This is a genomic window from Xanthobacter autotrophicus (assembly GCF_005871085.1).
GTDB lineage: Bacteria > Pseudomonadota > Alphaproteobacteria > Rhizobiales > Xanthobacteraceae > Xanthobacter > Xanthobacter autotrophicus.
Genome location: NZ_VAUP01000005.1, coordinates 57,672 through 115,342, shown reverse-complemented (window position 1 = coordinate 115,342; position 57,671 = coordinate 57,672). Strand labels below are relative to the sequence as shown.

Here is a 57,671-nt window from a genome sequence, read left to right as displayed (position 1 = left end):
ACCCCCTTCGAGGCCGGCGACGCTCCGGAGGGCTTCGCCGAGCCCGAGCGGCGCGGCGGCGTGGAGGCGTGAGGCCGGCGGCAGCCGGCCAAGCCGGCAACCAGGACCGCGCGGCGCGTGAGCGTTCTTTCTCTGTCCAAATCCGAACTCGAACCCGCCGATGTCGGCGAACCTCTTGAACCCGAAACGGTGATCGAGCACACGTCCGTTTGAATTGCCCCGAGGGGGCGCCGCCGCGATCCTCCGCCGCCATTGGAGGACACACAGCATGTACATTCGACGCAGGCGGGGCTGGGAAATTCCCGAATCAGCGGCGACGCCGGAGGGCCTCTATTTCTCCCGCCGGGAGCTGATGGGTGCCGGCGCCATGCTGGCGGCGGCGAGCCTTGCGGGACCCGCGGCGGCCCAGCGCGTCGGCGATCTGCCGGACCCGTCCGCCGGCCTCTACCCGGCCGCGCGGAACCCGCGCTACACCCTGGAGCGGCCGGTGACGCCGGAAGCTAAGTCCAGCACCGTCAACAATTATTACGAATTCAGCTACGGCAAGAACGTCGCCCCTTCCATGAGCCGCTTCGAGCGCCGGCCCTGGCTGGTGAAGATCGACGGACTGGTGGACAACCCCCAGGAACTGGGCATCGACGACCTGCTCAAGAAGGTCCAGCTGGAGGAGCGGCTCTACCGCCACCGCTGCGTCGAGGCCTGGTCCATGGCGGTGCCGTGGACCGGCTTTGCCATGAAGGACCTAGTGGCGCTGGCGGGTCCCAAGGCGGGCGCGAAATATGTGCGGATGGAGACGTTCCTGAACCCGAAAGTCGCGTCAAATCAAAGGGATTTCCGCTATCCGTGGCCCTATGTGGAGGGCCTGACCCTGGCCGAGGCGACCAACGAGCTGGCCTTTCTCGTCACCGGCGTCTACGGCAAGCCGGCGCCGGGCCAGTATGGCGCGCCGCTCAGGCTGGTAACGCCTTGGAAATACGGATTTAAATCCATCAAGGGCATCGTGCGCTTCTCCTTCACGGACAAGCAGCCCCTGAGCTTCTGGGAGGAGGTCCAGGGCGCCGAATATGGCTTCTGGGCCAATGTGAATCCCAAGGTGCCGCACCCGCGCTGGAGCCAGGCGAGCGAGGAGGATATCGCCACCGGCAACCGCCGTCCCACCGAGTTGTTCAACGGCTACGGCGAATACGTCGCCGGTCTTTATGCCGGCCGCGAGGCGGAAAAGATCTGGTTCTGACGTGGGTTAGTCCCCATCCCGCGCTATTGCGGGGTGGGGCCAGAGGGGGCGAGGGTCAGCGTCGCGCCGGTGATGGAGACGCTGAGACCGCTGTCGGAGGAGACGCTGATGGGCTGCAGCGTCACCTGCCTCGTGGCGTCCTGCGAGGCCAGCATGTTGGCGGAGAAGCCCGGACCCACGGAAAAACCGGTCGACAGGCCCACATAAGTGCCGGCCAGCGCCCCCGGATCCACCTGCGGCGAGGTGGCGAGCACCGCCCACAACATGCTGGCCTGGTCGGAGATGCCGACATCGAGGCCGATCCGGTCGAGGGTGCCGGCATAATAATGGTTCATCCCCACGGAGGGACGAAACTCGCAGCGCACTTTCCGGGTGGAGCCGAAGCCATAAGCGGTGGCGAATTCGCCCCGGCATTCCAGCAGGCCGGCGGAGACCTGGGGCATGGCGCCGGCAAGGGCCCCGGCCCCGACTGTGACAGCGAAAACGGTAACTGCGCCCGGGATCAACAGCCGGGCGAATAGGTGAGACATTCCGGACCCCCGCAACAAGGCCGACCCGTCAGATCACTTGCGCGATCCAACCAAAGGTTAAGTCTGGCGCCCAAGATCCGACTTTTTCATGAAGCGGCCGGGAATGCTGCCGAAAAAGGCAACGCTCCCGGCCGAGATCCGGCAGCTCTCAGTTGGGGAGGAGCACCAGCGTGAGGTCGGCGACGCCGGCGGCGATGTCCGCCCCGACCATGCCTTCCACCGAGATGGTCTGAAGAGCGATCTGGTTGCTGGAGCCGCCGAGCAGGATGTTGGTGCCGCCGCCGATGGTCCAGGCCGCATCCACCGAGACGCCCACGTAGCTGCCGGCGATGTCGCTGGGCGCCACCACCGCTGACGGGGCGAACACGGCCCAGGCGAGGGTGTCCGCGGCCAGCGCGCCAATGTCGATGCCGAAGCGCGCGATGGTGCCCTTGTAGCGGGACTTCACCAGGTAGGGTTGCACGCTGGTGTCACGGAACTCGCAGCCCATCTCGCGCATGGAGCCAAGGACGAAACCGATGGACGGCGCCACTTTGCACACCAGCATGCCCGACTGGACCTTGGGCGTATTCGCGGCGGGCGGCGGGGTCTGGGCGGTCGCAGGCACGGCAGCGAGAGCCAGGGCGAAAGCGGTGGAGATGGCGGCGAAGGAAGCGCGCATGAGAACCCCCAGGTTGCAGCGTGCGCAGAGGTACGTTGCGCGCGATCACCGCGCAACCGCCATGCCTGGGGGAATGGCGCGGTTGGGATGGTGGTGCGGCAGGGGCGACCGCAACGCGTTCGGGTGCCTTGAAAATGCTTGCGCCCCCGACCTGGGGGCGGGGGCGCAGTATCGGACTCATCCAGCGTAACGAGCGCAGCAGAAACAGCTTTTCAGCATGCTTCGCCGCACTGTCGGCCGAATCAGCGCAGGGTCAGGTCGGACACGCCGAGGGCGAGGTTGACGCCGGTCTGGCCTTCGACGGAGAGCGGCTGCAGGGCGATGGTGTTGGACGAGCCACCCACCAGCACGTTGGCGCCGAGGCCCACGCCGAACGAGGCGTTGGTGGAGGCGCCCACATAGGTGCCGCGCAGCGCGCCGCGGCCGACCACGGCGGTGGGGGCGAACACGGCCCACACCATGCGGCCGGAGGTGCTGAAGCCCAGGTCGAGGCCGAAGCGGCGGGTCACACCCTGATAGGTGCCAGCCTTGGCGCTGCGCGAGGACGGCAGGAAGCTGCAGCTCATCTCACGCACGGAGCCGAGGACGAAGCTCACGTTCGGCGCGAGGTTGCAGCTCAGCGTGCCGACCTGGACACGGGACTGGGCCGAAGCGGGCACGGCGCCGACGGCGAGAAGGGCAGCAGCCGCGAGGCCGGCCTTGAAAACAGTCTTCATGATGTCGTTCCTCCTGTGGGAAGCGGGCGGGTTGATCCCTGCACCCGACGACGGCGAAGCCTTAGCCCAGACTTCACTGCTGCGCCAACGCTTCAAAGGGCCACAAGTTCCTTTTTTCCGGGCGCTGTGCCCGGATCAGCTCAGGGAGCCACAGAAGCGCTGGATGCGCCGGCAGGCTTCCTCAAGGTCCGATGTGGCGGTGGCATAGGAAATCCGGAATGCCGGGCCGAGACCGAACGCTGAGCCATGCACCACGGCGACGCCTTCCGCCTCCAGCAACTGGGTGGCGAAGTCCTCGTCCGTGGCGATGGTGACGCCGCCTTGCGTGGTCTTGCCGATGGTGCCGGCGCAGGACGGGAAGACGTAGAACGCGCCTTCGGGCTTGGGGCAGTGGAGGCCCTTCGCCTGGTTCAGCATGGATACCACCAGATCGCGGCGTTCCTTGAACACCTTGTTGTTGGCGGCGATGAAGTCCTGCGGCCCGTCCAGCGCCTCAAGCGCCGCCCACTGGGCGATGGAGGAGGGGTTGGAGGTGGACTGGGATTGCAGTGTGCCCATGGCCTTGATGAGGGCCTCGGGACCGGCCGCATAGCCGATCCGCCAACCGGTCATGCAATAGGCCTTCGACACGCCGTTCATGGTCAGCGTGCGGTTGTAGAGCTTGGGCTCGACCTGGGCCGGCGTCACGAACTTGAAGTCGTCATAGACGAGGTGCTCGTACATGTCGTCGGTGAGAATCCACACCTGGGGATACTTCACCAGCACGTCGGTGAGCGCCTTCAGCTCGTCGAAGGAATAGGCCGCGCCCGAGGGGTTGGACGGCGAATTGAAGATGAGCCACTTGGTCTTGGGGGTGATGGCGGCTTCCAGCACGTCGGGACGGAGCTTGAAGTTGTCCTCGATGGTGGTCATCACCGGCACCGGCTTGCCACCGCAGAATTCGACGATGTCCGGATAGCTCACCCAATAGGGGGCGGGGATCAGCACCTCGTCGCCGGCGTCCACCGTCGCGACCAAAGCGTTGAACAGCACCTGCTTGCCGCCGGTGCCCACCGTGACCTGCGAAGGCTTGTAGTCGAGGTCGTTCTCGCGCTTGAACTTGCGGCAGATAGCGGCCTTCAGCTCGGGGATGCCGTCCACGGCCGTGTACTTGGTCTCGCCGCGGCGGATGGCGGCGATGGCCGCTTCCTTGATGTTGTCGGGGGTGTCGAAGTCCGGCTCGCCGGCGGAGAGCGCGATGATGTCCCGCCCGGCCGCCTTGAGCTCCCGCGCCTTGTTGGAGATGGCGATGGTCTGGGAGGGCTTGATGCGCTTCAGTGCGGACGAGATGAGGCTCATGGCCTTTGGGCTCCGGACGCGCCCGGCCGCACGAGGCAAAGGCGGCGCGGGCTGGGCATTTGGCAAGATCGTGGCCGGCTCCTGCCGACGCGGCGCGGACACTAGTTCAGCCGCCGCCCGCAAACAAGCAAGGATCTTGAATATGGCGGCACGCGCCCGTGATGAATCGCCCCGGACCCGGCGTGGCCCTTGCGGCAGCGCAACCCACGGGCCACATGAAAGCGCGACAGTCAAGCTCGGTGGCCGCGCGTCACGCGGCGATCCCGTTGGAATACCTTGGATTTCGGGAGGGGACGGGTGCTGACGCTCTATTCCACCCAGGCCTCTGGCAATTCCTACAAGGTGCGCCTCATGCTGGCCAAGCTCGGCCGGTCGTTCCGCCTAGAGGAGGTGGACATCTTCGCCGGCGAGAACCGCACCCCGGAATTCCTGGCCCGCAACCCCGATGGCCGGGTTCCGTTGCTGGACCTCGACGGGCGTTTCCTCGCCGAATCAAACGCCATTCTCTTCTATCTGGCGGATGGTTCGCGCTTCCTGCCCGCCGACGCCTTCGATCGGGCGGAGACGCTGCGCTGGATGTTCTTCGAGCAGCACAGCCACGAGCCGGGCATCGCCGCCGCGCGGTTCTGGCTCAAGCAGGTGCGGGGCGGGCGGGAACTGCGCACCCACGACGTGGACCGCTGGATGGAGGAGGGCTACGCCGCCCTCAAGGTGATGGAGCGCCATCTCGACGGCCGGCACTTCTTCGTGGGCGAAGCGCTCACCATCGCGGACATGGCGCTTTATGCCCACACCCATGTGGCCGAGGAGGGCGACTTTTCGCTCCGCGGATTCCCCGCCGTGCGGGCCTGGCTGGAGCGGGTCGCGGCGGAGCCCGGCCATGTGGACATGGAATGGCGGCCGTCTGTCGCGGAAGCATAGCGGGGATGGATCGCGGTTCCGTGAGCGTACGACATCATCTTGCCATGATGTGTGGAAGCCAAGCCGCTGTCACGCCACGATTCCCTTCCACTCTCGCGTGTGTCGACGGAACTGATTCGCAATCGTCGACGTTGGTTGGTTGCGTTCTACTGAGCGAGATCATCATGTCCGGAAGGTGTGACATGGACGTTGGGCACTTCAACCCGGGGCGGCTTGATCGTCCGGGCGCGGTTTCGTCCGCTGATCCGGAGCTGCTCGCCCGTGCCGTGCGCGACCACAAGGTGGGCGATGCCCTCGCCCAGGCCGGGCTCACCTTCGCGCTGATGCTCGCCATCGGCGCCGTCGCCTTCGTGCTGAGCGCGGAGCATGCGGCGGCCGCAAGCCAGCTCATCGTCAACGGCGTCATCGACTATTCCGGCATCCTGCTCGGCCTGGCCATGGCTGGGAGCCTCCTGCTCGTCGGTCGCCGTGCCGCGCAACGACTCGTCCGCGCCAGGTCACGGGCTGCCCGTGATGCCGAGTTCTCCAGCCGGCCGCGTTGAGCCGGCGATGCAGCTGCGCCCCGATCCCCGTTTCCGCACCCTGCCGCGTGAGGTGGGGGCGGTGCTTGCCCGGCGCGATCATCGGCAGCGCTCCTCTTTCCCCCGTCCCGGCCGCCGTGCCGCCATTGCCGCGCTGGCGCTGCTCGGCCTGCTCGTTGCCGGTGCCTTCGCCTTCGCTGCCGATGATGGCGGTGCCGTGAGGCGCTTCGCTGGCGAAGAGGTACGGGTGGTGCCCTTCGCTTCGGGGCTGGAGCATCCCTGGAGCATGGCCTTCCTGCCGGACGGCCGCCTCCTCGTCACCGAGCGGGACGGGCGGCTGCGCCTGGTCGACGCCTCCGGCAAGCTCGGCGCCCCAATCGTCGGGGTGCCACAGGTGGCGGCGCGGGGGCAGGGCGGGCTGCTGGACGTGGCTCTCGACCCCGCCTTTGCCACCAACCGCCTTGTCTATCTGAGCTATGCCGAGCCGCGCCCGGACGGCGCCGGCACCTCCGTGGCGCGCGGGCGCCTCTCCGATGATCTCAGCCGGCTCAGCGACGTTCAGGTGATCTTCCGCCAGGTGCCGGGCCATTCCGGCGGCAATCATTTTGGCTCGCGCCTCGTGTTCGCGCCGGACGGCATGCTGTTTGTGACCCTGGGTGACCGCTTCGACCTGATGATGAAGGCGCAGGACCTCTCCACCACCCTCGGTAAGGTGGTGCGCATCGCCCCGGACGGCTCGATCCCAGCCGACAATCCGTTCCCCGGCCGGCCCGACGCAAGGCCTGAAATCTTCAGCTATGGCCATCGCAACGTGCAGGGTGGCGTCATCGAACCGTCCACGGGGCGGCTGTGGACCGTGGAGCACGGCCCGCGCGGCGGCGACGAAGTGAACAGGCCGGAGGCGGGCAAGAATTACGGCTGGCCGGTCATCGGCTACGGCCGGCACTATTCCGGCGCCAAGATCGGCGTCGGCACGCGCAAGGAGGGGATGGAACAGCCCCTGTTCTATTGGGATCCTTCTATCGCGCCCTCCGGCGCCGCCTTCTATTCCGCCGATCTGCTGCCCGCCTTCAAGGGCCAGCTCTTCGTCGGCGCGCTGGCGGGACAGGCGCTGGTGGAGGTGAAGGTCCGCAATGGCGCCATTGCCGGCGAAGAACGCCTGCCGCTGGGCAAGCGCATCCGCGACGTGCGGCAGGGGCCGGACGGGGCATTGTGGCTCGCCACCGACGACACCGGCGAGATCCTGCGCGTGGTGCCCGCCGCCGCAAAATGAGGGCCCAATGAGGGCCTCCGACGGGATTCCATTGGGTCTCCATCGCCCCTAACATCGGGTCGCCGATGGCGTCTGGCTTCTCATGCCGGGCGTCCTGTTCCGCGGAGACCCCATGGCCCAGACGCTGCTTGCCCGCAACGCCCTCGTCCTCGTCACCATGGATGGAGAGCGCCGGGAGATCCCGGGCGGTGGGCTCTATGCGGAAAACGGGCGCATCGTCGCGGTGGGGCGCGCCGCCGACCTGCCGGCGCAGGCGGACGAGATCATCGATCTTGCCGGCCATGTGGTGATCCCCGGCCTCGTCAACACCCACCACCACATGGTGCAGAGCCTGACCCGCGCGGTGCCGGCGGCGCAGGACGGCGAATTGTTCGATTGGCTGCGCGCGCTCTATCCGCTGTGGGCGGGGCTGACCGGCGAGATGGTGGAGACGGCAACCCTCACCGCCATGGCGGAGCTCATTCTCTCCGGCTGCACCACCTCGTCGGACCACCTCTACATCTACCCCAACGGCGTGCGGCTCGACGATTCCATCCGCGCCGCACGACGGATCGGCATGCGTTTCCACGCCGCCCGCGGCTCCATGAGCGTGGGCGAGAGCAAGGGCGGCCTGCCTCCAGACCGGGTGGTGGAGGACGAGGGCTTCGTCATGAAGGACGCCGAGCGTCTCATCGGCGCCTATCATGACCCGGCCCGCTTCTCCATGCTGCGGGTGGTGCTGGCGCCGTGCTCGCCCTTCACCGTGAGCCACGACCTGATGCGGGATACGCTCCGTCTCGCCCGCGCCAACGGCCTGACCCTGCACACCCACCTCGCCGAGAACGATTCGGACATCGCCTTTTCCCACAAGACCTTCGGCATGGGCCCCACCGACTATGTCCGCGAGCTGGGCTGGGTCGGGCCGGACGTGTGGCACGCCCACTGCGTGAAGCTGGACGAGGCAGGCATCGCCCTGTTCGCCCGCACGGGCACCGGCATCGCCCATTGCCCGTGCTCCAACATGCGGCTTGCTTCGGGCATCGCGCCGGTGAAGCGGTTCCGCGCGGAAGGCATCCCGGTGGGCCTCGGGGTGGATGGTTCGGCCTCCAACGACAGCGGCCATCTTCTGGCCGAGGCGCGCCAGGCCATGCTGCTCCAGCGCGTCGCCTTCGGCCCCGACGCCATGAGCGCGCGCACGGCGCTGGAGCTGGCGACGCTGGGCGGCGCGCGGGTGCTGGGACGGGACGACATCGGTGCCCTCGCCCCGGACTTGGCGGCGGATTTCGTCGCCTTCGACATGTCGGCGCTGGCCTATGCCGGGGCGCTCCACGATCCGGTGGCGGCGCTCCTGTTCTGCGCGCCGCAGCAGGTGAGCCTGAGCGTCATCAACGGCCGCGTGGTGGTGCGCGACGGCCGCCTTCTCACTATCGACCTGCCGTCGACCGTGCGGCAGCACAACGCCTTCGCCGCCGAGCTGGCGGCGCTGGCGCCGTCCTGACGGCGGGAGCGCCGACGCTCAGAACTTGTGGAAGATGAAGAAGGCCCCGGCCGAGATGAAGGCGAACCCCACGAGGTGGTTCCAGCCCAGCGGCTCTTTCAGGTAGAGCACCGAGAAGCCGGCGAAGACGAGGAGGGTGATGACCTCCTGCATGGTCTTGAGCTGGGCCGTGGAATAGACCTCGGACCCGAAGCGGTTGGCCGGCACGGCGAGGCAATACTCAAAAAATGCGATGCCCCAGCTGGCGAGAATCGCCAGCACCAGCGGCGCCGACTTGTGCTTGAGATGCCCGTACCAGGCGAACGTCATGAAGACGTTGGAGGCGACCAGCATCACGATGGGGAGGATTTGGGGTGGCAGGAGCGTGGTGAAGGAGGGCATGGGGCAGGGCATCCAGACTGGGATGTGCTGCCCTTACCACAGGATCTGGCCGACCTCCGCCCCCATGCGATTCATGGTAGCCCCCTGCTTTGGGCATGGACTGCTTGTGAGAGCAGGCGCGACATGTTTGGGTTGTATTTTGCCAGTGCAGCCGATGGGTGTCGGTTGTGCGCCGCTGAAGGCATGGCCTGTTCGGAGCTTTGGCGACGCGCGGTCTTGCACCCTGCGTCTTTCCTTGCGGGGGGATCGCCCCCATATTCCCCCCATGGCCAAAGCATCCCGTCCCGGTAAGCTCGGAGAGCGCTCCCAGCGTCATTTCGAGCCGGCGCCCCAGCAGGCGCTTGATCCTGAACTCGCACAGTCCCTCGGGCTCGCGCCGGGGGACCTGAGCCTCGACTTCGCGTCCGCCGGCGCCTCCGCCACGGTGCAGGCGCTGTCGCAGCTGATCGAGAGCGGGCGGCCGGAGGTCAACGGCCAGACCTGGGTGCCCCATCGCCCGCCGCGCCCGGAGAAGTCCGAGGGCGGCGTGCGCTTCACCATGAAGAGCGATTTCGAGCCCGCCGGCGACCAGCCCGCGGCCATCGCCGAGCTGTGCGCGCAGGCGCAGGCGGGGGAGCGCGACCAGGTGCTGCTGGGCGTCACCGGCTCGGGTAAGACCTTCACCATGGCCAAGGTGATCGAGCAGCTCCAGCGCCCGGCCATCGTGCTTGCGCCCAACAAGACGCTGGCCGCCCAGCTCTACGGCGAGTTCAAGAGCTTCTTCCCCGACAATGCGGTGGAGTATTTCGTCTCCTACTACGATTACTACCAGCCGGAAGCCTATGTGCCCCGGACGGATACCTATATCGAGAAGGAATCGTCCATCAATGAGCAGATCGACCGCATGCGCCATGCGGCGACCCGCGCTCTGCTGGAGCGCGACGATGTGATCATCGTCGCCTCGGTGTCGTGCATCTACGGCATTGGCTCGGTCGAGACCTATTCGGCCATGACCTTCGACATTAAGGTGGGCGAGCGCATCGACCAGCGCGGCCTGCTCGCCGATCTGGTGGCCCTGCAATACAAGCGCATCCAGTCGGATTTCGCCCGCGGCACCTTCCGGGTGCGCGGCGACAGCGTGGAGATCTTCCCCGCCCATTATGAGGATCGCGCCTGGCGCGTCTCTTTGTTCGGCGACGAGGTGGAGAGCATCGCCGAGTTCGACCCGCTCACTGGCCACAAGAGCGGCGACATGAAGAGCGTGCGCGTCTACGCCGCCTCCCATTACGTCACCCCGCGCCCCACGCTGATCCAGGCCATCACCGGCATCAAGGCCGAGCTGAAGATGCGGCTCGACGAGCTCTACAAGATGGGCCGCCTTCTGGAGGCCCAGCGGCTGGAGCAGCGCACCCGCTACGACCTGGAGATGATGGAGGCCACCGGAAGCTGCGCCGGCATCGAGAATTATTCGCGCTGGCTCACCGGCAGGAAGCCCGGCGAGCCGCCGCCCACCCTGTTCGAATATGTGCCGGACAATTCCCTCGTCTTCATCGACGAGAGCCATGTGACCGTGCCGCAGATTGGCGCCATGTATCGCGGCGACTTCCGCCGCAAGGCGACGCTGGCGGAATACGGCTTCCGCCTGCCGAGCTGCATGGACAACCGCCCGCTCAGGTTCGAGGAATGGGAGGCCATGCGGCCGCAGACCGTCCATGTCTCCGCCACCCCCGGCACCTGGGAGATGGAGAAGACCGGCGGCGTGTTCGTGGAGCAGGTGATCCGGCCCACCGGCCTCATCGATCCGCCGGTGGAGGTGCGCCCCGCCCGCACCCAGGTGGACGATCTTCTGGGGGAGGTGCGTGCCTTTGCGGCCAAGGGCTACCGCACGCTGGTGACCGTGCTGACCAAGCGCATGGCCGAGGACCTCACCGAATATCTGCACGAGCACGGTATCCGCGTGCGCTACATGCATTCCGATATCGACACCATCGAGCGCATCGAGATCATCCGCGACCTCAGGCTCGGGGCGTTTGACGCGCTCATCGGCATCAACCTGCTGCGCGAGGGGCTCGATATCCCCGAGTGCGGGCTGGTCGCCATCCTGGACGCGGACAAGGAGGGTTTCCTGCGCTCGGAGACCTCGCTGGTACAGACCATCGGCCGCGCCGCCCGCAACGTGGACGGGCGGGTCATCCTCTATGCCGACCGGGTCACCGGCTCCATGGAGCGGGCCATGGCGGAGACCTCTCGCCGCCGCGAAAAGCAGATGGCCTACAATGTTGAGCACGGCATCACGCCGGAGAGCGTGAAGAAGGCCATCGGCGACATTCTCAATTCCGTCTACGAGCGCGACCACGTGCAAGTGGACGCGGGCCTGGCGGAGGAGGGGGCGGCCTTCGGCCACAACCTCAAGGCGGTCATGGCGGACCTGGAGAAGCGCATGCGCGCCGCCGCCGCCGACCTCGACTTCGAGACCGCCGCCCGGCTGCGCGACGAGATCCGCCGGCTGGAGGCCACCGAGCTTGCTGTGGCCGACGATCCCCTCGCCCGGCAGGAGGCGGTGGAGGACAAGTCCGGCGGCTTCCGGGGGCCGCGCAAATATGGCAAGGCGGCGAACATGCCGCCCAAGGAGGACGCCGGCAAGCTCCTGCCGCGCGGTCGCGGGGCGGCGCGCAAGCCGCGCGCGGGTGCAGACCAGGAGGGGATGGGCGAGGAGCAGGCGTCCTATGCCGCGCCGGTCACCCGCGCCCACAAGCCCTCCCTCGACGACATGGGTCCCGGCTCCGACCGCGCCGTGCCCATCACGGAAGACACCTTCCGCCCCGGCCCGCGCCCCGATCCCGGGACCAAGGGCTACCGCAAGGGCGGGCGGCGCTCGAAGGGGTAAGGCGCCCCGCTCGCCCGTCCCGCGGCACCCGTGCTACGCCCGGCGGATCGAGGCGGGGCGGGGAGGCAGGTATGGAGACGGCGGATCTTCTCAAGGTTCTCTACATCGTCGCCATTGTGGCGGAGGCAATGACGGCCGCGCTGGCGGCGGGACGACGGGAGATGGACTGGGTGGGCGTATGCCTGCTCGGCTCGGTCACGGCGCTCGGCGGCGGCTCGGTGCGCGACGTGCTGCTGGGCCGGCATCCCCTGTCCTGGGTGCAGCATCCGGAATACCTGCTGATCACCTGCGGTGCGGCGCTGGCGACCATCATGGTGGCGCGCTACATGCGCCATTTGCGGTACGTCTTCCTGTTCCTCGATGCGGTGGGGCTGGTGGTGTTCACCGTCATCGGCTGCAACGTGGCCATGAGCCTCGACATGCCGGTGGTGGTTGTGATCGCCGCCGGGATGATCACCGGCTGCGTCGGCGGGGTCCTGCGCGACGTGCTGTGCGCGGACGTGCCGTTGCTGTTCCGGGCCGAACTCTACGGCACCGTATCCATCGTGACCGGCGGCCTTTACATGGCGGGCAAGGCGCTGGATCTGCCACACGATCCCCTCACCGTCGGGGTCATGGTGCTCGGATTGGGGATGCGGATGCTCGCCCTGCGGTTCGGCTGGCGCATGCCCAAGTTCGTCTATACCGAAACGATCCACTGAGGGTTCGTTGCGGCCATTCAAGACCGAAAACCCTACGGCACCAGCGAGTGCGCCGACCAGTCGTCACGGGGCACCTCGGCGCCAAGGGTGTAGCTGAAGGTGTCCACGTCCATGCCGTCGGCGCTGGTGTGGCAGGTGTAGGAGAGGTGGTACCAGTGCCCATGGCTGCGGATGGCGGCCCCCGGCGCGCTGATGGAGGCCTCCCCCAACTGCGGGTCGGCGAAGGCATAGGCCACGGTTTCCTCGGGCTGCATGTCGGCATGCTCGCGCCCCACCGTGCCCATGGCGCGGGCGTTGCAACGCTGCTCGATGCGGGTGGGAAGGTCCACATGCAGCATCGCCGCGTCCCGATTCGGCTGGCCGTTGTCGGGCTGGGCAGTGTGGGAATGGCTCTTTTTGGTATGGGCGTGCTTGTGCGCCGCCTCGGCTGTCGCCGGGAGGGCGGCGAGCGACAGGGTAACGAAGGCTGGCAAAAGCAGCGTCGGCAAGAGGAGCGTTGGCAAGAGGAGCGTTGGCAATAGGCGCTTCACGAGGGTTCACATCCACGGCTGAAAGTCCCGAAGCCGTGCGCATAATAGAAAGTCGTGGCAGCGGTGGGACGGACTGCGCGAAGATGTGACCCGTTTCCCACGCTGCGACCTGTGTTATGCTGGTCATGATATAGCTTTGGCGGCCTCGCGGGAGGTGCGGCTGATGATATAAGTTCGATGGTCTGTGAGCTTGACGCACGGGCCATCGCTCGAGCCTCTGCGGCACTCGAGCGTACCCACTGGGCGTCGGTCAACGACCGATGCTGATGATATAAGGTCCCGCGAAGGTGGACCGCAGGAATGGATCTGGGGATGGCGGCTGAGCGCGCGATGATCCTCGCCTTGCAGGGGGCGGACCGGGAAAAGATCCAGTCCCTCCTCATTGAGGCTGCCGACGGGCTGCGTGCGTCCGGCGTGCGCATCCTGGGCGTGGTGGAGCATCTGCCCCCCGGCTGCGCCCATGAGGACGTGCTTTTGCTCGACCTCGTCTCCGGCGAGACCAACCGCCTGCACCAGAATCTCGGCCCCGGCGCGTCCGGGTGCAGCCTTGACCCAGCCGGGCTCGCGGCCGCCTCCGCCGGCGTGGAGCGGGCCATCGCCGCGCGCCTTGACGAGGGCGGCGACCTCTCCGACACGGTGGTCATCCTCTCCAAGTTCGGCCGTCAGGAGGCGGAGGGACGCGGCCTCACCAGCGCCTTCCACGCGGCGGTGGCGGCGGAAATCTGCGTGCTCACCTCGGTTTCCCCAACGGTGCGCGACCAGTGGGACGGCTTTGTCGGCGATCTCGCCCAGATCGCGCCGGCCAGCCTGCGCGAGGTCGAGGCGTGGTGGAACTGTCTGACGCGCGAACTGGCGGAGTGAAGCGGCCGGCGCGCCGACGGCCCATTATGGCTTCGTCACCGGACAACAAGCAGTAATTCAAAGGGTTTTTTCTTCTCGCCGGCGCCCGGACGGTGCGCAGCAGGTGCGCGTCGGCGCGATTTCTTCACGTGAGCCGGTATCCCCTTGGCTCGAAAACGCTCTAAGAAGGGCCTTTGGCACGGACGATCCTTGGCGTTTTACGCGGCGGCACCGCGGCAGGCCGGGGACAACCAGCCGCTCCTCGTCCCGTCTAGAAGGCAGCCATGGCCCAGCGTCGCCCCTTTGCTCGTCCTGCCGCTCCCGGCACCCGTCCCGCCGCAGCCGTGGTCCTTGCCTCGGCCCTGCTCCTTGCGGCCTGCCAGGGCAATCCGGACAGCTGGGGCACCGGGGTGGTGAAGCAGTCCGACGCGTTCGGCGACTATTCGGAGACGGTGGTCAACATCCCACGGCCCACCGCCGGTCCGCGCCAGTTCCAGTGCGCCGGCCCGTTCGCGCCCAACACCAGCGCCGTCAACATCGCCGCCGATTTCGGCCAGGCCAATGTGGTGACCGGCAACATCATCTCCCCCGACGGCAGCACCTCGCCCGGCCTCGTGCTCCTGCCCAACGATCCGGCGCTGAGCCTTGAGATCGCCTGGAAGGACGCCATCGACATGGTGAACCCGCGCCGGGTGGCCTTCACCGAATCCTCCGCCTGGAGCGTGAACGGCATCGCCATCGGCTCCACCCTCGCGGATCTGGAGAAGGCCAACGGCAAGCCGTTCCGGGTGCAGGGCTTCGGTGGCAATGGCGGCGGCGTGGTGGCGGACTGGCGCGGCGGACGGCTGGGTAACCTGGGCGGCGGCTGCACCCTCGGCGTGCAGCTGGCGCTTTCGGCCACCGCCTCGGACCAGTCCACTGCGCGGCTGTCCGGCCCCCGGAGCATTGCCTCCAGCGATGCGACGCTGCGGGCGGCCGCCCCCACCGTGGGTGTGTTCTGGGTGAACTACCGGTAGCCGATCGGCCCCGCTCAGGCCTGCCGGGCGCCGGTGCGGTGGGCGAAGGCCCACACGCGATAGCCGGAGAAGGTCCACAGCATGGTGATGCCGGTCGTGATGGACTGGGCCAAAAGGTAATAAATCCCCAGCTCGTGCACCAGCAGGCCCATGATGAGGCCGTTCAGCACGAAGGCCACCCCCGCCACCACCATGAAGCGCGGCACCGCCCCCGCATGGGAGCGGGTGGATTCGAAAGTGAAGCGGCGGTTGAGGCTGTAGGAGACGATCCCGCCCACCACGAAGCCGACGCCGGAGCCCGCCACCGGGCCGGTGAGGCCGTTTTCCACCAGCACCGTCAGCGCCGCGAAATGGGCGGCGGTGGCGGTGAGGCCCACGCCCACGAAGGTGGCGATCTGCCGGATGAGGGCGCGGTATCTGACGACCAGTTCGGCGAAGGTGGTTGGCACCGCGTCTGTCTCCGGCGGAAGTGAGCCGTCAACGTCGGCGTCATGGCTTCCGTCGCCGCAAATTATGGTCTAAGGAAGCCCATCAGCGCGCAGGGTGAAAGAGAATTCCCGAGGTGTGACCTCCTCGCACTTCCTCCGCCCCCATGCGCGCACGCTTCCGGGACTGTCCGGGGCGGTGCTCGATCCTTTCGGGGGGCGCGTGACCCGCGGCCCTTTTTTTGCGCCCGGAGCGCGATCGGAAAGGCGCGAGTGCCCCTGAGGCAGCCCTGCCCGGAAGCATCGACGAAACGGATCCCGCGGTCCGCCCCCGTGTCTACCCGGGAGCGGGCGGCGACGGTGGAGAGCGCCAGACAGAAATGCCGAAACGCACCGATATCGAAACCATCCTCATCATTGGCGCCGGTCCCATCGTGATCGGGCAGGCCTGCGAGTTCGATTATTCCGGCACGCAGGCGGTGAAGGCGCTCAAGGAGGAGGGATACCGGGTCGTCCTCGTCAACTCGAATCCCGCCACCATCATGACCGACCCGGACATGGCGGACGCGACCTATATCGAGCCCATCACCGCCGAGATCGTCACCAAGATCATCGAGAAGGAGCGCGGCGACCGCTCCAAGGGCTTCGCGCTCCTGCCCACCATGGGTGGCCAGACGGCGCTCAACTGCGCCCTGTCGCTGAAAAAAATGGGCACGCTCGAAAAATTCGACGTGGAGATGATCGGCGCTACCGCCGAGGCCATCGACAAGGCCGAGGACCGCGAGCTGTTCCGCGAGGCCATGACCAAGATCGGCCTCTCCACGCCCACCTCGCGCCAGATCAAGACCCTGTCCCAGGCGTTGGATGCGCTGGAGGTGGTGGGCCTGCCCGCCATCATCCGCCCGTCCTTCACCATGGGCGGCACCGGCGGAGGCATCGCCTACAACAAGGCCGAGTTCATCGAGATCGTGGAGCGCGGCATCGATGCCTCGCCCACCAACGAGGTGCTCATCGAGGAAAGCGTGCTCGGCTGGAAGGAGTATGAGATGGAGGTTGTCCGCGACAAGGCGGACAATTGCATCATCATCTGCTCCATCGAGAACATCGACCCCATGGGGGTGCACACCGGTGATTCCATCACGGTGGCGCCGGCGCTGACGCTGACCGACAAGGAATACCAGATCATGCGCGACGCATCCCTTGCGGTGCTGCGCGAGATCGGGGTGGAGACCGGCGGCTCCAACGTGCAGTTCGCGGTGAACCCGGTGGATGGCCGCCTCATCGTCATCGAGATGAACCCGCGGGTGTCGCGCTCCTCCGCGCTGGCCTCCAAGGCCACGGGCTTTCCCATCGCCAAGGTCGCGGCGCGCCTCGCGGTGGGCTACACGCTGGACGAGATCGAGAACGACATCACCGGCGGCGCGACCCCGGCCTCCTTCGAGCCCACCATCGACTATGTGGTGACGAAGGTGCCGCGCTTCGCCTTCGAGAAGTTCCCCGGCGCCGATCCGGTGCTGACCACCGCCATGAAGTCGGTGGGCGAGGCCATGGCCATCGGCCGCACCTTCCAGGAATCCCTCCAGAAGGCCCTGCGCTCGCTGGAGACCGGCCTCACCGGCCTCGACGACATCGAGATCGAGGGGCTGGGGCAGGGCGACGACAAGAACGCCATCCGCGCCGCGCTCGGTACCCCGACGCCCGATCGCCTGCTCTATGTGGCGCAGGCCATGCGCCTCGGCCTGACCGACGAGCAGATCCATTCCGCCTGCAAGATCGACCCCTGGTTCCTCGCCGAGATCCGCGGCATCGTGGAGACTGAGGCGAAGGTGCGCCGGCTCGGCCTGCCGGTCACCGCCGGCGCCTTCCGCCGGCTGAAGGCCATGGGCTTTGCCGACGCGCGCCTTGCCACGCTGGCCGGCCTGTCGGAAGCCGAGGTGCGAGAGCGCCGGCAGGGCCTCGACGTGCGCCCGGCCTACAAGCGCATCGACACCTGCGCGGCCGAGTTCGCCTCGCCCACCGCCTATATGTATTCCACCTACGAGACGCCGTTCGCCGGTGCCGTCGCCGACGAGGCGCGGCCCTCCAACCGGCAGAAGGTGATCATCCTCGGCGGTGGCCCGAACCGGATCGGGCAGGGCATCGAGTTCGACTATTGCTGCTGCCATGCGGCCTTCGCCCTGAAGGACGCGGGCTATGAAGCCATCATGGTCAACTGCAACCCGGAGACCGTCTCCACCGACTACGACACCTCGGACCGGCTCTATTTCGAGCCGCTCACCGCGGAGGACGTGCTGGAGCTGATCGCCCGCGAGAAGACCAACGGCACGCTGAAGGGCGTCATCGTGCAGTTCGGCGGCCAGACGCCGCTGAAGCTCGCCAAGGCGCTGGAAGACGCGGAAGTGCCGATCCTCGGCACCTCGCCGGACGCCATCGACCTCGCCGAGGACCGCGACCGCTTCAAGACCCTGCTCGACCGGCTGAAGATCCGCCAGCCGGCCAACGGCATCGCCTACAGCGTGGAGCAGGCGCGCCTGGTGGCAAGCGATCTCGGCTATCCCATGGTGGTGCGCCCCTCCTACGTGCTGGGCGGCCGGGCCATGCAGATCATCCGTGAGGAGAGCCAGCTCGGCGACTATCTGCTGGAGACCCTGCCGGGCCTGGTGCCGCAGGAGGTCAAGGCCCGCTATCCCAACGACAAGACCGGCCAGATCAACACGGTGCTGGGCAAGAACCCGCTGCTGTTCGACCGCTACCTGTCCGACGCCATCGAGGTGGATGTCGACGCCCTGTGCGACGGCACCGACGTGTTCATCGCCGGCATCATGGAGCACATCGAGGAGGCGGGCATCCATTCAGGTGACAGCGCCTGCTCACTGCCGCCCTATTCGCTCTCGCCGCAGATCCTCGCCGCGCTGGAGAAGCAGACCGCCGCCATGGCCCTGGCGCTGGGCGTGGTGGGGCTGATGAACGTGCAGTACGCCATCAAGGGCGATGTCATCTATGTGCTGGAGGTCAATCCGCGCGCGTCCCGCACGGTGCCCTTCGTCGCCAAGGTCATCGGCCTGCCCATCGCCAAGATCGCGGCGCGGGTGATGGCCGGGGAAAAGCTCGCCGCCTTCAACCTGGAGCGGCCGCAGGTGACGCACATCGCCATCAAGGAGGCGGTGTTCCCGTTCGCCCGCTTCCCCGGCGTCGATACGGTGCTGGGCCCGGAAATGCGCTCCACCGGCGAAGTTATGGGCCTCGACACCGATTTCGGCGTGGCCTTCGCCAAGAGCCAATTGGGCGGCGGCACCAAAGTGCCGAAGTCCGGTACCGTCTTCGTGTCGCTGAAGGAAGGCGACAAGGAACGCATCCTGCCGTCCATCAAGATGCTGCTTGATATCGGCTTCAAGGTGATCGCCACCTCCGGCACCCAGCGCTTCCTGGAGGAGCATGGCGTCCCGGCGACCAAGATCAACAAGGTGCTGGAAGGCCGTCCCCATATCGTGGACGCCATAAAGAACGGCGAGGTCCAGCTCGTCTTCAACACCACCGAGGGGGCGCAGGCCCTCGCCGACAGCCGGTCGCTGAGGCGGGCCGCCCTCTTGCAGAAAGTGCCGTATTACACCACGCTGTCTGGAGCCATCGCGGCAGCGCAGGGGATCAAGGCCTACGCAGGCGGAGATCTCAAGGTGCGCCCGCTGCAGGGCTATTTCGATGCCAGCGGGCAAAAGGCGCGGGGCAAGGCGTCCGTCGCCTGATTCTGCGTCTGCTGGTCGCGGCGCGCGTGGGCCCGGGTTTGTCCCTGGGCTTTTTGCCTCCACGGGCGTTTTCGTCGTGCCTGCCCTGCGCATCCGCGCCGGGTGGGCGGAGCCTTCGCCGCCATGCGGCTTCCGTCGGGCGTTTGCCGTCGGGAGTTTTGCCGCCGGGCGGGGGCAGCCGCCGCAACCGTGGGCAAACGCCGCGCGGTGCGGCTTTCTTTTCTTGCGCCGGATGCGCCCTCTCCAGGGGTGTCCGGCGCAGTGACCTGTTTCAGGAGGTCTGAAGAAGGACCCATGGAGAAGATTCCCATGACGGCGGCGGGTTACGCCGCCCTCGCGCAAGAGTTGAAGCAGCGCCAGCAGGTTGAGCGCCCGCGCATCATCGCCGCCATTTCCGAGGCCCGCGCCCATGGCGACCTCTCGGAAAACGCGGAGTATCACGCTGCCAAGGAGCAGCAGTCGCTGAACGAGGGGCGCGTCGCCGATCTCGAGGACAAGCTGTCCCGGGCCGAGGTGATCGATGTGTCCAAGCTGTCCGGAGACGTCGTGATGTTCGGCGCCACCGTGACCCTCGTCGACGAGGACACGGAGGACGAGAAGGTCTGGCAGATCGTCGGCGACAGCGAAGCCGACGCCAAGGCCGGCCGCATCTCCATCTCCTCGCCCGTGGCCCGCGCGCTCATCGGCAAGAAGAAGGGCGCCTCGGTGGAGGTGGTCACGCCCAAGGGCGCGCGGTCCTTCGAGATCGTGGCGGTGCGCTGGGCCTGAGCCTTATTGCCTTTGCGCCCTCTCCCGCACGCGGGGGAGGGCCGCATACGCTTCGGAACGGGCCGTATCAGGCGCCTTTTGGCAGGCCGGCTTCCAGCGGTACCACCGGGGCGTTCTTGGATTGCTTCAGGGTGAGGGCGGTTTTCACGTTGCGCACGTTGGGCGCGGCGGTGATGTCCAGCACCAGGTTCTGGAAGCTGCGCAGGTCAGGGGTCACGCACAGCATCAGGAAGTCCACATCGCCGGAGAGCATCCAGGCGCTGCGCACCTGCGGCCAATGGGCGATCATCTCCTGGAAGGCGTCGAGGTCCACCTCGGCCTGGCTGATGAGATGCACCATGGCGAAGGCCATGAGGTCATAGCCCAGGCTCTTCTCGTCGAGCAGGGCGCGGTAGCCCTCGATGATGCCGGCCTCTTCCAGCGCGCGCACGCGGCGCAGGCAGGGCGGGGCGGAAATGCCGACGCGACGGGACAGCTCCACATTGGTCATGCGCCCATCCCGCTGCAGTTCGTCGAGAATCTTCCAGTCGACTGCATCAAGGCGAACGGTCAAGGCACAACTCCCCACGGGTAAAGTCACGGCACCTTAGTGCGCGCTTGTGGCAACGCAACGAAATAATCTTGCGCCGCTGTCGCGGTTCAAAGCGTCGCGGAGCCCGTGGTCCGGCCGGCGCCGAACGCTGTGCGCGCATGCTTTCCGTGGATGGCGCAGCGCAGGGGCGTGCGTCGTCGTCGCGGGGCTCCGCCCAGCCTTGTGAGCTTGGGGGGGAGCCCCTACATTCGAGCATAGCTCACGCTGCGGCCAGGAGCGCCGGCCCCCGGGGCTGTCGACGCTCCACAGCTGCCGCGGCACCGCACGGATTTCGGGGACACTCATGACTGCCCACACCGTCAAGGTCGTCATCATCGGCTCGGGGCCGGCTGGCTACACCGCGGCCATCTATGCAGCGCGTGCAATGCTGGAGCCGGTTCTGTTCGAGGGCATCCAGCCCGGCGGCCAGCTCACCATCACCACCGACGTGGAGAACTATCCCGGCTTCGCCGACCCCATCCAGGGTCCCTGGCTGATGGAGCAGATGCGCGCCCAGGCCGAGCACGTGGGCACGAAGATCGTCACCGACCACGTGGCGAGCCTCGATCTGTCGCACCGGCCGTTCCGCATGGTGACCGAATCGGGCGACACCTATGTTGCGGATGTGGTGATCCTGGCCACCGGCGCCCAGGCACGCTGGCTGGGCCTTGAATCGGAGGCGGCCTATCGCGGCTCCGGCGTTTCGGCCTGCGCCACCTGCGACGGCTTCTTCTACCGCGGCAAGGACGTGGTGGTGGTGGGCGGCGGCAACACCGCCGTGGAAGAGGCGCTCTTCCTCACCAATTTCGCCTCCAACGTCACCGTCGTGCATCGCCGCGACAGCTTCCGCTCCGAGCGAATCCTGCAAGAGCGGCTGTTCGCCAATCCCAAGGTCAAGGTGGTGTGGAACGCGGAACTCGCCGAAGTGGTGGGCCAGGATGACCCCTTCGCCAAAGTCACCGGCGCGCGCCTGAGGGATGTGCGCACCGGTGCCCTCACCGAGCTACCCGCTGACGGCATATTTATCGCCATCGGCCATGCACCTGCCACAGAGCTGGTAAAAGACCAGCTGAAGCTCAAGGAGAGCGGCTATGTTTGGACCGCGCCCGATTCGACGGCAACGTCGGTGCCGGGCGTGTTCGCGGCCGGCGACGTGGCGGACGACGTCTATCGTCAGGCCGTCACCGCCGCGGGCCGTGGCTGCATGGCCGCCCTCGAGGCGGAGCGCTTCTTGGCCCACCAGGGCGTGGCGAAGGCGGCCGAATAGGCCATCCCTCGCCCGCGCCGGCGTCACGCGGCGATCCCGGTTCGAATTGGCGGAGCAATTGCGCGGCTGGGCGGCCGTTCGGGCATCCGGATCGAACCGATTGAATACAGCGCCGCTTTCCGGCCCCGTTCGGGCCGGTGACGCGAGGGCCGGATGCCTGTCGACGACCGTGCGGGACCGTCGAACGGCTTCATCCGGCTCTCTTCGAAGGGTGAGAGGGGCTCGGGCCTGATGGATTGGGACAAGCTTAAGGTCTTCCACGTTGCCGCCGAAGCCGGCTCGTTCACCCATGCGGGTGAGACGCTCGGCCTCTCCCAGTCGGCCGTGAGCCGGCAGGTCTCAGCCCTGGAGACGGAGCTGAAAGTCCCCCTGTTCCACCGCCATGCGCGGGGGCTGATCCTCACCGAGCAGGGCGAGCTTTTGTACCGGACCGCCCACGAGGTGTTCCTGAAACTGGAATCGGCCCGCGCCCAGCTCACCGACAGCCGCGAGAAGCCCAATGGCGAACTGCGCGTCACCACCACGGTGGGGCTCGGCACCCATTGGCTGACGGCGCGGGTGGGCGAGTTCGTGGACTTGTTCCCGGACATCCGCATCCAGCTCATCCTCACCGACGAGGAGCTGGACCTCGCCATGCGCGAGGCGGACGTGGCCATACGCATGCGCCAGCCGGTGCAGCCGGACCTGGTGCAGCGCAAGCTTTTCACGGTGAATTTCCACGCCTATGCCTCGGCCGACTATCTCAAGCGCCACGGTCATCCGCGCTCCATCGAGGAGTTGGACAAGCACCGCATCCTGTTGCTGGGCGGGCCGATCCCGCCCTATTTCCAGGGGCTGAACTGGCTGGAGCATGCCGGGCGCGACGGTTCCACGCCGCGGGTGCCTGCTTTCGAGGTGAACAGCGTGCTGGGCCTGAAGCGCGCGGTGGAGCGGGGCGTCGGCATCGGAACGCTGCCCGATTATCTTTCTGACGATGCCTCGTCCCTGGTGCAACTCTTCACCGATCGGGAAACGCCCAAACTTGAGGCATACTTCACCTATGCGCAGGAAATGCGCTCGGTGGCCCGGATTCAGGTCTTCCGAGACTTCCTCATCTCCAAGGCACAGCGGTGGAATTACTGATTTATGACGTGTGACGGTAAATTGGTAGCGGGGCGGCATGCCAGCTAAGCGCTGGGCACATGCCTGATATGCGGTCAGTATCCGTTGCAAACTGCCTAAGAGTCGAGCATCTTGGGGATGCGCTGATTGCACCTTGTGCGGTGCCTCAGCTGTTCCCCTCTGGAAGGTTCGCCGCTCTGCGGCGATACTTGCCGGGTCCCTCACCGGGCCCGGCATTTTTCTTTTCCGGGCACCTTTTTGCACCTGTGCCGTTGTCACGCTTGACGCCTATATTCAGGCTGTCGGCCTTCCTCCTCCTGACAACGGGACATTCAAACATGGCACTTCTGAAGCGTGGGCTCTCCGGTGAGCCGGTGAAGATCCTTCAGGCCAAGCTCGGCGTCGCCGCCGACGGCAAGTTCGGCCCGGGAACGGAAGAGGCCCTGAAGGCCTACCAGACGAAGCATGGCCTTTCCGCCGACGGCATCGCGGGGCCGGACACCTTCGCCGCCCTCGGCCTGCCGGAGCTCATCCTGCTCACCCAGGGCAGCAAGGGCGAGACGGTGAAGAAGCTCCAGACCGCTCTCGGCATCGCCGCAGACGGCGCCTACGGGCCCGGCACCGCCAAGGCCGTGGAAGCTTTCCAGGCCAAGAGCGGGCTGGAAGCGGATGGCATGGCCGGTCCGGTGACCCTCGCCAAGATCGAGGTTTTCGCCTCCATCTTCACTCCTGAGGCGGTGGCGAAGTCGCAGGCCGGCACCATCTCCGCCGACGCCAAGGCGGCGGAAGCCTCCGTGGCTGGCGCGCCGAAGAAGAGCATCTGGCAGTCCATCACCGAGTTCTTCTCCTGAACCGATAGATCTGGACCATTTCGCGCCGGCCGGAACAGGCCGGCGCGACGCCGCGTTCCGTTTCAACGAAAGGAACGCCGCATGATGTTTGCCCGAGCCCGGCCGCAGCCTGAGGCCATTTTGCCGATCGCGCCGGTGCCTGAGCCCGGTCGCGCGCCGGAGCCGCCTATCCTGCCGCCCCGCCCGGTGGATGATCCCCCGGCGCCACCGGTTCCCGGCCCTGACCTGCCGCCGCTTCCCGAAGACGATCCGTCCCGGCAGCCGCGCCGCGAGCCCTTCCCCGAGCGCCCGCCGCTGGACGATCCCACGCCGCTGCCGGAGGAACCCGTGCGACTGGCTCAATGCCGGTCGGAATCGCGTTACTGACGCCTGTGATGGCTACCCGTGGGCTGGGTTGTGCGCCGTGGGCGACATCAGCCGCGCTGGGCGTTGGCGCAGCGCCACTGGTAGGGGGTATCGCCGACGAAACGGCGGAACACGGTGGTGAAATGGGCCTGGGTCTGGAACCCCACGGCGAGGGCGATCTGGACCAGGGGCTCGCGAGTGTTGCGCAGCAGGTCCTGCGCCTGCTCGATCCGCCGCTTCAGCAGGAATTCGTGGGGCCGAAGGCCGGTGGCGACCTTGAATTGGGCGGCGAAATGCATGCGGCTGAGGCCGGCGGCCTCGGCCATCGCCATCAGCGTCACCGGTTCGGCCAGATGGGCGTCGATGAAGGCCAGCACGCGCTTCAGGCGCCAGGTCACAAGGCCGGACCTGGTGTGGCGCGGTGTCCGCGGGGTGCGGGTTTCTGGCCGGGCGTCCGCCGCCGGCGGCAGACGGGCTGGCTCGATTGAGGTGGGCTCGATTGTGACGTCGCCGAGCATCCGCGCCATGACGGCAAGGCGCAGCGCGTCGGCGTAGAGGCCGGCAAAGGCGTCGCCGCTGTGTTCGGCCGCCTCCAACGCCAGCGCCAGGCGTTGGACCACAGGGTCTTTCGCGCCACCGCCGCCGCGGGATCCGGTCATGACCCGCGCCTCGTCCACCACAAAGCGGATGGTCTCTTCCGGTGCGGTCCCGTTCGCGCGGTCCCGTTCGGCGGGGGCCGCGCTATTGGAGGCGGCGATGGCGATGACCACGCCCATGTGGGGCAGGCGCACTGCCAATCCTCCGGACGAGAACGCTTCCGCCGGCAGCGGAAAGGCCGTCCCGTCGAAGTGGAGGGCGGCGGGCAGGGCCTGCCGTTCACGTGGCGGGAGCGAGCGACCTTTTAGAGACGGCGAGACATGGACAGACATGATCGGGACCCCATGAGACTCGGAGCTGGACAGAGCCGCGGGCTGCCATCTTGAAGGGGAGAGGGTTGTGTCATCCGAATACTTCGAACGCGGATGATCTGGACCCTGTCTTCACTCCGGAGGACAATTCCCGTCGCCGGCTGGCGATGTTCTCAGAGTATCGATCAGGCGCCGTCGTTCCATTCTACGTCGGTTTCTCGACCCATATGATGGGATGGCCCAGGCTATACCTTGGTATGTGGCGCGGGCGGCCTGATGCATGCACGCGATCCCGCGCTCCGGACCCGACGCTGTGCGGGCGCCCTGTCCCGGCCCCCGCGTGGGGCCGGGCTGTCGGCGAAGGGCGTGCGAATGAGATAGGCGAAGACTTTGATGCAAGACGCGACCGGCACTCTGCGCTAGGTGGTGGCAAGGCATGACCTTGCGTCCGGTCTGCATGTCCGCCCGGTTCGGCAGGTCCGCTCGGTCCAGCGCGTCCGTTCGGTAACGGTTCGGCGTCTACAATCCACGAGGGCTCCGCATGTCCGTGTCGGGGACAGCCAGCATCCAGGACGGCAAGGCCATTCGCTCGCGCGGGTGGCTGGCATTGGCGGCGCTGCTCGCCGCCACGATCTTCCTGATCGATACCTTCTCGCCTCTCGATATGGCCATCGCCGTGCTTTACGTGGTGGTGGTGCTGTTCGCGGCAAGCTTCGTGGAGAAGGCGGGGCTGCTGGTCATCGCGGGCGCCTGCATCGGCCTCACCGTGCTAAGCTTCGCGGTCATGCACTCGGAGAACTACAGCCTCTCCGCCACCATGCGCGGCCTCGTCAGCATCGCCGCCATCACGGTGACGACGCTGCTGTCGCTCCGCAACCGGGAGGCGACGGGAGTCCTGCGCGACCAGGCGGCGCTGCTGGATCTGTCCCACGATGCCATCTTCGTGCGCGACACCGCCGATACCATCACCTACTGGAACCAGGGGGCGGCGCAGCTCTACGGCTGGTCGCGCCACGAGGCGGTGGGCCAAAGCGCGACGGACCTGCTGCGGACGCGGTTTCCCGCGCCCCGCGCCGAGATCATCGCCGAAGTGCTGCGCACCGGGCGGTGGGATGGCGAACTCGTCCACACGACGCGGGACGGTCGGCTGGTGACCACCATGAGCCGCTGGTCGCTCCAGCGCGACGCGCGCGGACGGCCCGTGGCGACCATGGAGACCAATAGCGACATCACCGAGCGCAAGCAGGCGGAGAACGCGCTGCATCAGGCCCAGGCCGATCTGGCGCATGTGACGCGCGTGACCACCATGGGGGAACTGACCGCCTCCATCGCCCACGAGGTCAACCAGCCGCTGGCGGCCGTGGTCACCAATGGCGAGGCCGGCCTGCGATGGATGCGGCGGCCGGTGCCGGACATGGGCGAGGCCGAGCTTTCCGTCGAGCGCATGATCGCCAATGCCCGCCGCGCCAGCGAGGTGGTGGCTCGGCTGCGCGCCCTCGCCCGCCGCGGTGAGCCCGTGCATGTGCGGCTCGACCTCGGCGAGGTAATCGAGGATACGGTGGCGCTGATCGAGCGTGAGCTGTCCAGCCACGGCGTGCGCCTCGACATGGCCCTCGACCCCACGCTGCCGCCCGTGCTCGGCGACCGGGTCCAGTTGCAGCAAGTGATCATCAATCTGGCGCTCAATGCCATCCAGGCCATGGACGGCGAGGCCCGGGAACACCGCAGGCTGCGGATCTCGGCCGCGCCCCCCGACGAGGAGTGCCCCGGCGTCGAGTGCCCCGGCGTCGCCATCACTGTCGAGGATGACGGTCCGGGCGTCGACGAGGAGAAGCTGCCGGTGCTGTTCAATCCCTTCTTTTCCACCAAGAAGGACGGCATGGGCCTCGGCCTGTCCATCTCCCGCTCCATCGTGGAGGCCCATGGTGGTCGCATCTTCGCGACGCGCGGCGGCGACGGCCCGGCTGCGCGCGGCATGCGCTTCACCCTCATCCTGCCCTTCGCCAAGGAAACTGTGTCGTGATCCAGCGCTCGCCGTCCCGTCCCGCGCCACCCTCCACTGATCCCGTGGTGATCGTGGTGGATGATGACGCGGCCCTGCGCGAGGCCCTGTCGAGCTTGTTCCGCTCCATCGGCCTGGAGGTAGCCCTGTTCGCCTCGGCGGCCGAGTTCCTTGCGGCAAAGCTTCCCGACGTGCCGCGCTGCCTGGTGCTCGACATCCGGCTGCCGGGCGTGAGCGGGCTTGATTTTCAGGCCCAGTTGGCGCGGGGGGGCACCGACATGCCGATTATCTTCATGACCGGCCATGGGGACATTCCCATGACGGTGCGGGCCATGAAGGCGGGCGCCGTGGACTTCCTCACCAAGCCATTCCGCGACCAGGACATGCTGGACGCCGTCGCCACCGCCATTCAGATCGACCGGACGCGGCGCGACGAGCGCAAGGCCGCCTCCCACCTCACCACCCTGTATGAGACGCTGAGCCCGCGGGAGAAGCAGGTGATGGCGCTGGTCACCGCCGGCCTCATGAACAAGCAGGTGGCCGCCGAGGTGGGACTCAGCGAGATCACCGTGAAGATCCATCGCGGCCACGTCATGCGCAAGATGGAGGCGCAATCCCTTGCCGATCTGGTGCGCATGGCCGAGGCGCTGGGCATCGACAATGCCAAAGGGTGAGTGTGCAAACGTGTGTATTATTCAGATTGCGGGGGGGAGGGCGCTATAGTGAGCGTCAGATCCCGCGCAAGCTCGCACGGGTCGTCCGGTATAGAGGTAGCTTGAAGTGTCCCCTCTCCCGATGATCACGATCATCGACGATGACGAGTCGGTCCGTGTCGCCACGGAGAGCCTCGTCCGGTCGCTTGGCTTCGGAGCGAAATCGTTCGCTTCCGCCGAGGATTTCCTGGTGTCGTCCCTGCTGGGCGAGACCGACTGCGTTATTACCGATGTGCAGATGCCAGGCATGAGCGGCGTGGAGCTGCGCAGTCACCTGCGCGCCCGTGGCGACCAGACCCCGCTCATCTTCATCACCGCCTTTCCGGAGGAGCGCATCCGGCGGCAGGTGGAGGCCGCGGGTACCTTCGGCTTCCTGGCCAAGCCCTTCGACGGCGATGTCATGATCGATTGCATCGACCGCGCGCTGCAGGCGAGGTCCGGATCCGCCCTCGCCGACTGATCGCGCCTCAGGCCATTCCCTTACGGGATGGCTAAGGACGGCCGGTCCGACAGCGCTCCGTCAGGCCCGCAGGTTCCGGCCTGAGCGCTCCCCCGGCCCGAAGTCGGCCGCAATTGGCTCCGATCGTCGCCGCGCATGTCGCAGATCGTCCCGCCGCCCCGCCGCGCCTCCAGAAACCCGCTCCCAGCCGCGCTGCGGACCGCCTTCCGCATTGTGTGCGGCGCGGTCATCCTGCTCGACGAGCTGGTGCGGCCGCTCTATCGCCCGCTGATCCGCCGCATCGCCGAGCTGCGGCTCATGCGGGCCTTCGAGGGATGGATCGCGCGCCGCTCGCCTTACCTCGTCCTCGTCCTCATCGGCGTGCCTTACATCGTGGTCGAGCCGCTGAAATTCCTGGCGCTGATCGGCATCGCCAACGGTCACGCGAAGGTGGGGGCGCTCGCCTTTCTCCTCGCCAATCTCGTCAGCTTCGTCCTCATCGAACGCATCTTCACCGCCGGGAAGGCTCAACTGATGACCCTGCGGCCCATGGCCTGGCTCATCACGACGGCCGGAGCGGTGCGGGCCTCCGTGGTGAGCTGGCTGCACCTCGCCGAGTTGAAGGCGCGGCTGCGCGTGCTGGCGCGCTGGGCTCGCCTACACTGGCGCTGAGCAGACCAGACCGAGGGCGGGGATGCGGACACGGCTGCGCCCGCGCCCGTCCTAGCGGACGGGGCACGGGCTTGCACGACGCAGACTAAGGCACGTACCGACCAGACTTATCGCAGCTGATCGGACCGGGCGGGTCAATTTTGAAGAAGAGAGACGGTTTCGTGGAGATGTCCGTTCAACTTGCCCGGATCCGTCCCGGAGGCAACGGGCGGCGGTCATGCCGTCGCCCGTTGTGCCGCAACCGGTTGGACCGGAGAGGAGTCCGTCAGTACGCCTGCGAGGTCGCGTCCTGGGCAGGGCCCCAGTGGGGGTCCGAGGTGCCGGTGCGCGGGGTGGCCGGCACCGGGTGACGCAGCACGTGCGGTACGTTCACCACGTTCTGCTGGTTGGAGTAGAAGAGGGGACGATTGTGACCATTGGCATAGTCATTGGCGAAGACCTGGTATTCTTCCTCGTTCTCCTTCGCCGTGTATTCATCGGCATAGGCACTGTTGATGATGCCGATGCCCACGAAGGCCAGGGTGCCGAGGGCGGCGATGATCTTAAGATGTGCGTTCATGACGTGATGTCCTTGTTGAGTACAAGGAAAATCTAGGTCAACAGCGCTCTCGGCGAAATTATGCGTGGCGAGGCAAATCTAGCCAATGGATATCGGACGGGTAAAACCTTGGTATGAAGGAGAGGCCGTCCCTTCCGAAACAGGATCCGGCCGGTGCGCGGTCCCGCATCAGGCCCGCTTGCGGCAGGGGCGGACGGCGACGTGTGAACACACGTTGTCCCCACTGGCTGCCGTAGGCCGCTGCGAGCCGAAAACGTCCTAGGCCCATTGGCCCATCTTGCCGGGCCTCGCCGTCAAGATATAGATTGTGTGGCAGCGATTTTCGCGCCAGCCGCTCGAAGTCCGGGGCGTTCGGTGGTTGCCGGCCATGAAAATACTAATCGTAGACGATCATTCCGTGGTGCGTGAGGGCGTCGCCGCCCTGCTCCTGAGCGGCTTTGCGGGGTCGTGCGTGCTGGAGGCCCACGATTGCGCGCGCGGCCTCGACATTGTGGAGGAGCACGCGGACCTGGATATCGTGGTGCTGGATCTCGGCCTGCCCGGAATGGGGGGCATGTCCGCCATTCCGGAATTCGGTCGGCGGCGGCCGACGCTGCCGGTGATCGTCCTGTCCTCGTCGGAAAACGCCCACGACGTGAAGGAGGCGCTGGCGCTCGGGGCGCTCGGCTATGTGCCCAAATCGGCCAGCCGCCAGACCCTGCTCGACGCCATGGAATTCGTGCTGAAGGGGCATGTCTATGTGCCACCCTTCACGCTGCTTCCGGATGCCGCGCCGGTGGTGGCGTGCGAGGCGGTGGAGGAACCTCCGCCCCACCTCACGACCCGGCAGCTGGAGGTCTTGAAGCTGCTGTCGCGCGGGCTCTCCAACAAGGAGATCGGCAACACCCTCGACCTGTCCGAGAAGACGGTGAAGGTGCATGTCACCAGCATTTTCAGGTCATTGCACGTGATCAACCGGACCCAGGCGGCGAGCGCGGCGCGCCAGGGGAACCTGATCTGACCCGCGCATCCCCTTCAGGCGGCAAGGCGCGGGCGCCCTGAGCCAGCAGGTTGGTGATGGCGGCCCGCAGCTTGCTGTTGTGGAGCGGCTTGTGGAGCAGCAGGAAGCCGCTTTCGCGGGCTTCCTTGAGCCGGTCGGGCGCGGTGTCGCCGGTGATCAGCAGGGCGGGAATGTCTTCATTGTATTCGGACTGAAGCCGCTGGATGGTGGCGATGCCGTTCTCGCCCTGGCGCAGGCGATAGTCGCAGATGATGAGATCGGGCTGGCGCGGGCAGGTGGCGACCTTGTCGAGCATCTGGGCGCAGGATTCGGCGACGATGACTTCGTGTCCCCAGCTCGCAAGCAGGCTCTGCATGGCGGATTGGATGGCGGTCTCGTCATCCACCACCAGGATCAGGCCCGACACCATGGCGCCGCGCGAAGGTCCTGGGGCGGCGGCGGGTTGCTCGGGCGCGGCGGCGGCGATAGGGACGGAGATGGCGAAGACCGATCCCTTGCCCGGCCGCGACTTGAGCGCCAACGGGCAGGCCATGAGTTCGGCGAGCCGCTTGACGATGGCCAGTCCCAGCCCCAGGCCCATGGCGCGGTCGCGCTCCGCATTGCCGAGCTGGTAGTATTCTTGGAAGATCCGCTGCTGTTCCTCGCGTGGGATGCCTTTCCCTGTATCCCAGACCTCGATGGACAGGCGCCGGCCGCGCCTGCAGCCGATGACGACGCGGCCCCGGTCGGTGTAGCGCACCGCATTGGAGACCAGATTGCGCAGCACGCGTTCCAGCAGGATCGGGTCGGCCAGCACCGCGAGGGAGCAGGGCTGCACCACCAGCGCGATCCCCTTGCGGGCCGCCTCCTCGTCGTAGTCGCGTACGATCCGTTCCACCAGCGGGTGGATGTGGAAGGCGCGGGAATCCGATTGCACCACGCCGGCGTCGAGGCGCGAGATGTCGAGCAGCGAGGTGAAGAGGCCGTCGAGGGCGGAGACGGATTCGTCGATGTGCCCCAGGATCTGGCGGGCCGGCGCGTCCAGGCTGCAATTCTGCATGGCGCCGAGAAACATGGTCAGCGCATGCACCGGCTGGCGCAGGTCGTGGCTCGCGGCGGCGAGAAAGCGCGACTTGTCCCGGCTGGCCTGCTCGGCGCGCTCCTTCTCGTTGCGCACCTCCACCAGCAGGTCGATGTTCTCGAACCGCAGCCGCAGGGCCTCCACCAGGCCGCGGTTGGAACGCCAGCCCAGCGCGGCCATGGCCACCACATAGAGCAGGTCCAGCACCATCAGGGCGTGGGAGAGGATGCCGCCATGCAGCACCGCCCAGACCGGATAAGGCAGCATGGCGGGAAACAGCAGCGCGTAGAAGGCCGGCAGGTAGCTGCCGAACGCCGAGGCGGCGCCCGACGCCACCGCCGAGGTGACGATCATCACCCACAGCTGGAGCTCGATGCGGCTGGGCGAGACCAGCAGAACCGAGCCCGCGCCCCAGATGATGCCTTCCAGGAGGCTGATCAAGGTGAAGATCAGGGCCAGCGTTGGCAGGCGCGCGGGCAGCGCGACACGCCAGTAGATCCAGCATAGGACGAGGTGGCTGAACGCGACCGCGACCAGCACCGCCGCCCAGGTCGACACCGTGTCGAACGACACGCCGTCGTGCAGCAGCAGCACATAAGCGAGGATGAGGCCGCCGATCATGGCGCCAAGCACGCCGACGGGGGTATTCCTAAACAGGACCTTCAACTGCTCGGATTGTACCCGGTCATGCGCGCCCGTGGGCTCCAGGGCGCGTTCGCTCCGGTGGCTCGTTCCGCCCACCAGCGGTTCCGCGCCGGGAGACAGGGACAATGTCGACCTCTGGAGCGTCACTGTCGCCTCGGGGTTGCTGAGACGTCGCGGTTTATAGCATAGGTCGACCAAGTAAAGAGACGGATCTGCGCGTCATCTAGGAATAATCGCTCATGTTCCGGCTGAATCCGATGGCCAAAACCCATGCCGTTCTGAAAATAGAGGCATCATAATAAGGTCCTCCTGCTCACCGGAATTGGACCGCGAACTCCTGCGTCCGAGGTCATAGGACAGGTCGTAGGACGATCGGTCGGATTGCTGCCGGCGCGCCAAGGTCTACTCTATGGCACGCGACCGGTGTGGAAGGTGCTGCCGCGAGGATGTTGGCGGACACCTGCTCGAGCAGGTGGTGACCGGTTTGAAGGCGGCCACCTCCAATGATCCCGTGTTCGCCGCTCTGCGTCCGCCGCGAGCGGCAAGAGCCGATACCGCCGTGCGCTTTCCTGAAGGCGCTGGACGACCCCCGGCAAGGTCGCATCGAGGATGGAAATGACCCAAGACACGGCCGGCCCGGCGGCGCAATCGCCGTCTTTGCCCGAAAACGCGTTGCTCCGGGAGAGCCAACCGCCGGTCTCCCGGCGCACCCTCCTGGGGGGCCTCCTGGGCGGCGGGGTGCTTCTCGCCCTGGCCCTTGTGCCCGAACCGGCGCAGGCCCTGCGCATTCCGCGTGGTTTGATGATGGTGCCCGGCATGCTGCGCATTCCCATGCCCTCGCGCCGTGCACCATCGGGAGGGTCAAGCGCCGGACGCAGCCGGTCGGGCAGCGGGTCGGGGAGCGCGTCGAAGAAATCCGGCTCGGGCTCGCGCAAGAACAGGAAGGATCAGGATCCCCCCAGCGATACGGCCTCCCGCGAGCCCGACGCCGGGGCGCGCGATCCCAGGATGCCGGCATCCCGCACCTCGGAACCCGCGGCAGGCGGCGGCGCGAGCGCCGCGTCCAGCCCGACGGGTCCCGGCGCGGGGCCTGCGTCCTCGGGCGGCGGACCACCACCCTCTGGTCCGCCGCAGATCGCCGGTGGCGGGGTCCCGGCTGCCGCAGGGGCGGGGGCGGGCGGCGCCGCTGCGGCCGCGACTGGTGGCCGGCAGGTGATCACCGACGGCGACTATTGAGCTCGGGCGGCTATTGAGCTTGGCTCTCCCTCCACCTGATATCAGCGGCGGAGGGCGCTCACCGCCCCCCACGAAATGGGCAGATGGTCATCGGGATGCGCCGCCCAAGGCTTCCAGCGCCTGCCGGGCGCGGGCGTTGCCCTGCGCCGCGGCGAGGTCGTACCAATAGCGGGCGGCGTTGCGGTCCGGATCAATACCCTGGCCGTTCTCGAAGATCACGCCGAGATTGTATTGCGCTTCCGCGACGCCCTGCTGCGCGGCTTTCAGATACCAGGCCCGTGCTTCCTTGTAGTCCGGGGCGCCGAACCCCTTGCCCGTGTAATAAAGATTGCCAAGGCGCCATTGGGCCTTCGCCAGGTCCTTTTCCGCCGCCTGGCGATACTTGTAGGCGGCGGAAACGAAGCTCTGGCCGACGCCCTCGCCCTTCTCCAGCAGGAAGCCCAGCGTATACAGCGCCTCCGCATTGCCGGTTTCGGCGAGCCGGGACGCCAGCTCATAGGCGCGGCTATAGTCGCGGCGCTCCATGGCCTCGCCCATGGCGGTGCGCAGTTCGGCGGAGGTCATGGCCGGCGGCGCCGTGGCGACCTTCGTTTCCGTGGTGGTCGCGGCGGTGGTGGCTGGTCGCGTATTGCGATCGAAATACATGTTCTCGATCCGCGCGGCATTGCTGGCGGCGTTGCCGGTGGTCGCGTTGCCGGTGGGGCCACGCCGCTCGCTGGGCGCGTGTGCCGTATCGGTGCGCGGGGTGGGCGCCGGCGTCGGGCCACGGAAACTGTCCACCACCACCACGCCTGCCACCACCACGGCCGCCACGCCGCCGATGGCGAGCCCGCGCAGTTCGATGGGCATGGCCTTGAAGCGCTGCCATGCGGCCTCGACCGCAGCCCGCAGGCGGCCCATGGGGCCGGGGGCGGGAAGCGGCTGGGGCGCGATGGTCTTCGAGCCACCGTCAGAGGGATTGGCGATGAGGCGCGTATAGTTCTGGATCACCCCGGTGGCTTCGGCGCGCAGGCTGGTGGCGCCCAGGGCGTCGCTGAAGGCCCGGACGGTCGGGAAGCGCTGTTCCGGCTTCTTGGCGAGCGCCTGCAGGATGGCGCCTTCCGCCTTCACCGACAGGCCGGGCACCTTGGGGATGAGGCGCTGCGGCTTGGTGTTCACATGGGCCTGGATCAGGTCGTAGTCGGTGTCGGCCGCGAACGGTGGTGCGCCGGAGAGCATTTCGTAGACCACGATGGCCAGGCTGTAGAGGTCCGAGCGCTCGTCGCCGGGGCTGCCGCGCAATTGCTCTGGCGCGATATAGGCCAGCGTTCCGATAATGGAGCCGTCGCGCGTCAGGCGCTGGCTGCCGGCCACCCGGGCGATCCCGAAATCCATGATCTTCACGCGGCCATCGTCGGTGATCATGAGGTTGGACGGCTTGATGTCGCGATGGATCACACCCATGGAATGGGCATAGGCGAGGCCATCCGCCACCTGCGCCACGATGGCGAGGCATTCCTGAACCGGCAACGGGCCGCCGCGCTGCTGGAGCACGCTCTCCAGGGTGCGCCCGCGCACCAGCTCCATGATCATGTAGAGGTTGCTGCCCTCAGGCTGGAGGGCGAACAGCGTCGCGATATTGGGATGGTTGAGGCGGGCCAGGCTGCTGGCCTCGGCGCGGAAACGATCGAGGAAGCTGGTATCGTTCATCAGTTCGGGGCGCAGCGACTTGATGGCCACCTCGCGGCCCAGCATGGTGTCGCGGGCGGCGTGGACGCGGCCGTTGCCGCCCGATCCCAGCAGCGCGGTGATTTCGTAGTGGCCGATGCGTTCGGTGGTCGCCGTGGTCATGGTGCCCTCACAGCTTGATGCGCCGCGTGGCTCCTCGTGCGTCGCTGTCTTCCGCCAGGATCTCCTGCGGCACGATGCGCCGCGTGGTGCGGGCCGCGCCTGCGCGATCGACCGTCTTCGGCGCCTCGATGGCGAAGACGCCGACTGAAATATTGTCGAACCCGCCGGCGGCCAGCGCCCGTTCCACCAAAGCTTCACAGGCGTCGGTGGGGGGCAGACGCTGCAAAACGGCAGCGATGTCCGTGTCCGGGACGAGATTCGACAGGCCGTCCGAGCACAGCAGCACCTTGTCGCCGTCGATCAAGGGCAGGCCCTCGCTCCAGACCGCCGGATCAAGCTCCGCCCGCGACCCGAGCGCCTTGACGATGACGTTGCCGTTGGGGCTGGTCTCGGCTTCTTCCTTGGTCATCACCCCTTCGCGCACCAACTGGGCGTTGAGGGAATGGTCCTCGCTCAGCTGGGTGAGCACCTCGCCCCGCAGCAGGTAGGCGCGGCTGTCCCCCGCATGGGCGAGAAAGAGCTTGCCGCCCACCATGGCCACCGCGGTGCAGGTAGTGCCCATGCCGCGGCACTCGGGATGGGCGTCCGCATGCTGGATCACCGCCGCGTTGGCGGCCTCGAACGCCGTGCGCAGCGTTTCCGGCACCGGCAGGCTGCTGCCGCAATAGATGCGCCGTACCACTTCGGCGGCGAGCGCGCTCGCCACCTCGCCCGCCGCGTGGCCGCCCATGCCATCGGCCACCAGCGCCAGCGTGCCCCATTGGTCCGACGACCGCTCCTCCGGGGCGGAGACGAAGACGACACTGTCCTCGTTGCTGCTGCGCACCCGGCCCACATGGGTCAGCATGGCGCCGCGCGTGCGCAGGGCTGGAGTGGCATCAACGCGGGCGTTCATGGCGCGGGCAGTCATGGCACGCCTCCCGTCACTGCGCGGCGCGCTGCGGCTGGAGCAGGTCGCGGCCGTAGCGGATCGGAACGCCGAGGGTCACGCGCGCATCACCAACCTTGCGGCCGTAGGTGTGCAGGCCGATCACCTTGCCCTCGGCATTGAACACCGGCCCGCCGCTGTTGCCGGGGCCGCTGGTGTTGATGCTCATCTGGAACACGTCGCCGCCGCTGGAGCGGGTGGTCTGGTCGCCCTCCCGCCGCGAGGCGCTGCCGAGGGCGGAGATGATGCCCTCGTTCACGCTGGGCTGCGGCACCAGCTCATCATGAACCCGCGAGGGTCCGCCGGCTTCGCGGGTGGTGAATTGGGTGTAGGTCTCCACCGACACCGCCGGATAGCCGAGATCGATCACCTTCTGGCCGACGCGCAGTTCGTCGTTGGCGGAGATGTCGATCTTGTTCAGGGGTTGCGGCGAATCGATCTTGATCAGCGCCGCATCGGCGTCGGACGAGGGCCGCACCAGACTGGCATTGATGCTCAGCCGGCTGCCGGCGAAGCGCGCCTCCAGATACTCGTTGCGGCCGATGAACACCCGCTTGGCGATGGAGTTGTCGAGCCCGTCGATGGAGCCGATGGGGATGGCCACGTTGGGGTGGAACACCACGCCGCCCGCCTCGGGCACCCAGCGCCGCAACCGGGAGGCCTCGTCCGAGGCCCCCTCGAGATTGATCATGGCCGCCTTGTCGCGCTTCTTGAAGGCGGCGGGCTGCTTGAGGTCGAACACGATGCCGTACTGGCCGACGGAGGCGTCGTAGGGAACCATCCAGCCGGCGGCGACGTGCTTGTTGGTGAGGATGAAGCCCTGCTCGCTCACGACGAAGCCACTGCCTTCTCCGGCCTCGCCGATGCTGGGATTGCTGCGGTTCTCGTCGTCCAGCGTCAGCCAGCGCACGACGCCGAGGTCGCCCGGCAGCCGCACGTAGGCTGGATAGGTGCGCCCGTCGTAGACCACCGTCTTGTGGAAGATGGGTTTGCCGGTCTCCTGGTCGAAGACGCGCCATTGCAGGTAGATCTTCAGCACGGCATCGCCATACCGGCTCACGATCTGCTGCGCCGACATACCGAGCTGCTGGGACAGGTTGGTGGAGGCCTCGGTGGCGACGCGGGCATTGTCGCGGGCCTGCGCCTCGCGGATTTCGCCGAGTTCGTTGAGGTGGCGCCAGTAGAAGGCGCCGCCCACCAGCGCCACAAAGGCGACCACGCCGGCAAGCGAGGCCGCCCAGACCCGGCTGGTGCTGCGTCGCTCCTCGCCGAGCATGCGCATGACGGTTTCCTTGCCGACGCCGGACTTGGGCGGCTCGGCGGTGGCGGCGGCTGTTGCAGTCACCTGTCCGGTCTTGTCGCCGTCGATCTGCCCTGTGGCGCCGACGGCGTTCACCACCCGCGTCGCGGTGGTATCCACCGCACTGATGACGCGGGTGCGCGCGCTCATGGCGGGCGGGCGAGGCTGAACGTCGAACACGAACTTCGGCCCGTTCTTGCCCAGCTCGATGGTGTCCTCGGGCAGGAGTTCGGCATCCTCCTTCACCGGCTGGCCATTGAGCAGCGTGCCGTTGCTGGAGTTGAGGTCCACCAGCCGGAACGCGCTGTCGTCGTTGGCCGGGATGCGGATGGCGGCATGGTGCCGGCTGACCACGTCGTCGCGCTTGGCGTCGAAGGCGATGGTCGAGGCCGGATCGCGCCCGATGGTCACCTCCTGGAGGTCTTGGACGGGGATCTGCTCGATCTGATTGGCCTTGGAGCCGGACAGATGCCGGATGATGATCCGGTCGATGGATGCGGCGCTCATGCTGCCCCCCTTTCCTGTATGCCGGGCTGGGGTCCGCCGAAACGTGGGCGACCGGAAGCCGAGGCCTTTTGCTGACGCAGACAAGAATGGTCCGCAGGCGCCTTGCGCACTGAGCCATGGCCGCAGCCTACGAGATGCAGGGTCAAGCTTGTAAAGCTGGACTGAGACCCTAGGACTGGTCCTAGGACTGATTCAAATCGAGCCGCTATCAAAAGAAGAGCCGGCGATGGTCTCTTTGAAAATGCTAAAGATAGACTACGCTACCTCTTCCATCTTGCTTGAGCCCAGCTGAAGCGGCCCGGCGCCGGGCCCTGTCGGGGCAGTCCCAAGGGTTCGCAAATGTCGGTGGGGATCAGGCGTGGCCGGTTGGCCTATGCGGGCGCGGCCGGAGCGTCCGCGGAGGGCGGCTGGAAGCGGCCCAGGGCTTCGTCGAAGGTATTGGCGAACTGGAACAGATGCGCCAGCCCACTGATGTCGAAGACCTGGAAGATGGTGTAGTGGACCGAGGAAAACACGACCAGCCCGTCCTTGCTGCTGACGAGGCTGTGATGGCGCCACAGCAGCCTGAGGCCGGAGCTGTTGATATAGGTGACGCCGGCAAAGTCGATCAGCGTGTTGCTGCCGCCGGTCGCAAGCCAGCCGTCGAGCACCTCGCCCAGCTGGCCGCAGCCCAGCGTGTTCAGCTGGCCGGTCAGGTTCACGGTCAGGATGTCGCCGAGGGTGGCGTGCTTGATGTCGAGCATCACGCCGCGTCCGTCCTGCCGGGACGCAAGCCGCGCGGGGGCGCGGGCCGTGGCGATACACCGTTGCGCAAACCCATCCTCATGTCGTCCCCGTCACCTCCTACCACCCTGGCGCCATGACTCATCCCAGGACGGCCCATCCCAAATCGCTCCCGCGCCATGACATGCTAACGTGAACCGACACGGAATCGGCAGGTTCAGGCCAGCCTCCGGGGGTTGTTAGCACAGACGGGGTTTCTCGGCTCCATGGCGCCTCTCAAGATCCTTTCGCTCGACGGCGGGACCCGGCCGCTGATCACCTGCCACCTGCTGCGGCGGCTGCTGGACCATCAGCCCGGGCTGCTGGAAGACGTGGATGTCTTCGCCGGCACTTCGGCCGGCGCCGTCACCAGCGCCATCATCGGCGTGTCCGATACGGTCCGCGAAGGGGTCGAGCGCTCCATCGCCTTCTGGCAGCTCTGGCATCCGTTCGAGGGGGCCGGGCCGTTCAGTCCGCGCACCCTGTCCGCCATGTCGGGCCTATCCGCCTTCCTGACCCATGAGAAGCTCTACCAGCACCTGCGGTCGCTTCTGGGCGAGGTGCGTTTGCGCGATGTCCGGCGCCGGCTGCTGATGCCGGCGGTGGCCGTCGACAACAAGGTGGAGCTGAAGGAATACCGCCATTGGTCCATCGAGATTCATCACAATCTCGGGGCGCAGGACCTGCCGGTGTCGCCGCTGCTGGCCGACATCGCGCTCCATTCCAGTTCCATCCCGGTGCTGCATCCGGTGTTCCAGGGGCGGGTGGATGGCGGCCTCTATGCCAACAATCCCAGCATGTGCGCCCTCACCATGGCCATGGACTTCCTGGCCGCCGACATCGCCACCACCATGATCCTCTCGGTCGGCCAGGGGCAGGCCAACAGCTACATGGCGCTGCCCGGTGGCGACGTGGGATATGGAGGGTGGCTGCTGAACATGGAGCGCCCCCTCGCCCTCATCAAGCTGGTGATGGAAGCCAATCTGCAGGCCACCACCTACCAGGCCAGCCGGATCCTGGAAGACCGTTTCGTCCGCCTGGACCCGTTCCTCGCCACTGACCTGGAGCCGGAGGCCACTGTGCCGCCCGAGGTCTTCAACCAGCGGCAGGAAGAGATGGCGGAACAGGCCGATATCGGCGCCGCGCTCGCGCAGCTGGAGGAGATCAGCTGGATCGCGGCTCAGGGGGCGGCTGAAGCGGTGCCTTCGGGGACCGGCCAGCTCGGTTCATAACTTGGGCTCGGGCGGGTTGGCGCCCAGCCGGTTGGCCACGTCGGAGAGTTCCTGCTCAGGCAGCAGCCGGATGAGCGCGAAGGCCAGGGCCGCCACCACGCCGGCGGCAGCGAAGATGGTGACCATGGCGGACTGGTAGTCTGCAAGCACCATCGATTGCGCCGCCGGGTTCAGCTGGGACAATTGCCCGAGGCCGATGGTGTCCATGTCCCGCACGCCGTCGCCCACCGGCAGCAGTCCGCCCGCCTGAACGGCGAGGATGGCGCCGGCCACAGCGATGCCGAAGGCGCCGCCGAGGGAGCGGAAGAAACCGGCCGTGGACGTGGCGGTACCGATGTCCTCGTGGGCCACCGCGTTCTGGTAGGCCACGGTCAGGCCGGGCATCAGCAGGCCGAGCCCGGTGCCGAGGGGGAACAGCAGCGCGCCCAGGAGGTAGGGGGAGGGCAGCGCATAGGCCGCCAGCGCCAGCGCGAACAGAGCCACTGTCGCGACGCCGACGCCGGTGATCGCGAACACCTTGTAGCGCCCGGTGCGGGTAATGGCCCGGCCGCCATACAACAGCGACAGCATCAGCCCGGCCGCCGAGGGCACCATGGCGATGCCGGAGGCGGTGGGCGAGAGGCCACCAGCCAACTGCAGGTACAGCGGCATGAAGGCAAGCGCCCCGAACACCGCGATAGTGACCAGCGTCGCCACCCCGGTGGCGATCAGCCAGACCCGGTTGCGTACCATGGCGAGGGGGATGAGGGGTTCCTTCACCCTGGCTTCGATGGGCCCCAGCAGCAGCGCCAGCACCACGGCGGCGATGGCGAGGCCGATGACGGTGGGGGAGATCCAGCTGCCATGGCTGCCCTGGTTCAGCGCCATCAGCACGCAGCTGGTGGCGGCCATGATGACGACGAAGCCGAGAACATCGATGCGGTGGCTGGTGGTGCGCACGCCCGGCGGCAGGCCCATCCACAGGAGGGTGAGCGCGGCGGCGCCCAGCGGGAGGTTCACGTAGAAGATCCAGCGCCAGGACCAGAATTCGGCGATGACGCCGCCCAGCGGCGGGCCGGCGAGGCTGGCGATGGTGAACACCGCGCCGAACAGGCCCTGGTAGCTGCCGCGCCGCCGCGGCGACACCAGATCCGACATGGTGATCTGGGTGAGCGTCATCAGCCCGCCGGCGCCGACTCCCTGGATGGCGCGACCGAGGATCAGCTGGTTCATGCTTTGGGCGAGGCCGCTGAAGGCTGATCCGGCGAGGAACAGCAGCACCGCGATGGTGAGCAGCGGCCTGCGGCCATACATGTCGCTGAGCTTGCCATAGAGCGGCGTCGCGGCGGTGCTGGTGAGCAGGAAGATGGTCAGCACCCAGGTCAGGCTGTCGAGGGCGCCGAACTCGCTGGAGATCAGCGGCAGCGCCGGGCCGACGATGTTGGCGTCGAGCGAACTCAGCGCCAGCACCAGCAGCAGGCCTGCCAGCACGCGGTGGAATTTGTCCGTCGGCAACGCGATGGCGGCATCGTCGCTCTCTGCGGAAGGCGGGGCGTTCACGAGGCTGTCCCTTCGGGCGTTTCTGCGGGCTCGGCGCATGTTGCTTTGGCGGCGCGCCCGGTTTCCGCACTGCTCAGGAGCAGGTCGGCGACATCCTGCGGAACATCGATCATGGCATCGTGCCCGCTCGCCAGCTCCCGGATGGTGAAGCGCGGGTCCTTGGCGAGCTGTGCCGCCAGGCCCCGGAAGTCGGGTGCCGGGAAGCGCAGGGTGCAGGCATAGGCCAGCACCTTGATCTGCATCCAGGCGCCGGTCAGCGCCGCCGGATCGGTATAGGTGCGCAGCGCCTGGGGCACGCAGCGCCGGTCGACCCAGGCCACGTCCTGGGGCGCGGCCAGCGCATAGAGGGCGGCGGGAGCCGGGGGCAGCACCGGGCCGCGCGGCGTCTCCACCACGCGGGAGACGATGGCCTCGCGGCGCTCCGGGCTGTCGAGATCGAGCAGCGAGCGGCCGTCCTGCGGCAGCAGCGCATCGAGGAAGACGAGGGCTCCAATCTTCTGCGGCACACGATCCGCCACCTGCGTCGCCACCGCGCCGCCGTAGCTGTGGGCGCATAGCACGATGTCGGCCAGTTCCTCGGCCTCGATCACCGCCAGCACGTCGTCCACATGGGTGGAAAGGCCCACGTCGGGCGAGAGCAGGTGGGCACGGTCGCCGAGGCCGGTGAGGGAGGGCGCGAACACGCGGTGCCCCTCACCTGCGAGGATCTCGACCACGCGCCGCCAGCACCATCCGCCGTGCCAGGCGCCGTGCACGAGGAGAAAATCAGCCATTGTCAGGATCTCGCCGGCAGCGATGATGTCGGGGCCCAGGGTGGGCGCCATAGTCACACCAGTTGGGCGTTTTTCTCAAGGTGCGTTCGCGGGGGGCTGCCGCGTCGCGCGCTGGGGTGGCCGGAGCGGGGAGGGGGAGAGGATGCCGCACATTTTGGTGATGGGTGAGGCAGTGACCCTGACCCATGTGGTCCGCCCTACCTTGCTCGCCGATGCGCTCTATGCCGCCGGCTATGGGGTGACACTGGCGTGCGATCCGCGCTTCAATGCCCTCATCGGCTCGCGTCCCTATCGCACCATCGCCCTGAAATCCTCCATCGATCCCGCCACCAGCACTGTGCTGCTGAAGCAGAACCAGCCGCTGTTCAGCGTCGAGACCTTCAACGCCTATGTGCGCGAGGACGTGCGCCTTATGCGGCTGGCGCAGCCGCAACTGGTGGTGGGTGACATGCGCCAGTCCCTCGCCATCAGCGCGCAGCTCACCAAGGTGCCTTATGTGAACATCATCAACGCTCACTGGAGCCCGTCGTCGGACGAGCCGTTCGCGCTGGTGGACCATCCGCTCCACAAGGTGCTGGGCCGCGAAACCGGGGACCGGCTGCTGTCGCTGCTGACACCGCTCGGCTCCATGATGATGGCGCTGCCCATCAACATCGCCGCCCTCAACAACGGGGTCGCCCCCATCGGGGCGGGACTGCGTGAGACCTTCTGCGCCGGGGATTATGTGGTCTATCCCGACATTCCGGAGCTGAGCCCCACTCGCCCCCTGCCGCCGAACCACCGCTACATCGGCCCCCTCGATTTCAGCCCGAAGATCGCGCCGCCGCCGTGGTGGGACAAGGTGCCCGACGACAAGCCGGTCATCTATGTCAATCTCGGCAGTTCGGGCGAGCCGGCTCTTCTGGAAGTAATCCTGGCCGGGCTTTCCGACCTTCGGGTGACGGTGATCGCGGCCACCGCCCATCCCGGCGCCGCGCTGGCCGTGCCGGCCAATGCCTTCATCGCCGACTACCTGCCGGGGGATGCCGCCGCCGCCAACGCGGCGCTGGTGATCTGCAACGGCGGCGCCTCCAGCGGGTGCCAGGCGCTGGTGGCGGGAACGCCATTCCTCGGCATCGCCAGCAATACCGACCAATTGTCCTACGGCACCATGGTGGCCAAGACCGGCGCGGCGGAAAACCTGCGGGAGGACGAGGTGACCGCCGAGCGCGTGCGCGAGACGGTGGCGCGCATGCTGGCATCGCCGGGATACCGCGAGGCGGCCCAGCGCCTGAAGCAGGATTTCGCCCGCTATGACGCCAAGGCGAACTTCGTCGCCTTTATCGGAGAGATTCTGGCGGCTGCGCCCATCAAAGCGCTTTCAAGCGAAGTGGATGCCGGTCCGCGTAAGGAAGACGCGTCAAAACAAGACTCTAGAGCGGCTTCCGTAAGCTGAGGCGAACGCACGCCGCTCTAGGAGCGCTGGCTGATCAGCACCCCGGCCGCCACCATGGCGATGGCCAGCACCGCGAGCCCGGTGGGGGTGGTGACAATCTCCCCCTGCCGCCCCAGCAGCACCGCGCAGATCATGGCGCTGCCGGCCAACACCGCGACCCCCAGCCGGTTGGCCGCGCGGGTGAGCTGGCGGATGTCGTCGCGGCGGCGGTCCGTGCCGTCGGTGCGGATGCGCAGCTTGCCGCGCTCCAGTGTGGTGAGCAGATTGTCGAGCCGCATGGGCAGCCGCACGGTGGCCGAGACGAGGCGCTTGAGCCGGTCGGAATCCGGCTTCAGCTCGTCCGCAACCAGCCGCTGGGCCAGCGGCATGAAGCGCTCGGCGGGATCGAAGGCGGCATCGATGCCCGCCACCGTCCCCGAGCAGATGCCCATGGCGCGGAACACGAACAACAGCTCCGCCTTCATCTTCATGGGCGAGTTGTAGAGCAGGGTCTGGTATTCTTCCGACAGCTCGGCGAACGGCGTCAGGTCGCGCTTGCGCACCTGCCCCACCAGAGCGTGGGGAAACTTGTTGATCAGCGCGGCGGTCATGCGCTCCAATTCGTCGAGGTCGGTGTCGGGCAGCAGCAGGTCGCCTTCCACATAGGACTGGACGATGGTGTAGGCGTCGCGGGCCACCATGCCGGTGGCATAGGTGGTGAGCGACTGGCGCAGCCGCGCGGGGATCTCCACCGCCATGCCGAAATCGATGAACACCACCTGGAACGGCCGGTTGGTGACGTGCGGAATGTGCACCCGCCCCGAGGCGAGGCTGGAGGGCGACCAGCCCGCCGCGTTCTCGCCGTCCGTCGCCAGCGGCCGCACGAACAAATTGCCCGGGTGCGGATCGGCATGGACGAAGCCGTGCCGGAACACCTGGTCGAGATAGCAATCCATCAGCGTGCTGGCAACGCGGCGGCGGTCGATGCCGGCGGCCTCGAAGCCCAGTACGTCGTGGATGGGGAAATAGGACACATCCTCCATGGTGAGGGTGCGCCGGCCGCTGCGGGACCAATAGATGGTGGGTGTGTGGATGGCGGGATCGTGGGCGAACTCGCGGGCGAAGCGCTCGCAGTTGCGGGCCTCGGCCACGAGATCTAGCTCGCGATAGGTCACCGCGGTAAACTCGCTGGCCAGAAGGTCGAGGTCCACCCGGCGGCGGATGCTCTCCAGCCGCTTGAGCTGGCGGATGAACTGGCCGACGATTTCCAGGTCGCTGGCGACGATGGCGTCGATGCCCGGCCGCAGCACCTTCACCACCACCGGCTGGCCTTCCGGCAACACCGCCCGGTGCGCCTGCCCGAGCGAGGCCGCGCCGATGGGGACCGGCTCGAAGCTGCGGTAGAGGCCAGTGATGGGGAGGAGAAAATCCGCCTCGATCTGCGCGATGATCTGCGGGCCGGGCACGGGCGGCACCGCGTCGCGCAGGTCGGCCATCACGTGGGTGACCTCCTCGGGCAGGAGGTCGACGCGGGCGCTGACATACTGGCCGAGCTTGATGAGCACGCCGCCGAGCCGCTCGGCCTCGCGGCGATACTGGCGGGCGAGGGCGGCCCAGCGCGGGGCCGGCGGGCGGCGGAACCGCCTCAGCGGCCCCCGCGTCATCACGATGTCCCAGAAGAAGATGTGCAGCGCGATGCGCAGGAACAGCCGCCGGACCGCGCGGGCCCGCTGCTGGTTGGTCAGGGGGAGCGCGGCCTCAGGCGGCATCAGTTAAAGTCCAGGGGCAGCGTGCGCCGCTGGATCATCTCCTTGACCATGGCGATGTCGCCGTCCTGCCGCCGGTCGCGATCATTGAAGGGCACCTTTGCCCGCACCGCGTCGCGCAGCAGCCGGCTGCGGACATGGCAGCCCTCGCCCCGGCGCAGGTCCACCGCCTGTACCAGCGCCAAAAGGCAGATGGCCGCGACCGTCTCGGTCAGCTCCAGCACGCGCAGGCTGTCACGCGCAGCGATCGTGCTCATGCTGACCTTGTCCTGATTGTGGTTCTCGGTGCTGCGGCTGAATACGCTGGCCGGCATGGTTGCCTTCAACGCTTCCGCGGTCAATGCGGAAGCCGCGATCTGCATGGCCTTGAAGCCATGGTGCGCCCGGTGACCGTCGCCCTCGGCGCCCACCAGGTTTTCCGGTAGCCCGTTGCTGGTGACGGCGGAACAGATGAGCGCGAGCTGGCGGTCCAGGAGATCGGCGATGTTGGCGGTGGCATTCTTCAGGCCATCGGCCACGAAGCAGGCGTGGCCGCCATAGAAGTTGCCGCCGAACAGCGGGTCGCCGGTCTCCGGGTCGATCAGCGGGTTGTCGGAGGCGCCGTTCAGCTCGGTCTCGATCCAGGGCTTCATCCAGTCCAGCGCGTCGATCAACACCCCCACCACATGGGGCGCGCAGCGGATGGAATAGCGATCCTGCAGCCGGCCCTGGTGCATGGTGCCTTGCTGGTACTCGATATCCTGGGCGATCCAGGAGGCGCACAGCATCTGGCCGGGATGGGGCTTGGCGACGAAGATGCGCGGATCGAAATGGGCGGGGTTGCCGCGCGTCACGTCGCTGGCGAGCGCGGTGAGGGCCGCCGCCAGCCGCGCCAGCCAGCGGGCGCGCTCGAAGGCGAGGGCCGTCAGCGCCACCGAGACGCTGGTGCCGTTCATGATGGCGAGGGCTTCCTTGGGTGCCAGCGCGATGGGGGTGATGCCCGCCGCGCGCATCGCCTTGTCCGCCGGAAGGATCTGGGTGCCGCTGTAGACCTCGCGCTCGCCCATGACCATGGCTGCCACATATGACAGGGGGGTCAGATCGCCGCTCGCCCCTACCGAGCCCTCGCTGGGGATGACCGGGAGAATGCGGTGGTCCAGCAGGGTCGCAAGGCGCTCCACCACCTCGAACCGCACTCCAGACCAGCCGGCGGACAGGGAGGCGATGCGCGCCAGCAGCACCGCCGCCGCCTCCGGTTCCGAGAACAGCGCGCCGGTGCCGCAGCCGTGGAAGCGCACGAGATTAGCCGACAGTTCGTCGGTCAGGTGCACCGGCACTTCGGTGACCACCGATTCGCCGAAACCGGTGGTAACGCCATAGATCCGCTCGCTTGAGGCGATGCGCTGCCGGAGCAGGTCGGAGCCGGCCTCGATGCGCTGCCGAAATGCAGGGGAGCTGTCCAGCGCAACGCGGCTCGTGCCCTGGGCCACCCCCCACACGTCGGCCGGCGAAAGGCGCTGCGCGCCGACGAGGATCACGGGGGTCCGGTGAACGTTCATGGCGCTTGAATCACTCGATGCGGCACGGTCTGTGGCGCGAGACTAGCGACATCGGGTGACCAGTGCCAAGATTGCGTTGCAGTGTGATCCGGGGTGGCGATATCTGTTCATGCGCGGAAAAAAGGCCGTGGCGCAGAAAACACCCCCGGCCTGATCCGCAAAACGTGTAAAGATTCTATGGGCCGCCAGGGGATTGCGTTGCAGTATTATACCGCCTTCCTCCGCCATCTTGTTGCAATCAGATGAATATCGAACCCTCACCCTGGTTTCTAGGGCGCGCGAGGCGGGAGACGCCTCGCTTCCGCCTGTTCTGCCTTCCTTTCGCGGGCGGCAATGCCAGCTTCTATACCTCCTGGCAGGCGGTCATCGATCCCGCCATCGAGGTGGTGCCGGTTCAACTGCCCGGTCACGGCGGGAGGATCCGCGAGGCGCCCCTGGAGACCATGGACGAGATGGCCGATGGACTGGCGGATGCGATGGTGCGCCGGCTGGATCTGCCCTACGCCGTGTTCGGCCACAGCATGGGCGCGCTCCTTGCCTTCGAAACCCTGCGGCGGCTGAGGGCACGGGGGGCCTTGATGCCGGCGGCGCTGTTTGTGTCGGCCCGCCGCGCGCCCCATCTGCCGCCCTCCCGTCCGCCGCTGCATGTGCTGTCCGATGCCGAACTGGTCGGTGAGCTGCGCGCCCTGAACGGGACGCCCGACGTGGTGCTGGGCGATCGCGAACTGCTGGACCTGCTGCTGCCGGTGATCCGCGCCGATCTCACGGCGGTCGAGACCTATCGCTTCCGCGAGATCCTGCCGTTCAACTTTCCCATCCATGCTTTCGGCGGCTCGGCGGACTCGATCGCGGAAGACGCGTTGCAAGCCTGGTCACGGCATGCGACGTCGGGTTTCAGCATGAGGCTGTTTCCCGGCGATCATTTTTATTTGAATGACCATCGCTTATCTGTGTTGCTGGCGTTGGGCTCCCTATGCCCGGTGACAGTAGGGAATGGGGATCCCTGATCGGCGCGGGCGATCGGCTCGCACGGTTCGGCACACTCGCGCATAGCATCGCGCTCGTGTCCGCGAACTGCGGCGGGCGGGCGTCGCTCCCCCTGGCGTCGCTTGACGCCGGCGTGGCCGATTTGTAGCGTTGCCGCAAAAGAATAAAGATTTGAGTTACAACGGTTTTCTGGGGTGGAACCTCTAGATTGGGGGCGATTTCTTGAACGTCGCCAGCATTTTCGCCCACATGCCCGGCGACAGGCCTTGCCTGTTGTTCGATGGCGCGACTCAGTCCTATGCCCAGATCCGGGCCCGGGCCGCTGGCGTGCGCGCCCGGCTTCTGGCCGAAGGCGTCGGGCGCGGGGATTTCGTCGCGCTGGTGCTGCCCAACGGGCCGGAATTCGTTGCCAGCTATCTAGGCGTGCTCAGCCTGGGAGCCGTGGCGGTCTGCATCAATCCCATGCTCGCGGAAGTCGAAACCGCCTTCATCCTCGCCGACAGCGCCTGCCGGCTTGCCCTCGCGCAGGGGGATGTCGCCGCGCGATTGTCCCTGAACGGCCTGCCCGTGCTCGATGCCGGAATCGGCCCCGCGCCGGGAGCGTGGGCGTCGGAGGAGGTCCCGGATGATCATCCTGCCGTCATCGTCTATTCCTCCGGCACCTCGGGCCGCCCCAAGGGGGTGATGCTGTCGCACGGGAATGCGGCGTTCACCGCCCGTTCCAAGGTGCGCTACATGGGCGTCACCGGCGCCGACCGGCTGCTCTTGTTCCTGCCGCTGCACCATTGCTTCGGCCAGAACGCCATCCTTTTGCCGGGCCTTTTTGCCGGGGCCTCCGTGGTGCTCCAGCGGCGGTTCGACCGCGCGGCGGTGCTTCAATCGCTGCGCACTGATGGCGTCACCATGGTGTTCGGCGTCCCCACCACCTTCCTCGCGCTGGAAGGTCGCATCACGCCGGCCGACAGTCCTGCCGTGCGCTACTGGTTTTCCGCCGCCGCGCCCTTGCCGCTGGAGGTGGAGGAGCGCTGGCACCGGCACATGGGCCTGCCCATCCACCAGGGATACGGCCAGACCGAGTGCTCGCCCTTCGCCACCTATAATCACATCCACAGCCTGCGCCGCGGCAAGGTGGGCACTGCCATCAACGGGGTGGAGTTGCGCATCGTCGATCCCGCCGACGGCCGCGACCTGCCGGCCGGCGAGGCGGGGGAGATTGTGCTGCGCGGCCCCAACGTCATGCTGGGCTACCTCAACCGGCCGGAGGATACCGCGAAGGCCATCCGCCAGGGGTGGCTGCACACCGGCGACATCGGCCGGCTGGATGCCGAGGGCTATCTGTCGGTGGAGGACCGGTTGACGGACCTCATCATCGTCGGCGGCCGCAACGTCTATCCTGCCGAGGTGGAGAATGCGCTGTACGCTCACCCCGCCGTGGCCGAGGCGGCGGTGTATGGCGTCTCTGATCCATTCCTCGGCGAAGAGGTCTGGGCCAATGTGGTCCTCAAGCCCTCCGTCAGCGTCGATGCGCAGGAGCTGGAGGCGGTTTGCCGGCGCAGCCTCGCCGCCTACAAGGTGCCGACCGCCTTCGTCCTCGTGGACGCCCTGCCGCGCAACCCCACGGGCAAGATCCTGAAGCGCGAGTTGCGCGCCGCCGCCCGGCCGGTGGCTCAGGACCCGGCGCGCCGCGAGCGCGGCTCGGAACTGGACAGTTCACGGCTCGAATCCTGGGTGCGGGACTGGCTCGGTCGCCATCTCAACCTGTCCCCCGGGGCCATTGAGCGCGACCGCGCCTTCGCCGAATACGGGCTGGATTCGGTGCTGGGCGTCGCTCTGGCGCGGGAGCTTGCCGCGCCGCTGGGCCGATCCGTCGACCTGACCCTCGTGTGGGAAGCATCTACCCTCGCCGGGCTGCTGGCGCGCCTGCGCGAAGCCGGTGCCGCCTCCGCCGGGGCCTGCGCCGTTCCCGCGGCGACATAGCCGGGCCATGGCGGAGCCTGTGACATCGCGCGACGGCCTCTCGCAGGCGCAAGCTTCCGCTCAGGGGGACGCCATCGCCATTGTCTCCGCCGGCTGCCGCTTTCCTGGCGGCGCCGACGACCTCGACGCCTACTGGCGCCTGTTGCGCGAGGGGCGCGACGCGGTGCGTCCGGTGCCCGCCGACCGCTGGGACGTGGACGATCCCGGCGCGGCCCGGGCCTATGCGCGGGACATGGCCAGCCTCGACGATATCGCGGGGTTCGACGCCGGCTTCTTCGGCATCTCCCCGCGCGAGGCGGCGTCCATGGACCCGCAGCACCGCCTGCTGCTGGAAGTGGCGTGGGAGGCGGTGGAGCGCGCCGCATGGTCGCCGCAGGTGTTGGCCGGATCGAACACCGGCGTGTTCATCGGCATCTATTCCGATGATTACACCCAGGAGCGTCTTTACCGCCGCGCGGCGGACCAGATCGACGGCCATGCCGGCCTTGCCATGATGCGCAGCCTTGCCGCCGGCCGCATCGCCTATGCGCTGGATCTGCACGGGCCGGCCTTGGCGCTGGATGCGGCCTGCGCCTCGTCCCTGCTCGCTATCCATCTCGCCTGCCGCAGCCTGCGGGCGGGGGAATGCGACCGGGCGTTGGCGGGCGGCGTCAATCTCATCCTGTCGCCGGAAATCACGCTCGGCCTGTGCCAGATGAAGGCGCTCTCGCCCACCGGGCGCTGCCGCACCTTCAGCGCCGATGCCGACGGCTTCGTGCGGGGCGAGGGTTGCGGCGTGGTGGCCCTGCGCCGCCTGGATGACGCGGTGCGCGAAGGCGATCCCGTGCTGGCGGTGATCCGTGGTTCGGCGGTGAACCATGACGGGCGCAGCAACGGCATCTCCGCGCCCAACGGTGCCGCACAGCAGGCGGTGATCCGCGCCGCACTGGCCGATGCCGACGCTCCCGCCCGCTCGGTGGGCTTCGTGGAGGCCCACGGCACCGGCACCATTCTGGGCGATCCCATCGAATTGCGCGCGCTGGGCGCGGTCTATGGGGCGGCGCGCGCCGCACCTTTGCTGGTGGGATCGGCGAAGACCAATTTCGGCCATCTGGAAGCGGCTGCCGGGGTGGCGGGCTTCCTCAAGGTAGTGCTGGCGTTGCGCCATGGGGAAGTGCCACCGAACCTGCATTTTTCCACTCCCAACCCCTATGTGCCGTGGGCGGCGCTGGGACTCGCGGTGCCCACCGCGCCAGCGGCTTTCCCGGCCGAAGGGCCGTTGCGTGGCGCGGTGAGCGCCTTCGGCATGAGCGGCACCAATGCTCATGTGATCCTGGAAGCCGCGCCGGTGCTGGCGGAGGCGCCCGCGCCGCGCCGTTCCGGCTACATCGCCGCCCTGTCCGCTAAGAGCGAGGCGGCACTGCGGGCGCTGGCGGCCCGGCAGGCGCGGGCCCTCGCGCGGCGGCCCGAGGCTGATCCTGGCGCGGTGGCGCTGACCCTGAACGCCGGGCGCGGCCGCTTTCCGGTGCGTGCCGCCGTGCCGTTTGCAGACGTGGGCGAACTGGTCGGCAGGCTCCAGCATCTGGCGGATATCGCCATCGCGCCATCGCGCCGGCCGCAGGTGCTGTTCGCCTGCGCCGATGGCGACGGTCTGCCGGCTGACGGTGGGAGCGCCCTGATGGCAAGCGATCCGGCCTTCGCCGCCGCCGTCGCGGCCTGCGCCGAGGCGGGTTTGCCGGCCGCGCAGGATGGACCGGTGGCCGCCTTCGTGATGGCCTATGCGCTGGCCGCCCTGTGGCGCAGCTGGGGCCTCGCCCCCGATCACATCGCCGGGCAGGGCGCCGGCGAGGTGGTCGCCGCCTGCCTCGCGGGTGTTTTCTCGCTGGCCGATGCTGGTGCCCTGCTGCGTGCCCGGCAGGCGGCGCTGGGGCGCACGGATGTGGAGGATGGACGGCTCGATTTCATCGCCGCAGTGCGCGGCCTCGCCCTGAAGCCGCCGGCCGTGCCGCTGCTGTCGGGCCTGCTTGGCCGCGAAGTCGTTGCCGAGGTCACCAGTCCCGCTTACTGGTGGGCTCAGCTGACAGGCACGCCCGCTCCTGCGGCGGAGGCGGCGCCGGACACGTTCGTGATCCCCATCGCGCCCTCCGGTGCCGTGTGGGCGGACATCGCCCCGCGCCTTGCCGCCGCGCATTTGGCGGGGCTTGAACCGGACTGGACGGCGGTGGATGCGCCGCGCCGGCGGCTATCGCTGCCCACCTATCCGTTCGAGCGCGGCAGCTATTTCATCCCTCGCCCCGATACGGTTTCGGCGCATGCGCCGCACGGCCTTGCCGGCAGCCGCGTGGACCTCGCCGGGCGCGACGAGGTGCGCTTCAATCTCACCCTCGGGGGCGAACGGCTGCGCTTCCTGCTCGACCACCGGTTCGGCGGCCGGGCGACCTTCCCACTGGCTGCCTTCGCCGAGGTTGCACTCCAGAACGGTCGGGCGGTTCTGGGGGCCGGCGCCGGGGTTGAGGATCTGGCGATCCTTCGCCCGCTGCTGCTGCCGGACCGGGGCGGAGTGGAACTGCAGAGCGTCGTCGGCGCCGACGGGGGTTGGCAAGTGTTCGCGCGCGGAGCGGACGGCGGCTGGACCCTTCATGCGACTGCAAAGCTCGCCTCCGCGCCGGCGCCCGAACCGGCATGGGACGCCGGCCTTGCCTCCGCCATCGCCACGCCGGGCGCCGCCGTCTATGGCGGGCTGACGCAGTTCGGTTTTGATTACCGCCCGGCCTTTCGCGGCCTCAAGGACCTCGCGATGGTCGCGGAGGGCGTCATCGCCCATGCGGAGCTGCCGAAGGAAAGCGGGAGCGCCGCCGACTATCTCGTCCACCCTGCGCTGCTGGATGCGTGCCTCGTCGCCTCAAGCGCGATCCTGCCGCAACTAGGGCCGGGCGTGACCTGGATGCCGAGGGGCATCGGGCGGGTGGCGGTGTTTGCCCCGGCCGGCGGAGCGGTCACCGCGACGCTCCGCCTCCGGGATGATCCCGCCGCGCGGACCTGCCATGTGGATCTGATCCTGCGCGACGGAGTCGGGCAGATGGTGGCGCAGCTCGACGGCGTGGCCTTCGCCCGGATCGCCCATGGCGCCGATGTGGAGGACGAAGGCCTCGCGACCCAGCCGGAGCTGCTGCGCCTGCGCTGGCAGCGGGCGGACCTGTCCGCCCCGCCCGCACCACGCCTGTTCGCGCTGCTGGGCGACGATGCGGCGATGGTTCGCCAACTGGCGGATGCGCTGGCGGCGCGTGGGCAGGTGATGGCGGATCATCCACCCCCATGGGACGCCGGCGCGGATGCCCTCGCTGGCTGGATTTCCGACCTGCGGGCAAGGGCGCCTGACGGCCGCTGCCATATCGTTTACCTCGCGACCACGCCGGCCGATCCCGGCGCGGCGGAGGTGCCGGCCTCCCATCTTGGCCTGCTGCAGCTTGTCCAGGCGGCGGGCCGCTCGGCCCATCGCGCCACGCTGCGCCTGGACGTGGTGACGCGCGGCACCCAGCGCGTGGCGGGAGAGCCGGTCACCGGCGTGGCGGAGGCCGGATTATGGGGGCTGTCGCGGGTGGCGGCGTCGGAATATCCCGACCTCGGCCAGACCCGCGTCGATCTCGACCCCGAGGCGGGGGACACGGATCTTTCCGATCTCGCCGCCTGCCTCATCGCCGCGCCGTCGGGGGAGGACCTGGCCCTGCGCCGGGGCGCGTGCTTCGCGGCGCGGCTGGTGGCGGATCGCCCGGCGGAGCCGGAGCATCCCATTGAACTTCCACAGTTCGACGGCCGCCCGCCCGGCCCCGGCGAAGTGGTCATCGACGTGGTGGCGAGCGGCCTCAATTTCCGCGACGTGCTGCACGGCATGGGCCTGTTGCCGGACAGTGTCGACGCCATGCCCTATGGGCTGGAATGTTCCGGCGTCATCGCCGCCGTGGGGCCCGGCGTCGCTGGCCTTGCCGTGAACACGCCGGTGATGGCCGGCCTCACCGTGGGCAGCCTCGCCGGGCGGGTGCGGGTGCCGGCGGCGTTCGTGGTGCCGAAGCCGGAGAGCCTGTCGTTCCGCGATGCAGCCACCCTGCCGCTGGCCTTCCTCACCGCCCATTACGCCCTCGACCGTCTGGCAGGATTGAAGCGCGGCGAGCGGGTGCTGATCCATGCGGCGGCGGGCGGCGTCGGGCAGGCGGCGATCCAGGTGGCGCAACGGGCCGGGGCGGAAATCTTCGCCACCGCCAGCCCCGCCAAATGGGGCCATCTGCGCCGCCACGGCGTGACCCACCTGTTCAACTCGCGCACCGCCGGCTTCGCGGAGGAGATCCGCCGCCGCACCGGCGGACGGGGCGTGGACGTGGTGCTGAACAGCCTCTCCGGCGAGGCCATCGCCGAGAGCTTCGCGGCGCTGGCCGATGGCGGCCGCTTCATCGAGATCGGCAAGATGGGCATCTGGAGCGCGGCCGATGTGGCGGCGCTCGACCGGAACATCGCCTACCACCCGTTCGACCTGTGGGATATCAAGCAGGACCAAGGTCTTATCGCGCAGATGATGGGTGAGATGGTCACCCGTCTCGCCGATGGCACGCTGGTGCCGCTGCGCTCCGAACTGTTCGCCATCGCCGATACCGGCGCCGCCTTCCAGCACATGGCCCGGGCGCGGCACATGGGCAAGATCGTGCTGTGGCAAGCGGCGGCGCCGGCGGGCGACATGGTGCGCGGCGACGCGACTTTCCTCGTCACCGGCGGGCTCGGCGCGCTGGGCCTACATGCGGCGTCCTGGCTGGTGCGCCACGGCGCGCGCAGTATTGCTTTGGTGGGCCGAAGCATGCCGGGGGACGCCGCGCGGGAGGTCGTGGAGGCGTTGCGCCGGGCCGGGGCGCGGGTGGAGGCCTTCCAGGCGGACGTGGGCGAGCCGGCGGAGGTGGACCATCTGCTCGCGGCGGTGCGGGAAAAAATGCTGCCGCTGCGTGGGCTTATCCATGCCGCTGGCGTGCTCGACGACGCCTTGCTGGTGAACCAGAGCCCAGCGCATTTCCTGCGTGTTCTCGCGCCCAAGCTGCGGGCGGCTTGGCTGCTGCACCGGGCGACCCTCGATGAACCCCTGGAAATGTTCGTTCTTTACGCCTCGGCGTCCGGCCTGCTGGGGCTGCCGGGGCAAGCCAATTACGCCGCCGCCAACGCCGCCTTGGATGCTCTCGCCGAGCATCGCGCCAGCCTCGGCCTGCCCGCTCAGGCCATCGACTGGGGACCGTGGGAGGGGGCGGGAATGGCTCAAACGTTGGGTTCTGACGGTATGGGCCGGATCTCGCCCGCCGCCGGAGCGGCGGTGCTGGGGCAGCTCATGGCGCGTCGCCCCGGACATGTGGCGGTACTGCCCACCGGCTGGCAGGCCGGATTGAGGAAAGGCCTTGGTTCAACAGGACTTTTGGCAGGGTTCGCCGCCGCTATGCCGCCACAGGATGGGGGGCCGGCCGCCCCGCCGTTCCGCGCCCGGCTGGAGGCGGCGGGGACGGAGGAGAGGGCCCGCCTGCTGCGCGCTCATGTCCGGCAACTCGTTGCCACTGCACTCGAATTTCCAGCGCCCGAGGCGTTCGACCCGGCGCGTCCGCTGGAGGACATGGGCTTTGATTCCCTCATGAACATGGAACTCAAGGCGGCGCTGGAGAAGGATCTGGGCGTCCTGCTCAAGGCCACCCTGGCCTACGATTATCCGAGCATCGACGCTCTGGTGCGCCACCTCGTCGACGAGGTGCTGGCCTGGCGCGAGGAGGCCTCCGCCGCGGCCCTCACCGAGCCGCAGGACGATGCCGAAAGCGCGCTCCTCGCCGAGCTTAATGCGTTGAAATATTGAGGCTTAATCCATGCCCGACCGCACCGCCGGCAGCTCTGCGACCACCACCGAACGGGCGTTGCGCGCGATCCGCGATCTGCGCGCCAAGGTGGATGTGCTGGAGCGCCGGCAGGGCGAGCCGGTGGCGATCGTGGGCATGGGATGCCGCTTTCCCGGTGCCGCAGACCTCTCGGGGTTCTGGGACCTTCTGGTTCGGGGCGCAGATCCCCTCGGCCCGGTGCCGCAGGACCGCTGGAACATCGACAGCCTCTACAATCCCGACCCCCAGGCGCGCGGCAAGACGGTGAGCCGGGAAGGCGGCTATCTGCCGAACCTCGACAGGTTCGACGCCGACTTCTTCGGCATCACCCCGCGCGAGGCGCCGTTCATCGATCCGCGCCAGCGGCTGGTGCTGGAAACCGCCTGGGAGGCGCTGGAAGACGCCGGCATTCCGGCCGACCGCCTCGCCGGCTCCCTCACCTCGGTGGTGGTGGGCACGCTGACCAACGACTACAACCAGCTGATCACGGCGGACGACCGCTGGGTGTCCGCCGCCACCGGCACCGGTACCTCCAATTCCATCATCGCCAATCGCCTGTCCTATGTGCTGGACCTCCATGGCCCCAGCCTCACGGTGGACACCGCCTGCTCGGGCTCGCTCTTGGCGCTGCACCTTGCCTGCCAGACCCTCCGCAATGGCGAGGCGACGGTGGCCCTGTGCGGCGGGGTGGCGGTGAATTTGGTGCCGGCGCCGGACATCTGCTTCTCGCGCATGGGCGCGCTCTCCCCGCGCGGGCGCTGCCACACCTTCGATGCCGCCTCCGACGGCATGGCGCGGTCGGAAGGCGCCGGCATGGTGGTGCTGAAGCTGCTGTCGCAGGCTGAGGCGGACGGCGACCGCATCTATGCCCTGATCCGCGCCAGCGCGGTGAACCATGACGGGCGCAGCAACGGCATCGCCGCGCCCAACGGGCAGGCGCAGGAAAGGCTGCTGCGCGAGGCCTATGGCAAGGCCGGCATCGCGCCCGGCCGGGTGCAATATGTGGAGGCCCACGGCACCGGCACCATCGTCGGCGACCGCATCGAGCTGCAGGCCCTCGCCAACGTGCTGGGCACCGATCGCGCGCCGGGCCACGGCTGCGCGGTGGGCTCGGTGAAGAGCAATATCGGCCACACCGAATCCGCCGCCGGCATCGCCGGCATCATCAAGACCGCGCTGGCCCTGAAGCACCGGTTGCTGCCGGGAAACCTGCATTTCGAGACCCCCCATCCGGCGCTGTCGGAAGCGCCCTTCGCGCTGGAGGTGCGCACCGCCGCAGGACCCTTTCCCGCGCCGGGGGAACCCATCGTCGCCGGGGTGAGCGCCTTCTCGTTCGGCGGGGCCAATGTGCACGTGATACTGGAGGAGGCGCCGGCCGCCATCGCCCCGGCTGCTGTCGCCTCTCCTGCCGTCTCCGGTCCCGCCGAAGACGCTGCGGCTTATGTGCTGCCCCTGTCGGCGAAATCGCCGGATGCTTTGGCGGCGCTGGCCCGGTCCTATGTGGCCTTCCTGCGCGCGCCGGATGCGCCGGGGCTCACCGACATCTGCGCCACCGCCGCCCTGCGCCGGACTCCCCACGCCTTTCGCCTCGCGGTGGTCGGCACCAGCCGGGAGGAGATGGCCGCGCGGCTGGAGGCGCATCTCGCCGGCGAGGACGCGCGCCATGTGGCCACTGGCGCCGTGCCAGACGGCGAGGCGGGGATGCCGCTGGCCTTCATCTTTTCGGGGCAGGGCTCCCATTGGCTGGGCATGGGCCGCGATCTTTATGCCACCGCGCCTGCCTTTCGCGCGGTGATCGACCGGCTGGATGAGCTGGTGCGCGCCGAGGCCGGCTGGTCCCTCATAGATGAGCTGAACGCGGCACCGGAGGACTCGCGCCTCGATGACATCGACGTGGTGCAGCCCGTCCTCTTCGCCATGCAGGCCGGCCTTGTGGCCCTG

At 67.9% G+C, this 57,671-nt stretch carries 46 protein-coding genes (2 of these 46 cut by a window edge); 27 read left to right on the top strand and 19 right to left on the bottom strand.

What is annotated here, in order from left to right; translation table 11 throughout:
• Positions 1–72: the final stretch of an alanine racemase gene (locus FBQ73_RS02370; RefSeq protein WP_246089518.1), read on the top strand. 1,227 nt of this gene lie to the left of the window's left edge; 72 of the gene's 1,299 nt are visible here — the last part of the coding sequence; its start codon lies off the left edge, out of view; its stop codon occupies positions 70–72.
• 196 nt (positions 73–268) lie between these two features.
• Complete coding sequence (gene msrP / locus FBQ73_RS02365) at positions 269–1,234, top strand: protein-methionine-sulfoxide reductase catalytic subunit MsrP (protein WP_138397925.1); 966 nt, start codon at positions 269–271, stop codon at positions 1,232–1,234.
• A gap of 23 nt (positions 1,235–1,257) precedes the next feature.
• Here msrP and FBQ73_RS02360 read toward each other — a convergent pair whose 3' ends face one another.
• The 4 genes from FBQ73_RS02360 to FBQ73_RS02345 form a co-directional block, all read right to left on the bottom strand.
• On the bottom strand, positions 1,258–1,677 hold the full coding sequence (locus tag FBQ73_RS02360; RefSeq protein ID WP_170218722.1) for a DUF992 domain-containing protein: 420 nt from the start codon (positions 1,675–1,677) through the stop codon (positions 1,258–1,260).
• Between the two features lie 235 nt (positions 1,678–1,912).
• The gene (locus FBQ73_RS02355; protein WP_138397923.1) at positions 1,913–2,425 is read right to left on the bottom strand and encodes a DUF992 domain-containing protein; all 513 of its coding nucleotides are present in this window, start codon (positions 2,423–2,425) and stop codon (positions 1,913–1,915) included.
• A gap of 242 nt (positions 2,426–2,667) precedes the next feature.
• Entirely contained in the window at positions 2,668–3,141 is a 474-nt protein-coding gene (locus FBQ73_RS02350; protein ID WP_138397922.1) for a DUF992 domain-containing protein, read from the bottom strand.
• Between the two features lie 135 nt (positions 3,142–3,276).
• Entirely contained in the window at positions 3,277–4,479 is a 1,203-nt protein-coding gene (locus tag FBQ73_RS02345) for a pyridoxal phosphate-dependent aminotransferase (protein WP_138397921.1), read from the bottom strand.
• Positions 4,480–4,776: 297 nt separating this feature from the next.
• Here FBQ73_RS02345 and FBQ73_RS02340 point away from each other — a divergent pair, with 297 nt between their 5' ends.
• The 4 genes from FBQ73_RS02340 (at position 4,777) to FBQ73_RS02325 (ending at position 8,671) form a co-directional block, all read left to right on the top strand.
• Positions 4,777–5,400, top strand: coding sequence for a glutathione S-transferase family protein (locus FBQ73_RS02340; RefSeq protein ID WP_138397920.1), 624 nt, complete (start codon positions 4,777–4,779; stop codon positions 5,398–5,400).
• A gap of 182 nt (positions 5,401–5,582) precedes the next feature.
• Positions 5,583–5,942 (top strand): hypothetical protein, encoded by a 360-nt coding sequence (locus FBQ73_RS02335; RefSeq protein WP_138397919.1) that lies wholly within the window; start codon positions 5,583–5,585, stop codon positions 5,940–5,942.
• A gap of 7 nt (positions 5,943–5,949) precedes the next feature.
• Positions 5,950–7,194 (top strand): PQQ-dependent sugar dehydrogenase, encoded by a 1,245-nt coding sequence (locus tag FBQ73_RS02330; protein WP_246089517.1) that lies wholly within the window; start codon positions 5,950–5,952, stop codon positions 7,192–7,194.
• Positions 7,195–7,306: 112 nt separating this feature from the next.
• The gene (locus FBQ73_RS02325; protein ID WP_138397918.1) at positions 7,307–8,671 is read left to right on the top strand and encodes an 8-oxoguanine deaminase; all 1,365 of its coding nucleotides are present in this window, start codon (positions 7,307–7,309) and stop codon (positions 8,669–8,671) included.
• Positions 8,672–8,689: 18 nt separating this feature from the next.
• Here FBQ73_RS02325 and FBQ73_RS02320 read toward each other — a convergent pair whose 3' ends face one another.
• Positions 8,690–9,052, bottom strand: coding sequence for a DMT family protein (locus FBQ73_RS02320; RefSeq protein ID WP_138397917.1), 363 nt, complete (start codon positions 9,050–9,052; stop codon positions 8,690–8,692).
• Between the two features lie 265 nt (positions 9,053–9,317).
• Here FBQ73_RS02320 and uvrB point away from each other — a divergent pair, with 265 nt between their 5' ends.
• Entirely contained in the window at positions 9,318–11,918 is a 2,601-nt protein-coding gene (gene uvrB / locus FBQ73_RS02315) for an excinuclease ABC subunit UvrB (RefSeq protein ID WP_138397916.1), read from the top strand.
• A gap of 71 nt (positions 11,919–11,989) precedes the next feature.
• A complete protein-coding gene (locus tag FBQ73_RS02310) occupies positions 11,990–12,619 on the top strand; it encodes a trimeric intracellular cation channel family protein (protein ID WP_138397915.1) in 630 nt (209 codons plus the stop codon).
• 32 nt (positions 12,620–12,651) lie between these two features.
• Here the strand turns inward: FBQ73_RS02310 and FBQ73_RS23035 are convergent, their stop codons facing one another.
• Positions 12,652–13,122, bottom strand: a complete 471-nt coding sequence (locus FBQ73_RS23035) for a DUF930 domain-containing protein (RefSeq protein ID WP_246089516.1) — start codon at positions 13,120–13,122, stop codon at positions 12,652–12,654.
• Between the two features lie 339 nt (positions 13,123–13,461).
• Between FBQ73_RS23035 and FBQ73_RS02300 the strand changes: the two genes are divergently transcribed.
• Both FBQ73_RS02300 and FBQ73_RS02295 read left to right on the top strand, forming a co-directional pair.
• Positions 13,462–14,010 carry a DUF2478 domain-containing protein gene (locus FBQ73_RS02300; RefSeq protein ID WP_170218721.1) on the top strand — a complete coding sequence of 183 codons (549 nt, stop codon included), beginning with the start codon at positions 13,462–13,464 and terminating at the stop codon, positions 14,008–14,010.
• Between the two features lie 263 nt (positions 14,011–14,273).
• On the top strand, positions 14,274–15,005 hold the full coding sequence (locus FBQ73_RS02295) for a hypothetical protein (protein ID WP_138397913.1): 732 nt from the start codon (positions 14,274–14,276) through the stop codon (positions 15,003–15,005).
• A 14-nt stretch (positions 15,006–15,019) separates the two neighbouring features.
• On the opposite strand, the gene FBQ73_RS02290 is transcribed toward FBQ73_RS02295, so the two are convergent.
• Positions 15,020–15,454: a GtrA family protein gene (locus FBQ73_RS02290; RefSeq protein ID WP_210236645.1), complete on the bottom strand. Its 435-nt coding sequence runs from the start codon at positions 15,452–15,454 to the stop codon at positions 15,020–15,022.
• Positions 15,455–15,810: 356 nt separating this feature from the next.
• On the opposite strand from FBQ73_RS02290, the gene carB reads away from it, so the two are divergent.
• Both carB and greA read left to right on the top strand, forming a co-directional pair.
• Positions 15,811–19,173 (top strand): carbamoyl-phosphate synthase large subunit, encoded by a 3,363-nt coding sequence (gene carB, locus FBQ73_RS02285; protein ID WP_138397912.1) that lies wholly within the window; start codon positions 15,811–15,813, stop codon positions 19,171–19,173.
• 294 nt (positions 19,174–19,467) lie between these two features.
• The gene (gene greA / locus FBQ73_RS02280) at positions 19,468–19,941 is read left to right on the top strand and encodes a transcription elongation factor GreA (RefSeq protein WP_138397911.1); all 474 of its coding nucleotides are present in this window, start codon (positions 19,468–19,470) and stop codon (positions 19,939–19,941) included.
• A gap of 67 nt (positions 19,942–20,008) precedes the next feature.
• Here greA and FBQ73_RS02275 read toward each other — a convergent pair whose 3' ends face one another.
• Entirely contained in the window at positions 20,009–20,494 is a 486-nt protein-coding gene (locus tag FBQ73_RS02275) for an Lrp/AsnC family transcriptional regulator (RefSeq protein WP_138397910.1), read from the bottom strand.
• A 322-nt stretch (positions 20,495–20,816) separates the two neighbouring features.
• Between FBQ73_RS02275 and trxB the strand changes: the two genes are divergently transcribed.
• From trxB to FBQ73_RS02260, 3 genes are all read left to right on the top strand, one after another.
• A complete protein-coding gene (gene trxB / locus FBQ73_RS02270) occupies positions 20,817–21,779 on the top strand; it encodes a thioredoxin-disulfide reductase (protein ID WP_138397909.1) in 963 nt (320 codons plus the stop codon).
• A gap of 231 nt (positions 21,780–22,010) precedes the next feature.
• Positions 22,011–22,901 (top strand): LysR family transcriptional regulator, encoded by an 891-nt coding sequence (locus FBQ73_RS02265; protein WP_138397946.1) that lies wholly within the window; start codon positions 22,011–22,013, stop codon positions 22,899–22,901.
• 317 nt (positions 22,902–23,218) lie between these two features.
• Complete coding sequence (locus FBQ73_RS02260; protein WP_138397908.1) at positions 23,219–23,731, top strand: peptidoglycan-binding domain-containing protein; 513 nt, start codon at positions 23,219–23,221, stop codon at positions 23,729–23,731.
• A 413-nt stretch (positions 23,732–24,144) separates the two neighbouring features.
• Here the strand turns inward: FBQ73_RS02260 and FBQ73_RS02255 are convergent, their stop codons facing one another.
• On the bottom strand, positions 24,145–24,867 hold the full coding sequence (locus FBQ73_RS02255; RefSeq protein WP_246089515.1) for a helix-turn-helix domain-containing protein: 723 nt from the start codon (positions 24,865–24,867) through the stop codon (positions 24,145–24,147).
• A gap of 658 nt (positions 24,868–25,525) precedes the next feature.
• On the opposite strand from FBQ73_RS02255, the gene FBQ73_RS02250 reads away from it, so the two are divergent.
• From FBQ73_RS02250 to FBQ73_RS02235, 4 genes are all read left to right on the top strand, one after another.
• Complete coding sequence (locus FBQ73_RS02250; protein WP_138397906.1) at positions 25,526–27,007, top strand: two-component system sensor histidine kinase NtrB; 1,482 nt, start codon at positions 25,526–25,528, stop codon at positions 27,005–27,007.
• Positions 27,007–27,660 carry a response regulator transcription factor gene (locus tag FBQ73_RS02245; RefSeq protein WP_170218723.1) on the top strand — a complete coding sequence of 218 codons (654 nt, stop codon included), beginning with the start codon at positions 27,007–27,009 and terminating at the stop codon, positions 27,658–27,660. The genes FBQ73_RS02250 and FBQ73_RS02245 overlap by 1 nt, the downstream gene beginning before the upstream one ends.
• A 121-nt stretch (positions 27,661–27,781) precedes the next feature.
• Positions 27,782–28,159 (top strand): response regulator transcription factor, encoded by a 378-nt coding sequence (locus tag FBQ73_RS02240; protein ID WP_138397904.1) that lies wholly within the window; start codon positions 27,782–27,784, stop codon positions 28,157–28,159.
• Between the two features lie 135 nt (positions 28,160–28,294).
• A complete protein-coding gene (locus tag FBQ73_RS02235) occupies positions 28,295–28,810 on the top strand; it encodes a hypothetical protein (protein WP_138397903.1) in 516 nt (171 codons plus the stop codon).
• 265 nt (positions 28,811–29,075) lie between these two features.
• Here FBQ73_RS02235 and FBQ73_RS02230 read toward each other — a convergent pair whose 3' ends face one another.
• The gene (locus FBQ73_RS02230; RefSeq protein WP_138397902.1) at positions 29,076–29,369 is read right to left on the bottom strand and encodes a hypothetical protein; all 294 of its coding nucleotides are present in this window, start codon (positions 29,367–29,369) and stop codon (positions 29,076–29,078) included.
• Positions 29,370–29,736: 367 nt separating this feature from the next.
• Here FBQ73_RS02230 and FBQ73_RS02225 point away from each other — a divergent pair, with 367 nt between their 5' ends.
• Positions 29,737–30,369 carry a response regulator gene (locus tag FBQ73_RS02225; RefSeq protein WP_138397901.1) on the top strand — a complete coding sequence of 211 codons (633 nt, stop codon included), beginning with the start codon at positions 29,737–29,739 and terminating at the stop codon, positions 30,367–30,369.
• Here the strand turns inward: FBQ73_RS02225 and FBQ73_RS02220 are convergent.
• Complete coding sequence (locus tag FBQ73_RS02220; protein WP_138397900.1) at positions 30,320–32,200, bottom strand: ATP-binding response regulator; 1,881 nt, start codon at positions 32,198–32,200, stop codon at positions 30,320–30,322. The two genes, FBQ73_RS02225 and FBQ73_RS02220, sit on opposite strands and share 50 nt — an antisense overlap.
• A gap of 489 nt (positions 32,201–32,689) precedes the next feature.
• Here FBQ73_RS02220 and FBQ73_RS02215 point away from each other — a divergent pair, with 489 nt between their 5' ends.
• Positions 32,690–33,310 carry a hypothetical protein gene (locus FBQ73_RS02215; RefSeq protein WP_138397899.1) on the top strand — a complete coding sequence of 207 codons (621 nt, stop codon included), beginning with the start codon at positions 32,690–32,692 and terminating at the stop codon, positions 33,308–33,310.
• A gap of 87 nt (positions 33,311–33,397) precedes the next feature.
• On the opposite strand, the gene FBQ73_RS02210 is transcribed toward FBQ73_RS02215, so the two are convergent.
• The 4 genes from FBQ73_RS02210 to FBQ73_RS02195 all read right to left on the bottom strand — a co-directional run bounded on the left by FBQ73_RS02210 (position 33,398) and on the right by FBQ73_RS02195 (position 38,618).
• Positions 33,398–35,140: a serine/threonine-protein kinase gene (locus FBQ73_RS02210; RefSeq protein WP_138397898.1), complete on the bottom strand. Its 1,743-nt coding sequence runs from the start codon at positions 35,138–35,140 to the stop codon at positions 33,398–33,400.
• Between the two features lie 7 nt (positions 35,141–35,147).
• Positions 35,148–36,050: a protein phosphatase 2C domain-containing protein gene (locus tag FBQ73_RS02205; RefSeq protein ID WP_138397897.1), complete on the bottom strand. Its 903-nt coding sequence runs from the start codon at positions 36,048–36,050 to the stop codon at positions 35,148–35,150.
• A 13-nt stretch (positions 36,051–36,063) separates the two neighbouring features.
• Complete coding sequence (locus tag FBQ73_RS02200) at positions 36,064–37,875, bottom strand: trypsin-like peptidase domain-containing protein (RefSeq protein ID WP_138397896.1); 1,812 nt, start codon at positions 37,873–37,875, stop codon at positions 36,064–36,066.
• Between the two features lie 371 nt (positions 37,876–38,246).
• Positions 38,247–38,618 (bottom strand): STAS domain-containing protein, encoded by a 372-nt coding sequence (locus FBQ73_RS02195; protein ID WP_138397895.1) that lies wholly within the window; start codon positions 38,616–38,618, stop codon positions 38,247–38,249.
• Between the two features lie 246 nt (positions 38,619–38,864).
• Between FBQ73_RS02195 and FBQ73_RS02190 the strand changes: the two genes are divergently transcribed.
• On the top strand, positions 38,865–39,869 hold the full coding sequence (locus FBQ73_RS02190; protein ID WP_138397894.1) for a patatin-like phospholipase family protein: 1,005 nt from the start codon (positions 38,865–38,867) through the stop codon (positions 39,867–39,869).
• On the opposite strand, the gene FBQ73_RS02185 is transcribed toward FBQ73_RS02190, so the two are convergent.
• Together FBQ73_RS02185 and FBQ73_RS02180 are read right to left on the bottom strand one after the other, a co-directional pair.
• Entirely contained in the window at positions 39,864–41,408 is a 1,545-nt protein-coding gene (locus FBQ73_RS02185) for an MDR family MFS transporter (protein WP_170218720.1), read from the bottom strand. The genes FBQ73_RS02190 and FBQ73_RS02185 overlap by 6 nt on opposite strands.
• Positions 41,405–42,181 (bottom strand): alpha/beta fold hydrolase, encoded by a 777-nt coding sequence (locus tag FBQ73_RS02180; protein ID WP_170218719.1) that lies wholly within the window; start codon positions 42,179–42,181, stop codon positions 41,405–41,407. Before FBQ73_RS02180 ends, FBQ73_RS02185 begins: the two co-directional genes overlap by 4 nt.
• Positions 42,182–42,323: 142 nt before the next feature.
• On the opposite strand from FBQ73_RS02180, the gene FBQ73_RS02175 reads away from it, so the two are divergent.
• The gene (locus tag FBQ73_RS02175; RefSeq protein WP_170218718.1) at positions 42,324–43,616 is read left to right on the top strand and encodes a glycosyltransferase; all 1,293 of its coding nucleotides are present in this window, start codon (positions 42,324–42,326) and stop codon (positions 43,614–43,616) included.
• Between the two features lie 17 nt (positions 43,617–43,633).
• Here FBQ73_RS02175 and FBQ73_RS02170 read toward each other — a convergent pair whose 3' ends face one another.
• Positions 43,634–45,364 carry an ABC1 kinase family protein gene (locus tag FBQ73_RS02170; protein ID WP_138397890.1) on the bottom strand — a complete coding sequence of 577 codons (1,731 nt, stop codon included), beginning with the start codon at positions 45,362–45,364 and terminating at the stop codon, positions 43,634–43,636.
• Positions 45,364–46,899 carry an HAL/PAL/TAL family ammonia-lyase gene (locus FBQ73_RS02165; RefSeq protein ID WP_138397889.1) on the bottom strand — a complete coding sequence of 512 codons (1,536 nt, stop codon included), beginning with the start codon at positions 46,897–46,899 and terminating at the stop codon, positions 45,364–45,366. The genes FBQ73_RS02170 and FBQ73_RS02165 overlap by 1 nt, the downstream gene beginning before the upstream one ends.
• Positions 46,900–47,141: 242 nt before the next feature.
• On the opposite strand from FBQ73_RS02165, the gene FBQ73_RS02160 reads away from it, so the two are divergent.
• From FBQ73_RS02160 to FBQ73_RS02145, 4 genes are all read left to right on the top strand, one after another.
• The gene (locus FBQ73_RS02160; protein WP_138397888.1) at positions 47,142–47,906 is read left to right on the top strand and encodes a thioesterase II family protein; all 765 of its coding nucleotides are present in this window, start codon (positions 47,142–47,144) and stop codon (positions 47,904–47,906) included.
• A gap of 202 nt (positions 47,907–48,108) precedes the next feature.
• Entirely contained in the window at positions 48,109–49,863 is a 1,755-nt protein-coding gene (locus tag FBQ73_RS02155; protein WP_138397887.1) for an AMP-binding protein, read from the top strand.
• Between the two features lie 7 nt (positions 49,864–49,870).
• Entirely contained in the window at positions 49,871–55,711 is a 5,841-nt protein-coding gene (locus FBQ73_RS02150) for a type I polyketide synthase (protein ID WP_138397886.1), read from the top strand.
• Between the two features lie 10 nt (positions 55,712–55,721).
• Positions 55,722–57,671, top strand: the 5' end (the start) of a protein-coding gene (locus tag FBQ73_RS02145; RefSeq protein ID WP_138397885.1) for a type I polyketide synthase. The gene runs 3,546 nt beyond the window's last position; the window shows 1,950 of its 5,496 coding nt (coding positions 1–1,950); the start codon lies at positions 55,722–55,724; its stop codon lies off the right edge, out of view.

Excerpts from the sequence above, each read along its gene's own strand:
- msrP (WP_138397925.1), top strand. The coding sequence starts at position 269 with ATGTACATTCGACGCAGGCGGGGCTGGGAAATTCCCGAATCAGCGGCG.
- FBQ73_RS02360 (WP_170218722.1), bottom strand. The coding sequence starts at position 1,677 with ATGCCCCAGGTCTCCGCCGGCCTGCTGGAATGCCGGGGCGAATTCGCC.
- FBQ73_RS02355 (WP_138397923.1), bottom strand. The coding sequence starts at position 2,425 with ATGCGCGCTTCCTTCGCCGCCATCTCCACCGCTTTCGCCCTGGCTCTC.
- FBQ73_RS02350 (WP_138397922.1), bottom strand. The coding sequence starts at position 3,141 with ATGAAGACTGTTTTCAAGGCCGGCCTCGCGGCTGCTGCCCTTCTCGCC.
- FBQ73_RS02345 (WP_138397921.1), bottom strand. The coding sequence starts at position 4,479 with ATGAGCCTCATCTCGTCCGCACTGAAGCGCATCAAGCCCTCCCAGACC.
- FBQ73_RS02335 (WP_138397919.1), top strand. The coding sequence starts at position 5,583 with ATGGACGTTGGGCACTTCAACCCGGGGCGGCTTGATCGTCCGGGCGCG.
- FBQ73_RS02330 (WP_246089517.1), top strand. The coding sequence starts at position 5,950 with ATGCAGCTGCGCCCCGATCCCCGTTTCCGCACCCTGCCGCGTGAGGTG.
- FBQ73_RS02325 (WP_138397918.1), top strand. The coding sequence starts at position 7,307 with ATGGCCCAGACGCTGCTTGCCCGCAACGCCCTCGTCCTCGTCACCATG.
- FBQ73_RS02320 (WP_138397917.1), bottom strand. The coding sequence starts at position 9,052 with ATGCCCTCCTTCACCACGCTCCTGCCACCCCAAATCCTCCCCATCGTG.
- uvrB (WP_138397916.1), top strand. The coding sequence starts at position 9,318 with ATGGCCAAAGCATCCCGTCCCGGTAAGCTCGGAGAGCGCTCCCAGCGT.
- FBQ73_RS02310 (WP_138397915.1), top strand. The coding sequence starts at position 11,990 with ATGGAGACGGCGGATCTTCTCAAGGTTCTCTACATCGTCGCCATTGTG.
- FBQ73_RS02300 (WP_170218721.1), top strand. The coding sequence starts at position 13,462 with ATGGCGGCTGAGCGCGCGATGATCCTCGCCTTGCAGGGGGCGGACCGG.
- FBQ73_RS02295 (WP_138397913.1), top strand. The coding sequence starts at position 14,274 with ATGGCCCAGCGTCGCCCCTTTGCTCGTCCTGCCGCTCCCGGCACCCGT.
- carB (WP_138397912.1), top strand. The coding sequence starts at position 15,811 with ATGCCGAAACGCACCGATATCGAAACCATCCTCATCATTGGCGCCGGT.
- greA (WP_138397911.1), top strand. The coding sequence starts at position 19,468 with ATGGAGAAGATTCCCATGACGGCGGCGGGTTACGCCGCCCTCGCGCAA.
- trxB (WP_138397909.1), top strand. The coding sequence starts at position 20,817 with ATGACTGCCCACACCGTCAAGGTCGTCATCATCGGCTCGGGGCCGGCT.
- FBQ73_RS02265 (WP_138397946.1), top strand. The coding sequence starts at position 22,011 with ATGGATTGGGACAAGCTTAAGGTCTTCCACGTTGCCGCCGAAGCCGGC.
- FBQ73_RS02260 (WP_138397908.1), top strand. The coding sequence starts at position 23,219 with ATGGCACTTCTGAAGCGTGGGCTCTCCGGTGAGCCGGTGAAGATCCTT.
- FBQ73_RS02250 (WP_138397906.1), top strand. The coding sequence starts at position 25,526 with ATGTCCGTGTCGGGGACAGCCAGCATCCAGGACGGCAAGGCCATTCGC.
- FBQ73_RS02240 (WP_138397904.1), top strand. The coding sequence starts at position 27,782 with ATGATCACGATCATCGACGATGACGAGTCGGTCCGTGTCGCCACGGAG.
- FBQ73_RS02235 (WP_138397903.1), top strand. The coding sequence starts at position 28,295 with ATGTCGCAGATCGTCCCGCCGCCCCGCCGCGCCTCCAGAAACCCGCTC.
- FBQ73_RS02230 (WP_138397902.1), bottom strand. The coding sequence starts at position 29,369 with ATGAACGCACATCTTAAGATCATCGCCGCCCTCGGCACCCTGGCCTTC.
- FBQ73_RS02225 (WP_138397901.1), top strand. The coding sequence starts at position 29,737 with ATGAAAATACTAATCGTAGACGATCATTCCGTGGTGCGTGAGGGCGTC.
- FBQ73_RS02215 (WP_138397899.1), top strand. The coding sequence starts at position 32,690 with ATGACCCAAGACACGGCCGGCCCGGCGGCGCAATCGCCGTCTTTGCCC.
- FBQ73_RS02210 (WP_138397898.1), bottom strand. The coding sequence starts at position 35,140 with ATGACCACGGCGACCACCGAACGCATCGGCCACTACGAAATCACCGCG.
- FBQ73_RS02205 (WP_138397897.1), bottom strand. The coding sequence starts at position 36,050 with ATGACTGCCCGCGCCATGAACGCCCGCGTTGATGCCACTCCAGCCCTG.
- FBQ73_RS02200 (WP_138397896.1), bottom strand. The coding sequence starts at position 37,875 with ATGAGCGCCGCATCCATCGACCGGATCATCATCCGGCATCTGTCCGGC.
- FBQ73_RS02195 (WP_138397895.1), bottom strand. The coding sequence starts at position 38,618 with ATGCTCGACATCAAGCACGCCACCCTCGGCGACATCCTGACCGTGAAC.
- FBQ73_RS02190 (WP_138397894.1), top strand. The coding sequence starts at position 38,865 with ATGGCGCCTCTCAAGATCCTTTCGCTCGACGGCGGGACCCGGCCGCTG.
- FBQ73_RS02180 (WP_170218719.1), bottom strand. The coding sequence starts at position 42,181 with ATGGCTGATTTTCTCCTCGTGCACGGCGCCTGGCACGGCGGATGGTGC.
- FBQ73_RS02175 (WP_170218718.1), top strand. The coding sequence starts at position 42,324 with ATGCCGCACATTTTGGTGATGGGTGAGGCAGTGACCCTGACCCATGTG.
- FBQ73_RS02170 (WP_138397890.1), bottom strand. The coding sequence starts at position 45,364 with ATGCCGCCTGAGGCCGCGCTCCCCCTGACCAACCAGCAGCGGGCCCGC.
- FBQ73_RS02165 (WP_138397889.1), bottom strand. The coding sequence starts at position 46,899 with ATGAACGTTCACCGGACCCCCGTGATCCTCGTCGGCGCGCAGCGCCTT.
- FBQ73_RS02160 (WP_138397888.1), top strand. The coding sequence starts at position 47,142 with ATGAATATCGAACCCTCACCCTGGTTTCTAGGGCGCGCGAGGCGGGAG.
- FBQ73_RS02150 (WP_138397886.1), top strand. The coding sequence starts at position 49,871 with ATGGCGGAGCCTGTGACATCGCGCGACGGCCTCTCGCAGGCGCAAGCT.